This window comes from Streptomyces sp. JH002 (genome assembly GCF_050916115.1).
Taxonomy (GTDB): Bacteria; Actinomycetota; Actinomycetes; order Streptomycetales; family Streptomycetaceae; genus Streptomyces; species Streptomyces xiamenensis.
The window spans coordinates 3,057,593-3,113,399 of record NZ_CP087989.1; the positions used below are offsets into that span (position 1 = coordinate 3,057,593).

Annotated in this window: 53 protein-coding genes, 1 other RNA gene and 1 riboswitch (2 of these 55 cut by a window edge); of the genes, 22 read left to right on the forward strand and 32 right to left on the reverse strand. The window is 69.8% G+C overall.

What is annotated here, in order from left to right:
* From repSA to H7827_RS13905, 11 genes are all read right to left on the reverse strand, one after another.
* Nucleotides 1-973, reverse strand: the 5' portion of a protein-coding gene (gene repSA / locus H7827_RS13855; RefSeq protein ID WP_432745392.1) for a replication initiator protein RepSA. Its footprint begins 410 nt before the window's first position; 973 of the gene's 1,383 nt are visible here — the first part of the coding sequence; its start codon is at nt 971-973; its stop codon lies off the left edge, out of view.
* On the reverse strand, nt 970-1,680 hold the full coding sequence (locus H7827_RS13860) for a DNA methylase (protein ID WP_432745394.1): 711 nt from the start codon (nt 1,678-1,680) through the stop codon (nt 970-972). The genes repSA and H7827_RS13860 overlap by 4 nt, the downstream gene beginning before the upstream one ends.
* Nucleotides 1,681-1,843: 163 nt before the next feature.
* Entirely contained in the window at nt 1,844-2,017 is a 174-nt protein-coding gene (locus H7827_RS13865; RefSeq protein WP_432745396.1) for a hypothetical protein, read from the reverse strand.
* A 94-nt stretch (nt 2,018-2,111) separates the two neighbouring features.
* Nucleotides 2,112-2,654, reverse strand: coding sequence for a GGDEF domain-containing protein (locus H7827_RS13870; protein ID WP_432745398.1), 543 nt, complete (start codon nt 2,652-2,654; stop codon nt 2,112-2,114).
* A 93-nt stretch (nt 2,655-2,747) separates the two neighbouring features.
* On the reverse strand, nt 2,748-2,993 hold the full coding sequence (locus H7827_RS13875; RefSeq protein WP_432745400.1) for a hypothetical protein: 246 nt from the start codon (nt 2,991-2,993) through the stop codon (nt 2,748-2,750).
* Nucleotides 2,994-3,016: 23 nt separating this feature from the next.
* Nucleotides 3,017-3,400, reverse strand: a complete 384-nt coding sequence (locus H7827_RS13880) for a hypothetical protein (protein WP_432745402.1) — start codon at nt 3,398-3,400, stop codon at nt 3,017-3,019.
* Nucleotides 3,401-3,423: 23 nt separating this feature from the next.
* The gene (locus tag H7827_RS13885) at nt 3,424-3,618 is read right to left on the reverse strand and encodes a mobile element transfer protein (protein WP_432745404.1); all 195 of its coding nucleotides are present in this window, start codon (nt 3,616-3,618) and stop codon (nt 3,424-3,426) included.
* Between the two features lie 11 nt (nt 3,619-3,629).
* Nucleotides 3,630-4,364 (reverse strand): hypothetical protein, encoded by a 735-nt coding sequence (locus tag H7827_RS13890; RefSeq protein WP_432745406.1) that lies wholly within the window; start codon nt 4,362-4,364, stop codon nt 3,630-3,632.
* 17 nt (nt 4,365-4,381) lie between these two features.
* An RNA gene (locus tag H7827_RS13895) (hammerhead ribozyme type II) lies at nt 4,382-4,449 on the reverse strand.
* 279 nt (nt 4,450-4,728) lie between these two features.
* Nucleotides 4,729-6,084, reverse strand: a complete 1,356-nt coding sequence (locus tag H7827_RS13900) for an FtsK/SpoIIIE domain-containing protein (RefSeq protein ID WP_432745408.1) — start codon at nt 6,082-6,084, stop codon at nt 4,729-4,731.
* Between the two features lies 1 nt (nt 6,085).
* On the reverse strand, nt 6,086-6,415 hold the full coding sequence (locus H7827_RS13905) for a hypothetical protein (protein WP_432745410.1): 330 nt from the start codon (nt 6,413-6,415) through the stop codon (nt 6,086-6,088).
* A gap of 123 nt (nt 6,416-6,538) precedes the next feature.
* On the opposite strand from H7827_RS13905, the gene H7827_RS13910 reads away from it, so the two are divergent.
* Together H7827_RS13910 and H7827_RS13915 are read left to right on the forward strand one after the other, a co-directional pair.
* Nucleotides 6,539-7,330 carry a GntR family transcriptional regulator gene (locus tag H7827_RS13910; RefSeq protein WP_432745412.1) on the forward strand — a complete coding sequence of 264 codons (792 nt, stop codon included), beginning with the start codon at nt 6,539-6,541 and terminating at the stop codon, nt 7,328-7,330.
* Nucleotides 7,323-7,850: a GNAT family N-acetyltransferase gene (locus H7827_RS13915; RefSeq protein ID WP_432745414.1), complete on the forward strand. Its 528-nt coding sequence runs from the start codon at nt 7,323-7,325 to the stop codon at nt 7,848-7,850. The genes H7827_RS13910 and H7827_RS13915 overlap by 8 nt, the downstream gene beginning before the upstream one ends.
* Nucleotides 7,851-9,519: 1,669 nt before the next feature.
* On the opposite strand, the gene H7827_RS13920 is transcribed toward H7827_RS13915, so the two are convergent.
* Entirely contained in the window at nt 9,520-9,819 is a 300-nt protein-coding gene (locus tag H7827_RS13920; RefSeq protein WP_432745416.1) for a hypothetical protein, read from the reverse strand.
* A gap of 444 nt (nt 9,820-10,263) precedes the next feature.
* Between H7827_RS13920 and H7827_RS13925 the strand changes: the two genes are divergently transcribed.
* Nucleotides 10,264-10,566 carry a hypothetical protein gene (locus H7827_RS13925; RefSeq protein WP_432745418.1) on the forward strand — a complete coding sequence of 101 codons (303 nt, stop codon included), beginning with the start codon at nt 10,264-10,266 and terminating at the stop codon, nt 10,564-10,566.
* Between the two features lie 1,665 nt (nt 10,567-12,231).
* Nucleotides 12,232-12,768 carry a hypothetical protein gene (locus tag H7827_RS13930; RefSeq protein ID WP_432745420.1) on the forward strand — a complete coding sequence of 179 codons (537 nt, stop codon included), beginning with the start codon at nt 12,232-12,234 and terminating at the stop codon, nt 12,766-12,768.
* 318 nt (nt 12,769-13,086) lie between these two features.
* Here the strand turns inward: H7827_RS13930 and H7827_RS13935 are convergent, their stop codons facing one another.
* Nucleotides 13,087-14,553 carry a non-reducing end alpha-L-arabinofuranosidase family hydrolase gene (locus H7827_RS13935; RefSeq protein ID WP_432745422.1) on the reverse strand — a complete coding sequence of 489 codons (1,467 nt, stop codon included), beginning with the start codon at nt 14,551-14,553 and terminating at the stop codon, nt 13,087-13,089.
* Nucleotides 14,554-15,682: 1,129 nt separating this feature from the next.
* Between H7827_RS13935 and H7827_RS13940 the strand changes: the two genes are divergently transcribed.
* The 3 genes from H7827_RS13940 to H7827_RS13950 all read left to right on the forward strand — a co-directional run bounded on the left by H7827_RS13940 (nt 15,683) and on the right by H7827_RS13950 (nt 19,304).
* A complete protein-coding gene (locus tag H7827_RS13940) occupies nt 15,683-17,104 on the forward strand; it encodes an endo-1,4-beta-xylanase (protein WP_432745424.1) in 1,422 nt (473 codons plus the stop codon).
* Nucleotides 17,105-17,135: 31 nt separating this feature from the next.
* Nucleotides 17,136-18,527 (forward strand): RICIN domain-containing protein, encoded by a 1,392-nt coding sequence (locus H7827_RS13945; RefSeq protein WP_432745426.1) that lies wholly within the window; start codon nt 17,136-17,138, stop codon nt 18,525-18,527.
* Nucleotides 18,528-18,899: 372 nt separating this feature from the next.
* A complete protein-coding gene (locus H7827_RS13950) occupies nt 18,900-19,304 on the forward strand; it encodes a hypothetical protein (RefSeq protein ID WP_432745428.1) in 405 nt (134 codons plus the stop codon).
* Nucleotides 19,305-19,315: 11 nt separating this feature from the next.
* On the opposite strand, the gene H7827_RS13955 is transcribed toward H7827_RS13950, so the two are convergent.
* Nucleotides 19,316-22,618 (reverse strand): type ISP restriction/modification enzyme, encoded by a 3,303-nt coding sequence (locus H7827_RS13955; RefSeq protein ID WP_432745429.1) that lies wholly within the window; start codon nt 22,616-22,618, stop codon nt 19,316-19,318.
* Between the two features lie 550 nt (nt 22,619-23,168).
* Here H7827_RS13955 and H7827_RS13960 point away from each other — a divergent pair.
* The 6 genes from H7827_RS13960 to H7827_RS13985 all read left to right on the forward strand — a co-directional run bounded on the left by H7827_RS13960 (nt 23,169) and on the right by H7827_RS13985 (nt 30,016).
* A complete protein-coding gene (locus H7827_RS13960) occupies nt 23,169-23,546 on the forward strand; it encodes a peptidase inhibitor family I36 protein (protein WP_030732988.1) in 378 nt (125 codons plus the stop codon).
* Between the two features lie 194 nt (nt 23,547-23,740).
* Nucleotides 23,741-23,850: riboswitch (SAM riboswitch) on the forward strand.
* Between the two features lie 36 nt (nt 23,851-23,886).
* A complete protein-coding gene (locus H7827_RS13965) occupies nt 23,887-25,107 on the forward strand; it encodes a peroxidase-related enzyme (protein ID WP_432745432.1) in 1,221 nt (406 codons plus the stop codon).
* A gap of 27 nt (nt 25,108-25,134) precedes the next feature.
* Nucleotides 25,135-26,217: an ABC transporter substrate-binding protein gene (locus H7827_RS13970; protein ID WP_432745434.1), complete on the forward strand. Its 1,083-nt coding sequence runs from the start codon at nt 25,135-25,137 to the stop codon at nt 26,215-26,217.
* 6 nt (nt 26,218-26,223) lie between these two features.
* On the forward strand, nt 26,224-27,342 hold the full coding sequence (locus tag H7827_RS13975) for a FecCD family ABC transporter permease (RefSeq protein WP_432745436.1): 1,119 nt from the start codon (nt 26,224-26,226) through the stop codon (nt 27,340-27,342).
* Nucleotides 27,339-28,112 carry an ABC transporter ATP-binding protein gene (locus H7827_RS13980; RefSeq protein WP_432745438.1) on the forward strand — a complete coding sequence of 258 codons (774 nt, stop codon included), beginning with the start codon at nt 27,339-27,341 and terminating at the stop codon, nt 28,110-28,112. Before H7827_RS13975 ends, H7827_RS13980 begins: the two co-directional genes overlap by 4 nt.
* The gene (locus H7827_RS13985) at nt 28,109-30,016 is read left to right on the forward strand and encodes an FAD/NAD(P)-binding protein (RefSeq protein ID WP_432745440.1); all 1,908 of its coding nucleotides are present in this window, start codon (nt 28,109-28,111) and stop codon (nt 30,014-30,016) included. The genes H7827_RS13980 and H7827_RS13985 overlap by 4 nt, the downstream gene beginning before the upstream one ends.
* An 18-nt stretch (nt 30,017-30,034) precedes the next feature.
* Here H7827_RS13985 and H7827_RS13990 read toward each other — a convergent pair whose 3' ends face one another.
* A complete protein-coding gene (locus tag H7827_RS13990; RefSeq protein ID WP_432745442.1) occupies nt 30,035-30,493 on the reverse strand; it encodes a DUF5997 family protein in 459 nt (152 codons plus the stop codon).
* 59 nt (nt 30,494-30,552) lie between these two features.
* Between H7827_RS13990 and H7827_RS13995 the strand changes: the two genes are divergently transcribed.
* Nucleotides 30,553-31,326: a LysR family transcriptional regulator substrate-binding protein gene (locus H7827_RS13995; RefSeq protein WP_432745444.1), complete on the forward strand. Its 774-nt coding sequence runs from the start codon at nt 30,553-30,555 to the stop codon at nt 31,324-31,326.
* 15 nt (nt 31,327-31,341) lie between these two features.
* On the opposite strand, the gene H7827_RS14000 is transcribed toward H7827_RS13995, so the two are convergent.
* Nucleotides 31,342-32,088, reverse strand: a complete 747-nt coding sequence (locus H7827_RS14000) for a dienelactone hydrolase family protein (RefSeq protein WP_432745446.1) — start codon at nt 32,086-32,088, stop codon at nt 31,342-31,344.
* Between the two features lie 410 nt (nt 32,089-32,498).
* Here H7827_RS14000 and H7827_RS14005 point away from each other — a divergent pair, with 410 nt between their 5' ends.
* A complete protein-coding gene (locus tag H7827_RS14005; RefSeq protein ID WP_432745448.1) occupies nt 32,499-33,404 on the forward strand; it encodes a lytic polysaccharide monooxygenase auxiliary activity family 9 protein in 906 nt (301 codons plus the stop codon).
* A gap of 215 nt (nt 33,405-33,619) precedes the next feature.
* On the opposite strand, the gene H7827_RS14010 is transcribed toward H7827_RS14005, so the two are convergent.
* Genes H7827_RS14010 through H7827_RS14040 form a run of 7 tightly spaced genes read right to left on the reverse strand, consistent with a single transcriptional unit; the run spans nt 33,620 to nt 38,953 of the window.
* Nucleotides 33,620-34,444, reverse strand: a complete 825-nt coding sequence (locus H7827_RS14010) for a carboxymuconolactone decarboxylase family protein (RefSeq protein WP_432745450.1) — start codon at nt 34,442-34,444, stop codon at nt 33,620-33,622.
* Nucleotides 34,445-34,472: 28 nt separating this feature from the next.
* Complete coding sequence (locus H7827_RS14015; protein ID WP_030732957.1) at nt 34,473-34,688, reverse strand: tautomerase family protein; 216 nt, start codon at nt 34,686-34,688, stop codon at nt 34,473-34,475.
* Nucleotides 34,689-34,697: 9 nt separating this feature from the next.
* Nucleotides 34,698-35,528, reverse strand: coding sequence for a hypothetical protein (locus H7827_RS14020; protein WP_432745452.1), 831 nt, complete (start codon nt 35,526-35,528; stop codon nt 34,698-34,700).
* The gene (locus H7827_RS14025; protein WP_432745454.1) at nt 35,525-36,733 is read right to left on the reverse strand and encodes an MFS transporter; all 1,209 of its coding nucleotides are present in this window, start codon (nt 36,731-36,733) and stop codon (nt 35,525-35,527) included. Before H7827_RS14025 ends, H7827_RS14020 begins: the two co-directional genes overlap by 4 nt.
* Nucleotides 36,733-37,491, reverse strand: coding sequence for an SDR family NAD(P)-dependent oxidoreductase (locus H7827_RS14030; RefSeq protein ID WP_432745456.1), 759 nt, complete (start codon nt 37,489-37,491; stop codon nt 36,733-36,735). The genes H7827_RS14025 and H7827_RS14030 overlap by 1 nt, the downstream gene beginning before the upstream one ends.
* 20 nt (nt 37,492-37,511) lie before the next feature.
* Nucleotides 37,512-38,120, reverse strand: coding sequence for a hypothetical protein (locus H7827_RS14035; RefSeq protein WP_432745458.1), 609 nt, complete (start codon nt 38,118-38,120; stop codon nt 37,512-37,514).
* Between the two features lie 56 nt (nt 38,121-38,176).
* Nucleotides 38,177-38,953: an AfsA-related hotdog domain-containing protein gene (locus H7827_RS14040; protein ID WP_432745460.1), complete on the reverse strand. Its 777-nt coding sequence runs from the start codon at nt 38,951-38,953 to the stop codon at nt 38,177-38,179.
* A 219-nt stretch (nt 38,954-39,172) separates the two neighbouring features.
* Here H7827_RS14040 and H7827_RS14045 point away from each other — a divergent pair, with 219 nt between their 5' ends.
* The 3 genes from H7827_RS14045 to H7827_RS14055 all read left to right on the forward strand — a co-directional run bounded on the left by H7827_RS14045 (nt 39,173) and on the right by H7827_RS14055 (nt 41,554).
* Nucleotides 39,173-40,171: a beta-ketoacyl-ACP synthase III gene (locus tag H7827_RS14045; protein WP_432745462.1), complete on the forward strand. Its 999-nt coding sequence runs from the start codon at nt 39,173-39,175 to the stop codon at nt 40,169-40,171.
* Between the two features lie 30 nt (nt 40,172-40,201).
* Nucleotides 40,202-40,486 (forward strand): acyl carrier protein, encoded by a 285-nt coding sequence (locus tag H7827_RS14050; RefSeq protein WP_432745464.1) that lies wholly within the window; start codon nt 40,202-40,204, stop codon nt 40,484-40,486.
* Between the two features lie 159 nt (nt 40,487-40,645).
* Nucleotides 40,646-41,554, forward strand: a complete 909-nt coding sequence (locus H7827_RS14055) for an NHL repeat-containing protein (RefSeq protein WP_432745466.1) — start codon at nt 40,646-40,648, stop codon at nt 41,552-41,554.
* Nucleotides 41,555-41,602: 48 nt separating this feature from the next.
* Here the strand turns inward: H7827_RS14055 and H7827_RS14060 are convergent, their stop codons facing one another.
* A complete protein-coding gene (locus tag H7827_RS14060) occupies nt 41,603-42,232 on the reverse strand; it encodes a helix-turn-helix transcriptional regulator (RefSeq protein WP_386535583.1) in 630 nt (209 codons plus the stop codon).
* A gap of 278 nt (nt 42,233-42,510) precedes the next feature.
* Nucleotides 42,511-43,212, reverse strand: a complete 702-nt coding sequence (locus H7827_RS14065; protein ID WP_386535580.1) for an HAD family hydrolase — start codon at nt 43,210-43,212, stop codon at nt 42,511-42,513.
* Between the two features lie 340 nt (nt 43,213-43,552).
* Here H7827_RS14065 and H7827_RS14070 point away from each other — a divergent pair, with 340 nt between their 5' ends.
* Nucleotides 43,553-44,617 carry a L,D-transpeptidase family protein gene (locus tag H7827_RS14070; RefSeq protein WP_432745469.1) on the forward strand — a complete coding sequence of 355 codons (1,065 nt, stop codon included), beginning with the start codon at nt 43,553-43,555 and terminating at the stop codon, nt 44,615-44,617.
* 25 nt (nt 44,618-44,642) lie between these two features.
* On the opposite strand, the gene H7827_RS14075 is transcribed toward H7827_RS14070, so the two are convergent.
* Nucleotides 44,643-46,022, reverse strand: a complete 1,380-nt coding sequence (locus tag H7827_RS14075; RefSeq protein ID WP_432745471.1) for a glutamate decarboxylase — start codon at nt 46,020-46,022, stop codon at nt 44,643-44,645.
* 80 nt (nt 46,023-46,102) lie between these two features.
* Here H7827_RS14075 and H7827_RS14080 point away from each other — a divergent pair, with 80 nt between their 5' ends.
* Entirely contained in the window at nt 46,103-47,092 is a 990-nt protein-coding gene (locus H7827_RS14080) for a ketopantoate reductase family protein (protein ID WP_432745473.1), read from the forward strand.
* A 103-nt stretch (nt 47,093-47,195) separates the two neighbouring features.
* Here H7827_RS14080 and H7827_RS14085 read toward each other — a convergent pair whose 3' ends face one another.
* The 3 genes from H7827_RS14085 to H7827_RS14095 form a co-directional block, all read right to left on the reverse strand.
* Nucleotides 47,196-47,639 (reverse strand): DNA-binding protein, encoded by a 444-nt coding sequence (locus tag H7827_RS14085; RefSeq protein ID WP_386535568.1) that lies wholly within the window; start codon nt 47,637-47,639, stop codon nt 47,196-47,198.
* A 99-nt stretch (nt 47,640-47,738) separates the two neighbouring features.
* Complete coding sequence (locus H7827_RS14090) at nt 47,739-51,026, reverse strand: substrate-binding domain-containing protein (RefSeq protein WP_432745476.1); 3,288 nt, start codon at nt 51,024-51,026, stop codon at nt 47,739-47,741.
* Between the two features lie 143 nt (nt 51,027-51,169).
* On the reverse strand, nt 51,170-52,147 hold the full coding sequence (locus H7827_RS14095) for a pectate lyase family protein (protein WP_200365845.1): 978 nt from the start codon (nt 52,145-52,147) through the stop codon (nt 51,170-51,172).
* Between the two features lie 259 nt (nt 52,148-52,406).
* Here H7827_RS14095 and H7827_RS14100 point away from each other — a divergent pair, with 259 nt between their 5' ends.
* Nucleotides 52,407-52,628: a DUF2277 domain-containing protein gene (locus tag H7827_RS14100; protein ID WP_432745478.1), complete on the forward strand. Its 222-nt coding sequence runs from the start codon at nt 52,407-52,409 to the stop codon at nt 52,626-52,628.
* A gap of 252 nt (nt 52,629-52,880) precedes the next feature.
* On the opposite strand, the gene H7827_RS14105 is transcribed toward H7827_RS14100, so the two are convergent.
* Both H7827_RS14105 and H7827_RS14110 read right to left on the reverse strand, forming a co-directional pair.
* Nucleotides 52,881-53,126: a DUF5302 domain-containing protein gene (locus H7827_RS14105; RefSeq protein WP_432745480.1), complete on the reverse strand. Its 246-nt coding sequence runs from the start codon at nt 53,124-53,126 to the stop codon at nt 52,881-52,883.
* A gap of 221 nt (nt 53,127-53,347) precedes the next feature.
* Nucleotides 53,348-53,863: a MarR family winged helix-turn-helix transcriptional regulator gene (locus H7827_RS14110; protein ID WP_432745482.1), complete on the reverse strand. Its 516-nt coding sequence runs from the start codon at nt 53,861-53,863 to the stop codon at nt 53,348-53,350.
* A gap of 179 nt (nt 53,864-54,042) precedes the next feature.
* On the opposite strand from H7827_RS14110, the gene H7827_RS14115 reads away from it, so the two are divergent.
* Nucleotides 54,043-55,272 (forward strand): FAD-dependent monooxygenase, encoded by a 1,230-nt coding sequence (locus H7827_RS14115; RefSeq protein WP_432745484.1) that lies wholly within the window; start codon nt 54,043-54,045, stop codon nt 55,270-55,272.
* A gap of 37 nt (nt 55,273-55,309) precedes the next feature.
* Here the strand turns inward: H7827_RS14115 and H7827_RS14120 are convergent, their stop codons facing one another.
* On the reverse strand, nt 55,310-55,807 hold the 3' portion of the coding sequence (locus H7827_RS14120) for a hypothetical protein (RefSeq protein WP_432745486.1). Its footprint extends 63 nt past the window's final position; 498 of the gene's 561 nt are visible here — the last part of the coding sequence; the start codon falls outside the window, past its right edge — the gene reads right to left on this strand; its stop codon occupies nt 55,310-55,312.

Sequence of the window (55,807 nt, forward strand, 5' to 3'; positions counted from 1 at the left end):
TCCGGCGGTCAAGCGTCCCGGTTGTCTCGGCTGCTTTGGTGGCGTACTTGGCGAGGTAGGAGGCCACCGCCTGTTCTGTGAGTTCCTCCCCTTCGTCTGTGCCGATGGGGCGCACGTCCACTTGGGTGCCCCAGCGCAGGACACGAGCCGAGTAGCCCGGAGCGGCCGGAATGGTGATCGAGGTGTAGGCGTGGACCGTGGCGGCGCGGATGGAGTCGGTGAGGAGCTGGACCGTTGCCCATGTCGGCGGGGCAGTGTCGGGGCCGTCCGGGCCGTCGATGCGGATGATGGCGTGGAAGTGGATCGCTCCCCGGCGCTGGAACTCGGCGACCTTGCCAAAGGACACCCGGGCGACTTCCCGCATGGCGGTCTGGGTGAGTCCGGCGCGGGCGGCGATCTCTCGGCGGAGGCGGTTGGTGAAGCGCCGCCACAGGTCCCCGGCGTGGTTGTTGAACAGCACAGCGCCGGCGTAGTCGTATCCGTCCGGATCGATCGGCGTCCCCAGCACGGGCGAGGTATCGGCGTGGTGGGTGCCGCAGCGGCACGGCCGGTTTCCGGGCCGGTTGTGGACGGCCCCGAAGGACGGGGCGGTCAGCGTGGCGAACACCTTCGGATGCGCGCGTACCGAGGTGGGGACGTTCTTGCGTTCGTCTCCGGTGAGCCCGGCCCGGATGAGGTGGAAGGTGTCCCCGGCGTAGGTGTAGGCGCAGGAGGGGCAGCGGGAGGCGCGGCGGTTGCCGCAGGCGATGCGCAGGCGTCCCCCGGGTTCAGCAGCGGTCGAGTACTCGTGGAGGACGGTTCCGGTTGCGCGGTCGGTGGTGGTGGTCCAGCCGCGCAGGTGGATGGGTTGGGCGCATCCTCCGGTGCGGCGGATCTGGTCTTTCCAGCGGTCGAACCCGGGGGACCCGGCCACCCTCAATGCGTCGCCGAGGGTGATCGGGTCCGGGACCGCCGTGGGGGCGGTGTGGGTCACGCGAAGACCTCCTGTCGGGAGGTGCGGAACGCGGTGCCGATCCACTTGGTGTAGGCCGGGGGGATCGCTTCGGTGAGTTCGTCGTGCACATCGGTCCAGGTGATGCCCATGGCGGACTGCATCTCGGCGACGGTGGCCTTACCTCCGCCAGAGCCGTAGGCAGCCACATAGGGACCGTCGTGGAAGACACCATGGCGCCAGCCGCGTACAGGACCCCGGTGCTTGGGGTGTGCCGGCTTGAGGGTTGCCCACCGACCGAGTTCGAAGTTGCGGTGTCGCACGACGCCGAGGCCGAACATCTCGCCGCACAAGGTGATGTCCTTGCGGATCTCCGCGCGACCGTTCGGCTGTTCCATGACGTACGGAAGGCCGGTCAGGTCGAGCAGAGTGCGGGTGGCGGCGACGAGGTCTTCATGGGTGCCACCCCAACCCCGGGACCGATTCGTGCCGACGGTGAGGGCACATCCTGCCTGGCAGGGAGGTGAGGCATGTACAAGGCAGTACCGCGCGATGTCGCCGGTGTCGATCAGCCGGCGGAGGTATTCGAGAGCATCACCTCGGTGGTACGGGAAGGGGTAGCGAGGGCGTTCGGCGATGTCGCAGCCGTCAACGGCGTAGCCGGCCAGGTGATACCCCCAGCCCGCTCCCCCCGAGCAGGAGAAGAGATCCAGAACCCGAGGAATGGAGGAGATAGGAAGGAAGGTCATCGCTGTGCCTCCTTCGCCGGGTGTGCTTCCAGCCAGGCTTCGGCGCACGTCTTGTGGACGGGCTTGCCCTTGTCGGAGCGCAGAGGAGTCAGGCCACCGCACAGAACACACGGCTTGTCTCCGGAGTGGTCGAAGTGGGAGGGGTGACCCCAGTCGAGGAACTTCACCGGGTCACCGCCGTGCGGGAGGTCCGGGCAGCGGCGGTGGTGCAGGGGCAGGCAACGGTGATGGTCTCGCGGGTGCCGTCCGGGAGGCGGTTGCCAGTGGTGATGACAACGGTGTTGAAGCCGGCGCAGTTCGAGCAAACGGCAGACAGCGTGGAGTGGGTCTGAGGCATGATGGATTTCCTTCTCGGATCGGTTTCGGTTCGTGGAGGGAGGGCCCCCGGGGCAGCGGATGCTTGGCGGTATCGGGCTGCCCCGGAGGGTCGGTCAGTGGCGGTTTCGGCTGCTGTGGCCCTTGGCCGCGTACATGGATGCGTCGGCGGCGGCGAGGGCATCGGTAAGGGTGGGTACGGGGAGATCGGCGACGGCACAGGTGCCAATCGAGGCAGCCAGTGGCAGGAGAAGATCCCCGTACGGGACCGGGGTGTGCAGGGCACTGGTGAGCGAGGTCAGCCCGGGGGTGCGGTTCAGATCGGTGAGCACGGCAACGAACTCGTCTCCGCCCAGGCGTCCGGCGATCCCGTGCTGTCCGCACCAGGCCGAGAGCCGGAAGGCGGCGGCGGTCAGTGCGGCGTCGCCGGCCGGGTGTCCGTAGTGGTCGTTCAGGAGCTTGAAGCCGTCGAGATCAACAAGCAGGACGAGAGCGGCGGGGCGGCGGACGAGGCGTTCAGCGCGGGCAGTCCAGCCGGCGCGGGTGTGGAGCCCAGTCAGCGGGTCACGGCGGGCGGAGTTCAGCCGGTGGGTGAGTACGGAGCTGTGCAGGGCCCAGCCGGCGAGCGGAACGGCGGCGGCGAGTGCGGGTAAGTCCATCGGGAGTGTTCCTTTCGGCGATCTCGGAATGGGAGGGAGGGCCCCCCGGGGCAGCGGATGCTTGGCGGTATCGGTGCCGCCCCGGAGGGTCGGTCAGCGACGGCGATTGCGACGCGGCCGGGGGATGGCGGGAACCTCGTCGTACGAGCGCTGGCCGGCTTCGAACGAGGAACGGTCGGTGTCGGTGAGGTTGGCGCTGTCGGCGCCGAGCTGACGCGTGATGCGATTCACGGTCTTACGGTCACGGTGACGGCGGGCGATTGCGAATTCGCGGCCGAGTTCCACCATCTCCGAATTGGTCGCCGGGGGTTCATTCTTCTTGCGGCCGAAGAAGCTCATCGGGATTCTTCCTTTCTTCGTGTTCAGCGGAGGAACTTACGCGGAGCGGGGGCGTTCGGGCTCTGCTGCTGATCCTTGGACATCGACTTGATGGACATGGCGACCAGCGCCATGGCGAAAGCGACCATCGCGAGGGCGCCGGCCACAATGGCAACGGTCAGCAGGAGCGAAGTCAGGATCACGCCGATAGTGACAGTGAGGAATACCCCGCCGAGGACAACCACGACCACACCACCCGTGGAGATGTGTATCTGCGGCCGGGCCGATACCGGGGCGGGGAAGGGGTCATGCTGGCAGCCGCAGATCTGCGCGGACTGCACCGGGACCGGAACCGCCTCAGGATTCTGCGAGAATTCAGGCTGAATGTGGGTCAGGTGGCCAATGTGCTGGTGATCGTTGAAGTGCATGGGATTCACTTCCTTGAAGGGATTCAGCGGACTGAGCAGCGGTGGTCTTGTGCGGCGAGTTCGGCGGCTTCCTGAGTGGCGAAGTTCGCGGACCAGCCACAGTCATCGTTCGTGCACGCGGCTACAACGCCATTGCGGCCAGTGCGACTGTCACGAGCGATTCCGATCGATACAGGTCCGGTACGGCGCAGGCGACGAATACGGGACATGATCAACATCCTTTCGAGATTCAGGTGATTTGAGCGGCGATAGAGTCGGCCATGGAAGCCGGAATGTTCAGTTGGGCCCGCAGGGTTTCGGCATCCATGGAGAGACCCGTATTCGCTTTGTGCGTGTCGGCCATCCGTTGGGCGTGAGCGACCAGGGCCGGCGGCACGGCGACAGCGGGAGCAGGAGCCGGCTTGGGAGCCTCCACGGTGGCGATCTCAGCGACCCGGGGAACCTCGGTGACCGCTTCGGGTTCCGGGTCAGCGTCGGGTTCGCGGTCGAGGGTGACCACCTCCCGGGCCGGGGGCGCCGGGGCAGGTCCGGGGGCCGTGTGGCCGGCGATGACGCGGGCCATGGCACGGCGATAGACCGGCGCCACTTCAGACAGCAGCAGAAGCAGCGTGGGGGCGATCAGATGGACTGCCACCCCGATAACGTCTCCGCGTTGCACGTAGTACCAGGTGTTGAGGAAGACACAGGCTGCCCCGGTGAACCAGCGGAACGCGGCCGGCCAGGCACCCAGATCAGTAACGTCATGGCGGGCAAGAACGGCGTCCGCCTGGAGACTCATCACAAAGGCCAGATCGACCATGAGTGCCAGAACGATCCCGCCAAGCTCCCAGCGGGAATAGCCCTCAACGAATGCGGCAGCCGTAGTCAGCGAGTACGACACCACCCCGGCCGTCAGCAGCCAGGTGCCGGCGGTCAGAATGCCATTCGTACGGCGAAGAGCCCTGATATCAACGGTCGAATTCATCGGTAACACCTCCTTTTCTTGGCCTGTCACCTCAGTACGGGTAGGCCAACTCCCGCAGACACCCCACAGCGGGGGTGTTTCGACTCACTGATTCGGAACGATCCCGGTGCCGCCGCAGGTAATGCACCAGCCGAGTTGCTGACCTACCTCGCGGCGCTGGCTCTTCTTTCGTCCGACGAGAACCGGGTAAGTCGTCTGTCCCTTGTCCTGACACTCCGGGCACGACTTGTCAGGTTTCTCTGTTGCAGCTTTTCGGGAAGTCATCGCGATCAACCTTCCTGGCACTGGGAGCCTAATTTCGGCATGGCGGAGGTAGGGACCCGGTGTGAATTACCTGTCACACCAACGGTGTTGCGGGATTTCGTCAGGCCGCTTCGGTGACGTTCGGCACGGCAGCCTTGGCGAGGGAGACGCCGGCTACGGCGGGGCGCCAGCGGGCCAGTTCAGGAATGTCCGGGGTGAGGTGTGCGTGTTCGTTGCAGACGTTCGCAGCGTCGCGCATGGAGGACAGCGGGGTGCGGATCTGAACCCATCCGCCGGAGGCGTTAGCGGCTATCGCCGTGCCGGGGCGGTCGGGTGAGATCTGCATGGCCGCGGTCACGGCGCCGGGGGCGATGTCGCCGAAGGCCATCTTCGCCGAGCCTTCATCGTTGACTCGGTGGGAGACCCGGCCAGTGAGCTGTGCCCGCAGCGTGGTGATGCCCTTGCCGAGGTCGGCACCGAACCGCTGGCCGCAGACCTCCAGATAGATACCGGCGGCCCGGCCGAGCTGACCCAGCCGGACGAGGGCGGTCACGATCTGATCGCGTTGCTTCTCATCCTCTTTCGACGCGACCAACGACAGCTCCGCGACCTCATCCACCACGAGGATCACCGGAACGGGCCGCTTGTCCTCAGGCAGACCCCAGATGTCGGAGGTGATGTCAGCGTCGGGGATGTCGGCGCTGATGCGCTGTTCACTGCGGATGGTCTGATAGATGCCGGCCATGCGATCGAGCAGGGCGTTCAGCAGATCCAGGGCGTCATCCGGGTTGTCCACCAGCGCGGAGAACCGGCGGGCGAGCGGCGCCTGTTCGACACCTTGCTTACAGTCAATGCCCACCAGGGCCACCTTCGGGAGCTTGGCAAGCTCCATCACGAGCCGCCGCTGGTAGACCGACTTCCCCGACTGCGTCGCGCCCAGGTTCAGGGCGTGGGGAACCTGCCGGTAGTCCCGGTAGAAGACCGAGCCATCCTCGCTCAGCGCCATCGGAATCCGCAGGCCCTCAGCCGGCTTCACCCGCGGCATCTGCACCCGCCGCAGCACGTCATAGCCGGTCATCCGTAGTTCGATCAGACCCGCGCGGATCTCCCGCGTGGTCACCTGCTGCATCCCGAACGAGTGCCGCAGACGATCGGCGGCGGCAGAGAAGTCGAAGGCATCCTGCCCCGGGCGGAGCTTCACCCGAAGGACAAGCCCGGTGCGGGTAATCCGGATCCGTCCCAGCTTCGGAACCCGGGGAGCCGGCACCGCCTGCTTCGTCATCCGGGCCACCGTCATCCGAAGACGAGTCGGAGCAACCACGAGCTGGCAGGCTTCCATGACCGACCCGAACCGGGCCCGGACCTTCACCGAAGCGATCACACCGCCGCAGCCCAGCCAGTACCAGGCCGGCCGGCGCCACCGCAGTAAGCCCACCCCGCCAGCGACCGCGATAGCCGAGGTCAACAGGACACCCATCTCAGCCCACCCGGGTGATCGCCATCGCGCGGAACGCGATCCCGTGACGCTTCTGACCGTTGAACTCGTTCTCCCAGTCCCGCGCCCGCAGAGCGGTAACCGCCACCGGGATACCCGGAGTCAGGTCATCGGAGATCCCCGTCTCCGGGACGCTCACCTGGTACAGGTCACCCTGACCCTCATCCGAGACCAGCAGGCCCACGGTCATCATCTTGGCGCCGGTCTCGGCATCCACCGCGACCTCACCCGTCTTCTTGTTCACCATCTTCGGAGCCGGCGCCGTCGCGACGAATACAACAGCGGTCGAAAGATCGATCTTGAACGATGCCATGGCAGACATACCCCTTCACGGGCCGAGTGTTCACTGGCTTGAGCCAGTGGTGGCTTAAGCCAGTAGAGCATCCCGTCCGGAAGTCGTCAAGCCAGTGGCTTGAGCCAGTTGTAAGCTGGAGTCATGGAGGAGTCAGGAGACAGACACGAGCTGCCGAGCCGGCGCATCGCCGAGGAGTTCAGGCGCGCGATCGCGGCGGGAGAGATCAAGCCGGGGGACAAGCTTCCCTCGGAGCGCAAGATTGCGGAGAAGTACGAGACTGCCCGGAACACCGCGCGGGAAGCTATTCGTCTTCTTGCTGAGCAAGGGCTTGTCACCGCCAAGCAAGGAAAGGGTGTCTTCGTTCGCGAGGAACAAAAGCTCTTCCGGTTCGGCGGCGATCGCTACTCGATGAAGAATCGAGCCACGGGGCTAACTCCGTTCCGGCTCGAATGCAAGAAGCAAGGAAAGACGCCACGCATTGAGGTCGAAAGTATTGCCCGAGAGAAGCCGCCGCAAGATGTCGCGGAGCGACTGAAGGTGCAATCCGACGAACAAAGCGTCTTGCATCGCGAGAACCACTATTTTGCCGACGATGAACCAGTGCAGATTGTCTCAACTTATTTGCGCTGGGAAGAGGCAAAAGGAACTCTTTTGATGGAAGAGAAGACCGGGCCCAATGGTATTTATGGTCGGCTGGAAGAACTTGGCCATGTCATGACCTCTGGACGAGACGAGGTCACCGCCCGGATGCCTGGGGCCGATGAAACGGCTGTGCTTCAGCTACCTCCCGGCGTACCAGTGCTCGAAGTGTTGCACACCAGCTTTGACCAGGCAGAAGAGCCCTTTGAAGTGACACGCTATGTACATCGCGCAGACCGGACAGGGCTTCTCTACGACTTCCCGGTTGAGCAACTTGAGGAGACTAGTGCTTGACACCGAAAGCCACAACGGGGTCACTGTCCGGCCACGCAGGGAGGAGGACCTCAACGAAGCTGCGAGGATTCTCGTCACCGTGCACGAAGCGGATGGATATCCGGTGGAAGGCGTCGACCGGCCGGAGCAGTGGCTCAACGCGCCGGGGATGATTTCTGCCTGGGTAGCGGAGCTAGACGGTCACATCGTTGGGCATGTGGCGGTCGGTTCGGCAACAACGGAAGAAGTGCAAGGCATTCTGCATGAGCGGCGAATGCCTGCAGATAATCCCGCCTTCTTGATGCGCCTATTTGTCTCACCTGATGCCAGGCGCCGCTCAATCGGAGAAAGGCTTGTGGCAGCAGCTGTCGATTTCGCCAAGGAGCAGGGACTATCTCTTCTTCTTGATGTTATGGCGAAGGATGAGGCCGCCATACGGCTCTATGAGCGTCTTGGGTGGCAGCAGATCGGTGAAAGCTCGCACTCGTTCGGGGATGACGAGGCTGTCCCGGCGTTTTGGTACTTGGCTCCAGGGAGGTAGGGCCCGGTACAAGTTTCTCTACTTCATCAAGGTCCCTTCGGGCCCGGGGTGGGGTGGGGGTCCGCGCCGGTGGGGGTGCCCGGGGTGTGTGGTCTTCCTGAACCAGTCGCCGGCGGGGTGGGGTGGGGTGGCGGTTGGTGGTCCGGGTGCTCCGGTGTCTGTGCGCAGGGCTTCCGGGTCTGGGGATTGTTGCGCTGGCCGCCGCTGGGTCTTCTCGCCGCGGGGGAGGCTCTCCCGGGTTGAGGGTGTTCGGCCCCTTGCGGGGTGTGGGGTGTTGGGCACGCGCCTTCGCTTGTTTGCGGAGATGGGCGTCAATGGCCCCATCAGCCACCGCTACGGATCACACCAACGGCCGGCCAATGCCGGCCACTGGGCTCCCGGGCCCACCGGCCCGCCTCCTGTCTTCGCCCCGGCGGCCGGCGGCCCGGGGCCCCGCGCCACAAACACGCACAGGATGATCCGTTTCACGCTTTGACCAGCCACACAACCGCGCACAGCAGGACAACGGCCACACCAGCACCCCCGAGGGCAGGGCACCACACCACCACCAGCCACCCCGAACAAGGTCCCCGAGGACTTCCAAGCACACACCCGAACAGGCCAGGCGCAGGACAAGAGGCAGCGGGAACCAGAGCCGACAGCCCCAGGGCGAGAACCAGAACGGACCAGGGAAAGCGGGAGGAAGGGGGCGGAGTGGTGAGTGGTGACCGGGGAGGAAGCGTGCGGGTGAGAACAAGCCTCCGGCGGGGGCGCTCAGGCTCCGGGATGGCAGGGGGCACGTTCGCGGGTGCGGGAGCATCGTGGCGCGCGAGAGGGCTTCCACCCCACCTGCCATCGACCCAGGCAAGCCGAGCAGCCACGGCCCAAGGCGTCAAGGTCGTTCGTACAGTGGCGCGCTCCACCTTGACGCCTTGAACCGCGCCCGCTCCACATACGTGTGGGTCGAAGGCAGACGGGATGGAAGCCACGGGGAAGCTGACTGGCGAGAGAAGGCCGCCGGCCGGGTGCAGGACCGATCCGCAGCCAGGGCAAGGGCGCCATCTCTCACTCGTGCCCACAGCGGCCCTCAATGCTAATGGCCAGGTCCGCCGCTCAGAGCCACAGAGACCAAACGCCAGCCACTGTACTCAGTAGAAGACCTCCGCCAGCAAGCCAAGCGGGCCCACGAAGGTCGTCCATCGCCTGTTTAAGGATCAGCCTCTGTGTCCACTCGCCGGCAAAGGTCGCTCGACCCACATTGAACATGGGAGCACGTATTGCGTACATGGCCTCGGACTGCTCTTCGCCACTCGCGTACGTGCCCTGGGGCGCCTGGATCACAACATCGATAGCATCAAGGTCCCTGACGAGCTTGTGATAGTCACTGCGTATGGATAGCCATCCCCAAATCACAGCGACGATTGGCATGACCCCACCAGCGATGGCCAGGGCTGTGAGTAGCACTCTCATGGCCAAACCCTAGATCGCATCAGCAGCCCCGTCCGAGAATCAGTCGAACCTCTCCAGGAAGCATGTTCTCGGGCCGTCTGTGGACCGCACGACGGCAACCAGTACCAACCAACTTTGACAACCAGCGCTCACGTAACCGCAGGCCAAACAGTTGGCGGACTCCATAGTGGCAAGTCACCTCAGGCGGAGCGCCACTTCTTCGGCTACTGGCAAAGGTCTGTCAGACGGTTGACCCCCCACCTTCACGCAGGCGACGAGCCGCCCACTCAAGGGCGTCAGCGAGTACCGCCACCTCGGCGTCCCCCCCAACGCGGATGGTGATCTTGTTCGCCCGGTCGCTGTGCTCCCGCTCGATGGAAGCGTTGATGTTCGTGGAGCCGAGGTCCTCGAAGCTGACAACAGCCCAGCCTCCGTGACCGGTATCGCCTCCTTGGGGTCCTGACCCCATCGCCTGCACCTTGAGCGAGCAGAAGTCCTCGAAGGTCTTGGTGTAGCGAAAAGCTTCCTCAGCACGAGTCATGCCCACAGAATACGGCTGTCTGGGTTGCACCAGAAGCGCACCAGATGCAGCGGTGAACCACGGTCAGTACAGGACTTCACATGGACCATTGAGAGGCTCGTCCGGACTGCGTTTGTGCAGGTGGAAGAGCATGTTCGGACGTATTAGCACAGGGATTCCCAAGCTCAGAGCGCGAGTTCGATTCTCGTCGCCCGCTCCAGTATTTAAGGACCAGCTCAGGGACATGATCCCCACCCTGGGCCTTCGTCGCGTTCGAATCCGTTGAGGCTGCCGCACCACCTCCGCACCACCTTCCCGCTTCTTCGCCGCTTCGGCACGCCCTCTTCCATGCGGCCGCGTCGAGCTTCCCTGCCACAGGCGCAGCGATGCGATTCAAGGGTCCAGACAGAGAGGCGTTCCGACAGACCAGAAGGCGTTGTCAGAGGGTGTCGATACCTTCCTGGCATGAAGGTCATCTACAAAATCACGTACCCCAACGGGAAGATCTACATAGGCTCAGATCGAACAGACAGTCGACTCACATACTTCGGAAGCCCTTCGACGGACCTCCTTGATCGTGACTTCGACCGCGCCGATCTCCTGGACTTCAGCATCCGCAAGCAGATTCTCTGGCAATCCGAAACCGCGACCACCAATGAAGTCCTTCGACGCGAGAACGAACTCATCGTTGAGCACGGCGCGAACGACCCAGCTCGCGGATACAACCAACGGCCCCGCCCTCGACCCACGATCACAACCCATCCATGACACACGTCGACAGGGCGCGAGAGCATTCCCCGTACGTCTGGCGCCGCGTCCGGTTGACATCTAGATGGGTCCCTCAAGGTCTGGAGGCGGTCGAACCGGCGCTATGGGTGCCCGATAGAGCGGGCAACCGGTGCCAGTCCCGGGCTTCCGAATCACCTTGGTATGACCCGCCGAGCCCAATCTGGGACTTCGTGTTGTCGCGGCTTCTCGCACTCCGGCGGACTGGGTCAGCTTCCATCAGCCGGGTCACCCCAGTACCAGGGCACAGCCGGTGGTTGCCATGGCTCTCCGTCGGGCCGGTCAAGGACAGGCGGGTCAGCGTGTCCGGGAGGGGGACTTCCGTCGATGACTGCTTCCAGCGAGTGCTGTACATAACGTAGGTAGTTCCTCACATCTTGTATCTGCCGCACTCGATCGCCGGACCCCACACTTCGCCATCCGACGTCATAGGCAATGCGCACCAGTTCGCGGTAGCGCTCGCGGGTGCTCCGGTCACTGATTCCGTAGAGGTCGGTGATCATGCCCCTCCGGACAGATTCCATGGCCTTGCGGCAGTGATCGCGAGCGTGCCGGCTCAAGTAGGGCGTCTCGGCCGACACGTCGGGTAGCGACGGGAGCCATGCGTACAGATCGGCCAGTCGTTCGAGAAGTGTGCGGGCCGCGTCGACGGATCGAGCCCTGTCCTGGCTCCTCTGGTCAAGCCGCAACGTAGCTTCGTGTCCGGCGGCGGCGAGAGACGCCTGCGCCGTAATCGATCTGTTCGTCTGCCAGCGCGCCACCAACACGGTGATCACTCCGCCGGTCACAGTGCCCACCAGCGCGCCCAGTGACTGTGTGGCGATGTCGGTTAAGGAGCTCATACTCCATTTCTGCACCACAGTGCAGGAGCTAAATACCGCGCCCGCGACTGCCGAAGGAACTCGTAGCGGCCTCTCCCCCTCAAGGACGGTGGTCAACCGTCTCGTCTTGAGCTCTACGGGCAAGTTGAACGTGCCCGATGCGTGCCCGATGGAGCGGTGAACCGGGGGCAATGGCAGTCCTTCAGGGCATCTCAAAGCGCTCCGCCGAGCTGGCATTCGTGCAGGTCAGAGTGTTGATCCGCGCCGTCCTGGTCGGTGATTCCCAAGCTCAGAGCGCGAGTTCGATTCTCGTCGCCCGCTCCACGACAAAGCTCCAGGTCAGTGATCTGGAGCTTGTTTGTTGTCCAGACCCGTCTTCTCCATCGATCGGGCCAGCGCGCATCATGGCCTTTTCGCGCGTACCGCAGGACTCGGTCACAAAGGCATTGCCGGTGTGCCGGCGGTCGTAGAAACGGAAGTCGGGCGGCGGCCCCGCCGTGTCCCGGACCTTGCGCCACGTCCGGCCGGAGGGCGGAGCGGCACAGGATGCACCGCGCCGGGTTCCTTTGACGGCGAACCGGTCGAGGTGACGCCACGCGTCGGCGCACAGGAAACGTGGCTGCTTCGAAGGTGATGCCGCCGGTCACCCGTTGGCCGGCGATCAGTTCGGCGCCGCCGAGCGCTCGTCGGGGAGCGGGGGGGGGGACATCAGACACCGGCGGGAACCGTTCTGAAGCCGGGGCCGCCGCCGTTTCGGAAGGGGCTGCCCGGCGTAGACTCGCTGGTGCGCTGTCGAGTGCCATGACGAACCCGGGGGACACCGTTCGTGCACGACTACGATGAGCCGGCCTGGAAGCCACTCCCCGTCCGACCGGCCGCACTGCGCTGGCTGCTGCTTCTCCCCCTGACCCTGGTGTTCCTGCCACTGTGGTGGATGGTGTGGCTCTGCCTCGCGATCTGCTTCTACGGCATAGCCATGGTGGTCCAGCTGATCGTCTACGTGCTGCCACGTGCCGAGAACGGCGCGACACGGTTGCTGGACGCCACGCTGGGCCGGGTGCCGTTCATCCCGCGCTGGTGCGTGACACCGGTGGCGCTGGTGCGGGAGGGCGACACAGCGTACTACCGGGCACGAGTGGACCGGCGCATCAACAAGAGGACCCGGCTGGTGGGAACCTCCCACGGGTACGTCCACCGCGACCTGGAACTCGGAGTGCACTACTACCGAGGCGCGGGCGCCGGTTACGTCCTGCGCGTCGCCTCGGAACAGGGCTGGAACCTCCACCCCGTACTGCGCTCGCATCCCCGGCGCCGACTCCGACTGCGCCACAGCGGTCGGCCGCAACCGGACTTCAGAAACTGACCGGTCCGGTACGCCTTCACCAGCGGGAACCAAGCGGGGTACGCGGTCGGCCCACCGACGCCTGATCGTCGGCCCGTGCCGCCACATGGAGCCCTTGGGCGCCGGGACAGCCGCGTTCACAGCTCGTGTGTGACCGCCGGAGACCGCCGGTAGCCATTGCGCGACACACAGAATGCGTGGTGCGCACCACGTATCCGCAGCGCATACCAGTGCGTCCAGCGGCATGAGTCCTGACGTTGTCGCGTGACCCGGCGGGCTCGGCGGAAGGCCGAGCCCGCCACGTCGGCTCCATGTCAGAGCCGGAGTCGTGTCACGCCGTCAGCGCTGCAGTGTCAGCAGGCCTGGCCGGTAGGGGAGGAGACCGTAGTCACCGCCGGAGTTGGGGCTGCGCCCCTGGTAGAGGAGCTGCAGATTGCAGGGGTCAATGGTCATGGTCTGATCGGCGCTCGTGCGGAGCAGTTCGCCGTGGCTGATGTCGTTCGTCCAGGTGGCGCCGCTGTTGGCCTTGCCGGCGAAGGGGTTGTTCTCGGTCGCGGCCTGGGGTGTCCACGAGCCGTTCAGGCTGGTGGCCGTGAACGAGCGGAAGTAGCGGCCCTGCGAGCCGATCGCCTCGACGATCATGAGGTAGCGGTTCTCGCCCTGAAGCTTGTAGACCTGCGGGCCTTCGAACAGGTTGTTCGTCGTATCGCTCATGATCACGGTCGAGGTCGAGCCGAAGCTGCTCGGGAAGTTCCCGATCGGCATACTGGCCCGGTAGATCCTGCCGTTGTCGCCGGCGAAGAACAGGTACATGTTCGTGTCGTCAGCGATGAGTGTCTGGTCGATGGGACCGGTCTGGGAGTCGGAGATTCTTCCGGAGAAGAGCTCCTGCTCGGCTGACCAGCCGTTCGGGTTGGTGGGGTCGCTTGAGGTCCGGTAGGAGAAGGAGGTCCTGCCCCATTGGTAGGCGAGCACCCAGATGTTCTTCGGCGCGAAGTAGAAGAGCGTGGGCGCGACAGTGGAAGCTGACATCGTGTTCTGGCTGGCCGAGGCCATCTGCGACCAGTTGCCGAACAGGCTGAAGTTCATCGAACCCCAGCGCGTCCCTGTGTCGTGCGTCGTCGCGTAGACGAGGTGCTGGCCGTTGTAGGGGGCGACGGTGAAGTCCTTGAGCGAGACCCACCCAGACTTGGGCTGCGCCAGCGCGCCCGTTGATGTCCAGCGGTATGTCGATGGCAGAGCGCACGGGCTGGGGTTGCCGCCGCCGACCTTGACGAGCTGCCACTGCTGATTGGCGCCGTTCCAGTCGTCGTACTGGACGATGTTCGCGCTGTCGGCGGTGGAGGCGCCCTGTACTTCGAGGGCCTTGCCGCTGTGGCGCGAAATGAACCTCACGTAGCCGTCAGAGCTGTCGGCCACCCGCCACTGCTGGTTGGTGGCGTTCAGGTCGGTCCACTGGACGATCGAGCCGCCGTTCTGGGTGGACCAGTTGTGGATGTCCAGGACCTTGCCGGAGTGGCGGGATTTGATGCGGTAGTTGCCGTTGCCGGAGTCGACGAACTGCCACTGCTGCTGGGCCTGGTCGTTCCTGGTCCACTGGGTGATGCGGGCGCCATCGCCGGTCGCCTGGTTGTAGACGTCCAGGGCCTTGCCGCTGTTGCGGTTGACCAGCACGTACGAGGCGTTGGGGTCGATGGTCGCCGCGCTGGCGGGCTGGGCACCGAGGAAGGTGGCCACGAGCAGCAAGGGCGCAAGGACGGCGAGCAGGCGTCTCCGGCGGAGCGGGGACGGACGGCGAAGCCACATAAGGGGCATCCCTTTCTGGGGTCGGGGGTGGGGTGACCCGAATGAACCGCAACGGCCGCCCCGGGGGGTCAGGGACAGGGGAGGTGCGAAAGCGGCCGCGTGTGCCGAAGAGTTGGTGCGCCGGGCGCTCAGCCGGAGCGCTTCGCCGTGGACGGAGACGAGAGATACCTCCAGCCTTCAGCCGTCCCAGCTGACGACCCGTTGTGACAGCCGCCGCCGGGGGGCCGTCACACCAGCGGATCCACTGTGCGTCCGGTGGGTGTCGGCCCTGGAGACCTCCGGGGCGGAAGCGTCAAGCATCGAAAACTTACGAAACTTCACGGACTCCTTGGCGCCACAAGGTAGGAACATGTGACCGCTCGGTCAAGACCTGTCACCCATCTGTCCACAAACAGCGCCTCTCCTTCGCGCTTGAGGGGGCACCACCGACCCCGGCCGGCACTCGGCCTCGCGCGACCGGCCGGCACATGGACCTGTCACCTCAGGGGCCGCTTGACCTCGCCGACCTGCTGTTTCGCCCCCTTCGTCGGGGCCCGTGCCAACGGCCCCCACCGACGGCAGCCCCGGGGGTCCGGCCGTCCCCGTCGAGCTCGACAGGCTTCCGGAAATTTTCGGTCGAGATGCGGAACATTCCGCGAGGATGATTGACGAGCCACCGTCAATCCCTCAATCTCGCTGACTGAGAAGACAGTTGCCGTTCGAACTCCGAACAGTCCGCCCCGAGCAATCTGTGGTGCACAGCAGAGCCGCGCACCACAGCACCCGCGCCACCCCGTTTCCGATCCGGTGAGGTTCACGCCAGCGCATCCTGGCTCTTCGCACCATGGGAGAGGTAAGCGACGCCGCGTGGCGGTCCGCCGGTTGAGCCGCCATGGAGTACCCCCATGCCTGTGTCGCAACCCCGCCACGGCCCCGCGTCCGGTACGCGCGGCCGTGGTCGTCCACGACGGCCCGGCGTCGTCGCCGCTCATCGTCCCCGCCGAATCCGCTGCCCTTCGGCGCGCCCATGGTGTCCGGTCATCCCGTAATGCCCGGGTTCCGGCCCGCCTCGTCCGCCCGCCGCGTGGGGGCGGACGACGCCTCCGCCGCACTTCAGCCCTTCCGTGACGTCTACCCAGGAGGCACAGTCATGGGCTCGTACGCCATATCCCCACCCACCGCCCGCCGGAAGTTCCGCGGTCTACTGATAGCGCTGGTCGTCGGCGTCCTCGGGGTGGTCGGTTCACTGGCCAACCCGCCGAGAGCACACGCCGCCGAGAGCACGCTCGGCGCCGCGGCGGCGCAAAGCGATCGTTACTTCGGCGTCGCCATCGCCTCGGGCAGGTTGAACGACTCGGTGTACACGAGTATCGCGAACCGCGAGTTCAACTCGGTGACGGCCGAGAACGAGATGAAGATCGATGCCACCCAACCCCAGCGGGGACAGTTCAACTTCACCGCCGGTGACCGCGTCTACAACTGGGCGGTGCAGAACGGCAAGCAGGTGCGCGGCCACACCCTGGCCTGGCACTCCCAGCAGCCCGGCTGGATGCAGAGCCTCAACGGCAGCGAGCTGCGCCGGGCGATGAACGACCACATCACCGGCGTGATGACCCACTACCGCGGCAAGATCGTCGAGTGGGACGTCGTGAACGAAGCCTTCGCCGACGGCGGTTCGGGAGCCCGGCGCGACTCCAACCTACAGCGCAGCGGCAACGACTGGATCGAGGTCGCCTTCCGCACCGCGCGCGCCGCCGACCCGGCCGCCAAGCTCTGCTACAACGACTACAACGTCGAGAACTGGAACTCGGCCAAAACGCAGGCCATGTACGCCATGGTCCGGGACTTCAAGCAGCGCGGCGTGCCGATCGACTGTGTCGGCTTCCAGGCGCACTTCAACGATGGCAACCCCTACAACAGCAACTTCCGTACCACCCTGCAGAGTTTCGCCGCGCTCGGCGTCGACGTGTCCGTCACCGAACTCGACATCCAGGGCGCCTCGCCCACGACCTTCGCCAACGTGACCAATGACTGCCTGGCGGTCGCGCGCTGCGTCGGCATCACCGTCTGGGGTGTGCGCGACAGCGACTCCTGGCGATCGCAGCACACGCCGCTGCTGTTCAACAACAACGGCAGCAAGAAGCCCGCCTACGACGCTGTCCTCAACGCGCTCAACGGTGGCTCGTCCACGCCCATTCCGGGTGGGCAGATCAGGGGCGTCGGTTCGCAGCGGTGCCTGGACCTGCCCAACTCCAGCACCACCGACGGCACCCAGGTCCAGCTGTGGGACTGCCACGGCGGCACCAACCAGCAGTGGACGCGCACCGCCGACGGCGAGTTCAGGGTCTACGGCAACAAGTGCCTGGACGCCGGCGGCACGGGCAACGGCGCCAGAGTCCAGATCTACAGCTGCTGGGGCGGCGACAATCAGAAATGGCGCGTGAACTCCGACGGCTCCATCGTCGGCGTCCAGTCCGGCCTCTGCCTCGACGCCACAGGCTCCGGCAACGGCGCCCTGCTCCAGCTCTACTCCTGCTGGAACGGCGGCAACCAGCACTGGACCGTCACCTGATGGGGCCCGTCGCTGACACAGGAGTGAATCGATGAAGATCTATGGTGCGGCTCGCTCCGCCCGCCCACACGGATCCCGATGGTGGTCCCGGATCACCGCCGTGCTGGCGACGGTGCTCGCGACCGGTCTTCTCACCTCGGTGATCACCACGCCCGCCCAGGGGCTGTCAGCGTCCGCCGAGGCCGCGGCGGTGGAAACAGACGCCTGGTACGTCCTGGTCAATCGCAACAGCGGCAAGGCACTGGACGTCGCGGGCGCCTCGACCACCGACGGCGCCGCGCTCCAGCAGTGGACGCGCCACGACGGAACCAACCAGCAGTGGCGGTTCGTGGACGCCGGCAACGGCTTCTACCGGCTCAAGGCCCGGCATTCGGACAAGGTTCTCGACGTCGCGGGCGCCTCGACCACCGACGGCGCCGCGGTCCAGCAGTGGGCCGACCACAACGGGGCCAACCAGCAGTTCCGGCTGGCCGACTCCGACGCGGACCACGTCCGGCTGATCAACCGCGGCAGCGGCAAGGCGGTAGAGGTGCGGGACGCCTCCACCGCCGACGGCGGCAGCATCATCCAGTACGCCGACTGGGGCGGCACCAACCAGCAATGGCGAATGATCAAGCTGTCGTCCGGTGGCGAGGGCGGATGCGGCAGCTCCCCGGGGCTGACGAGCGGCACGCACACGATCCAGAGCGGCGGCAAGAGCCGCAGCTTCATCCTCAGAGTCCCTGCCAACTACGACAACAACCGTCCCTACCGGCTGATCTTCGCATTCCACTGGCGAGGCGGAACCGCCCAGGACGTCGCCTCCGGCGGAACCAGCGGGAACGCCTGGTCCTACTACGGCCAGCAGGAACAGTCGAACAACACCGCGATCCTCGTCGCCCCCCAGGGCCTCGACAACGGCTGGGCCAATGCGGGCGGTGAGGACATCACCTTCGTCGACGACATGATCCGGCGCGTCGAGTCCGGCCTCTGTGTCAACCCGGCACAGCGTTTCGCCACGGGATTCAGCTGGGGCGGCGGCATGAGCTACGCACTCGCCTGCGCCCGGGCGAACGACTTCAGGGCCGTCGCGGTCATCGCCGGCGCCCAGATCAGCGGGTGCAGCGGCGGCAACCAGCCCATCGCGTACTTCGGCATCCACGGCATCAGCGACTCCGTTCTCAACATCGCGCAAGGACGGTCCCTGCGCGACAGGTTCGTCAGCAACAACGGCTGCACTTCCCAGAGCCCGCGCGAGCCCGCGCCGGGCAGCCGAACGCACATCACCACCACGTACTCCAACTGCCGTGCCGGGTACCCGGTCCAGTGGGCCGCGTTCGACGGAGGCCACATCCCCGGTCCGGTCGACGGCTCCCCCAACGAAAGCGGCGTCACCACCTGGACCAAGGGAGAGATCTGGAGGTTCTTCGCACAGTTCGAGTGACACACCCGCGTAAGGTTTGGCGGGCTGCGCGGGCCTGTGGCCCGGTGAGCCGTGCCCGATGCGTGCCCGTCAGGGCGGTCGTTCACGGTCAGCGGCGGTTCTCCGTGGCCTGCCGGACTGTCGCCGTCGGCGGCAGTCCGGCGGGTCAGCGACCACGGGCCCGCCAAGAGCTCAGTGCTTCCCGGGCTCAGAGCGCGAGTTCGATTCTCGTAGCCCGCTCTTCACGTGAAGGCCCAGGTCAAGGACACCATCCTCAACCTGGGCCTTCGTCGTGTTCGAATCCGTTAGGCGGCCCCGTGCCAGATCCGATCCTGCGGGCCACCGGCGGAGGGGCGATTCATCGAGGTCGTCTTCGTGTGCTAGGCATCCGGTATGGATCACTCCGGACCCGTGCCGTACATCGAACTGGACGAGGAGCAGCACCGGCTGCTCAGAGAACTGGTGCGGTCCAATCTTCCGTCTCCCGACGGAAGGGAGGCCGCCTCAACGCTGTTGGCGGCCAGAGGACTGGACCCGGACCTGATCCGCCGGACGCTGGCGGCTCTTCCGGTGGGGCTGGTGCGTACGGAGGCCGGCGAGATCAGCGTGACCGCCCTCGGGGCCGCCGTGTTCTACCGGGCAGAGGCGGAGGGACTCGAAATCCTACTCAGCCGCATCGCCCGGTTCGCGGATCTTCATGGCTGTGGGGCAGGACGGCTCGCTGACTGCGTACGCGACATGGCCCAGGGAGCGCTGTCTCCGGAGGATGCCGAGGACCTGATGGGCGGGATGCCTTGACGACGGCCGACTCAGGCCGAGTCGGAGTCCATCGTGAAGAGCGTTCCCGGGGTCTGCGCACGGGCCCGAGTGGCCTCCTTGCCCGGTGGCAGCACCCCTGCGGAAACCAGGTCGCGTTGCGAGATCACAGAGCCGGCAAGCACCTCGGAGAGGAGTTCCTGTTGGTATGGGGCGAGTTCGGTCAGCCTGCGGAGCACGGAGAGCAGTTCGATCAGCTCCACGGTCCACTGCTCCGGCCAACTGTCCACGTGAAGGTCGTCCAGCGCGCTGGATCGTTTGCTGCTCGGTGATGACTTCCGGTAACCGAACCACTTCCGCACGATCGGCATGCCGCCGACATCGTAGGTCCACATCTCCTGGGTGACAGGAGCCAGAGAGCCGTCACCGATGTGGAGCGTCGCCGTGTCCGGGTCATGGCGGATGGTGTCCGGCACCGTCGCCCCGATGTGTACGTTGTAGCGCACCTGCCGGTGGTCCCCTTGGGCGAATTCGACACTGCCGGGGGGACGGTCGGCCGACCCGTCGGCGAAGCGTTCACCGTACGTGGACGCCCAGAGCACCTCCCGTCCCAGGCCGACCGCCCGGTGCCACAACCTGGGATCCCGGGTCAGCGGGACGCGCACGCCGGGGGTGAGCAGGTCCTCGCGGAAGCAGTCGGTGAAGCCCTGATGCCCCGTTACGGCGACGACGTAGGCAGCCAGGTCCGCGACCGGGAGGGTCCCGAGTCCCAGGGCGCGGGCAAGGTGAGTCACCAGCCCATGGGGAACGTTGGCCGAGCCGTCGGGGTGATACAAGGGCATGACGCGGCCACCGCGGCCGTTGAAGTGGTGCGTGTCAGGGATGAGGTGGGTCGCGACCACCGCCGGGCCCGACTCAATGGCTTGTGAGGACTGCTGGTTGAGGAACAGTTGCTCCGACCGGCGCGCGGACCAGAGGTCTGGGCGCGGGAAGTCCACGACGCGCGTATCGCTGATCAGCCACTGTCGGTCGAAGCTGCGCTGTGCGTAGCGAACGATTTCCGGCTGCTCCGCATCCACGCGCGTCGCGACCTCGTTTCCCCGTGTCGCGTGGTCCGTGAAACCGGCCAGCGTACGGTCCCGTGTCTCCTTGAAGAGCGCTGACCGCTGCTCCGGGTCGGTCTCCGCGAAAAGCCGCCGCCATCGTCGACGCAAGGTCTCGGGGCTGGGGTCGCTGACCCAGGCGCGATTGGCCTTCACGCCGGGGCTGCCCCACGGAAAGAGGTCGCCGAGTGCCGGGTATTCACCCCAGCTCGATGCCGTCCGCGGGGTGAACGGCTCCGTGGCACCGGTGTGAACAGGTCGCCATCCCCCATCGTCCAACCGCAGTTCGCGCAGTTGGCTGAACTTCTCCGTCCGGCGTCCGGCCACGGAGCGATAGTGCAGGTTGGCCCGATGCCCGGGCCCGCGCGTGGCGCCCGCCCGGCGCACGACGACGCAGATCGCCAGGGGCTGCGCGACCGCCGGGAAGACACGGGTGCCAACATCCGCCCGCTGGCCCTCCGGGCTCAGGTTGATGATCCACCCCTCGTCGCAGGTGCGACGGAGGTAATCCCGCATCCCGCGTCCGCCGGGGCCCGTGGCCCAGCCGGACGGGGTGATGAAGCACACGACACCGTGCTGGTCATCGGGGTGGGCGTCGAACACCTTCCACGTCGCCCAGCGCCAGAAGTAGACGTACATGTTCTTCAGGATGTGTTCGTATCTGCCGTTTCCCGGCAGGCGGAAGTCGTCCAGGAGTGGGATCTCGCCGCGCGTTTCCCGCTTCTCCACCCACCCGCCGCGGTTTTCCGCCTTGTCGTCGTAGGGCGGGTTTCCGATGACGACGGTCACCGGGACCTTCGCCTTGAGCCGGTTGGCGCGTCGGCGGGAGTCCGAAATCGCGTCGTAGGTGGAGGGAAGATAGTCCGTTTCGGTGTGTGGATTGTCGAGGGTGTCGGTGACGTACAAGTGCGGCCCGCCGACGGGAGCGTTCGCGCCGTGCCGTTTGAGCAGCGCAGTGGTCCGTAGCTCCGCCACGGCGTACGGACCCATCTGCAATTCCAGCCCGTGCAGCCGTCCGGCGAGCCTTGCGACGGCGTCGGCACGCATGGCCGGGCCGCGGTGTTCCTCGGCCCGCGCGGCGACGCGCTCGATGGCGGCATGCAAGAACGTTCCCGTGCCCATCGCCGGGTCCACGATCCGGACCTTGTCCGAGGCCAGGCCCTCGGTGTAATCGAGCCTGCTGACCAGGACGTCCTCGGTGAGACGCACCATCTCCGTCACGACTTCGCGGGGCGTGTAATAGGAACCGCTCTTCTGTCGGAGGCCCGGGTCGTAGACATCGAGGAAGTGCTCATACAGGTGGAGATAGGCGTCCTTGTTGCCGTACTCGATCGCCGGCCAGTCGACCTGCGCCACGGTGCGCTTGAGTAACTCCAGGCTGAGGACGAAGCGTTCACCGACGTGTCCGGTGAGCAGGTCGAGCGCCCGGCCCATCAGCGCGTGTCCGGCGTCCAGCCGGCGGCTGACTTCGTGGAGCGTGCTGTCCTCCTGAAGCAGTCCCTCGGCGCGAGCCAGAAGCAGAGCGAAGGTGACCGTCTGGGCGTACCCGTCGGCGAATGTCACATCATCGGCCGTCGGGAAAAGCAACTGGCGCCAGTCATTGCGGAGACCGGTGAAGGGCCGTGCTCGGGAGTCATCCGGTGAGGCGGACGACCTCGCCTCGGCGGCGAGCTGTTCGAGCACCGAGCCGCGCAGCAGGCGGCACAGTGGCGCCACCTGCTGGACCAGCCGCGCAACGTTGGCGATCTTGAGGGGTCGCCACAGCAGGAACTGCTTGAGGAGTGCGTCGAAGACATCGGCGTCCGTCGGGGCCAGCTTGTCGCCCAGCGCCCTCAGACTCCCGTTGAACCTCGCCTCGGTCACCAGATGACCGTGCCGATAGAGGCGCCAGTCGGTGCCGTTGGTGTAGAGCAGATTGGGGAGGTCGCGCAGCCGCTCCCACTGTCTCTTGTTCTGTGCGCGGAAGGTCGACGGGTCGATCGAGAGGCCGGGACGTTTCAGTTCGATGTAGCCGGTGAGTGCACCTGCCGCACGGATGACGTAGTCGAGTCGTACGCCCAACTCCGGGACGGGGTGCTCGTCGTGCCAGGTGACCTCGTTCTGTTGATGGTGGGCCCCCACGGCCTGCAGCAGGCCCTCCAAAGGACCCCGGATCGAGGCCTCGCGGTCGAAACCGTCGGACAGTTTCCGTTGCGATTCCCGGCCGAAATCAGCGACTGCGGCGAGCAACCAGGCATGCGTCGAACCGGACATCTTCCCCCCAGACATCACCGGTGACTCTGCAGATCAGGCTAGCTACTGCGCGCATTGGTGTGAAGAGAGCGTGAGCGGCTGCCGTGTTCAGTCGGTTGCCGCTCGTCGTCATCCGCTCCGGACAGTACGGCGAGGGCGGCTCGCATCTCGGCTTCCGCGCGGTCCCGGCGAAGCTCTCTGCGGATGCCGACGACGGCGTTCTTCGGTGTGTTCGGCATCCGCGCGCACCGTCCGGCAGTGGGCAGCGTAGAGGGGGTCCGGCGCAAGGGGCAGCGCTCGGGAGGGCGTGGTGGTGACCGGGGCGGGGGTGAGGTGTGGGGCGTTCGGTCGGGGTGTCTCGCGGGCGTCATCCCGGCGCCGGGCCGGTCACTCGTTCAGGGGGATCCGGTCCCGGCGCCGGCCTTGCAACTCGACTGATTCCAGCGTGAGTTGAGGAGCGGTTCGATGGTCGTGCGGTCGTAGGTGCTCTGGTCCGGGCAACCGTGGCGCTCCTAGCATTCTTCCGCACACATCGTGCGATGACAGGCACACAAGGCATAGGGGATGTCAGGTGGAAAACCGGAAGATTGCCTCACGTCTGGCGAGCATCGGGGCGGCGCTGACCTTCGCGGTGGCGACCGCGGGGCTGGCGGCGGTGCCGGCGGCGGCTGATTCCAGTCAGTGCTCTGCCGGGAACTTCTGCGTGTGGGAGCACTCCAGCTACACCGGCAAGTTCCTGCAGTCCAAGAGCTCCGTGTCCAACGTCGGCAACGACTTCAACGACAAGATGACCTCCTACTGGAACCGCACCGACAAGACGGTCGCCGTCTACCAGCACGACAAGTACACCGGCTGCATGTTCTCCGTCGGCCCGGGCAAGTCCGAGGCGGCGGTGGCCTCCCACTTCAACGACAAGATGACCTCCTTCAAGGTCGGCTCCTCCTGTTGATCTCCCCCTGAGCACGCGGGCCCCGGGTCGCCGATCCGGGGCCCGTCCCCACGTGCGCACCCGTGTGCGTGTCTCACATGACGGACAGGGTGCCCTTGCGAGAACTGGGCTGCCCCTCCGCGTGAGACGCCTTGGTCTCATATGGCGGACAGTGGGTGTTTCGCGCGGAGTCGGTGGTGCTAGGTTGCTGATCAGGTCAAGAGCGCCAGCGCCAAGTCCCGGCTCGCTGGCCGGCAACCCTCCTGCACGGCGGGGTGCCCCCGGGACCGACGACCGGGCTGCGGTGATGCGGCAAGCGTGCTCCTCGTGAGACCTCGTTCTCGTCCTCGACGATTTCGACATGTTTGCCCGTGCCTCGGCCGACCACGCGACCGAGCACCACGAGGCGGAACTCATGAGCACCACCCCCGACGACATCGCCCGACTGGCCGGGCTCGACGAGCGGATCGCGGCAGCCAGGGCTACCAAACCGCTGGTCGCGCAGCGCGCCCAGGAAGCCTCGGACGCGCTGTTCGGCGGCGAGGCGGCGGTGAGCGTACCGGTACGCCGGGGGCTGGCCGCCCTGGCCGCGCGCCGGCACGGCGTCGACGCGCTCGTCCGGGACCACGTACGGCTCGGGGCGGACACCGCGTTGCTCGGCGACGAACTGCCCGAGGACCCCGCGCTGCGCGCCGCCGCCGCCCACGTCGACCTCATCTCCGTCTCCCCCGCCCTGGCCACCCGCGCGGACCTCGACCTGCTGACCGAAGCCGGCTGGACGCCCGACGACATCGTCGTCATCTCGCAGGTCGCCGCGTTCACCGCCTTCCAGGCGCGCGCCATCCAGGGACTGCGGCTGCTCCAGGGGCAGGACCCCGAGCCGGCCGACACGCCGCGCCGCCCCACGCCCGGGCGGGGCCGCACCAAGAGCACCGCGCGGGTGGCGTCCAACGGACGCGAGCGCCCCATCGTGTACACCCGCGAGCTGCTGTCCTGGACTGCCTGGGTGCCCCCCGTGCCCACCGACGAACTCACGCCCGAGCAGGAGGACTCCTTCCGGGGCAAGACCAACGGCGAGTACTTCCGGCTGCTGGCCCGGCTGCCCCGGGTGCTGGCCGCCCGCACCTCCCTGGACGCCGCGATCTTCGCCACCCGCGAAGGGCTGCCCCGCGCCGAACGCGAACTGGCCGCCGCCGCGACCAGCAAGGTGACCGACTGCGTCTACTGCGCCTCCGTGCACGCCCGCAAGTCCGCCCAGATGTCGAAGCGGCCCGAGGACGTGGACCGGCTGCTCGGCGTCTCCCTCCAGCGGGACGCCGACTGGCTTCCGGCCGCCACCGCTCCGCTCGCCGCCGGGCAGGACGCGCGGTGGGCCGCCGTCATCGAGTTCGCCGCCGCGCTGGCCACCACGCCGGTCAGCGCCACCACCGCCCACGTGGACCGGCTGCGCGCCGAAGGACTGGCGGACACCGAGCTGACCGACCTGGTCGCCGCCACCGCGTTCTTCGGCTGGGCGAACCGGCTGATGCTCAGCCTCGGCGACCCGTACTGGCCGGACGCCGCGCCCACCCCCACCCGCTGACCCACCCGCAGAACGGAACCCCTCATCATGAGCCAACGGCTTTCCCGCACCGCCGCCCTCGCCGCCGTCACCGGTGTCGTGCTGTCCCTGGGCGCGTGCGGCACCGTGGTCAAGGAGACGGACGACAGCAGCGGTGACGGCGGCGGTGACCGGACGCTCACGGTCGTCGACGACGCCGGACGCACCGTCGAACTCGACGGTCCCGCCGAGCGCGCCGTCGTCCTCAACAGCTACGGCAACGAGTTCGCCCAGGCCATCGGCGCCGGCGACCGGGTCGTCGGCTACGACCGGGTCTCCGCCGCCCGGCTGCCCTACCTGGGCATATCCGACGACGAGGTGGTCAGCGAGGACCTCCAGGAGATCAACTACGAGTCGGTCGCCGAACTCGACCCCGATGTCCTCATCATCCCGCGCAACGGCGCCTGGCAGGAGGCCGCCCGGCAGCTGGAGCCCTTCGGCATCCCCGTCGTGGTCGCCACCGCCTGGGACTTCGACGTCTTCCACGAGACCGTGGAACTGCTGGGCGAGGTCTTCGGCGAGACCGAAGGAGCCCAGCGGGTCTCCGGGTTCTACGACGAGATCTTCGACGTGATCAGCGAGCGGGTGGCCGGCACCGACCCGGTCCGCGTGTACTGGGAGACCGAGCAGCCCTACCTCACCGGCCTCCCGGGCTCCGGCTTCGACCAGATCATCGTCGCCGCCGGCGGCGAGAACATCTACGGCGACCTGGACACCGGCGGCGACCAGCAGGCCGAGACCACCGTGGACCCCGCCTCGATCCTGGAGCGCGACCCGCAGGTCGTGGTCCACGAGTTCGGGCCCTCCGCCGAACCCACCGGCCAGGAGCGCTTCGACACCCTGGCCGCCGAACTCACCGGCCGGGCCGGCTGGCAGGACCTCACGGCCGTCGCCGAGGACCGGGTCTTCGTCACCAACGGCTGGGCCACCAGCGGCCTGTCCAAGGCCATCGGCGCGCTGTACCTGGCGAGCTGGCTGCACCCGCAGGAGTTCGCCGACGTCGACCCGGGCACGTACCTGGAGCGCTGGGCCACCGAGTTCCAGGGCGCGGACTACCCCGGCGACGACGCGTACATCCAGAAGGCGGGCTGAGCGGCGATGAGCATCACCACGAGGGACGCGGCGACCGCGGCGGGCCCCGGCACCGCCCCCGGCCCGCGCCCCGCCCCCGAAAAGCGCCGCACCCGGGGCGCCCGGCTGGGCCGCCCCGCCGTCCTGTGGGCCGGTACGGCGCTGACCGTCCTCGTCCTCACCTGGTCCGTCACCGCCGGAACGGCCGGCGCCGGGCTCCTGGACGTGTGGCGCGCGATCCGGCTCGCCGTGCTCGGCGGCGTGCTGGAGCGGGACTTCGCCCAGACCTACTCGATCATCGTCAACCTGCGGCTGCCCCGGGTGCTGCTCGCCTTCGTGGCCGGCGCCGCGCTCTCCCTGGCGGGCGTGGTGATGCAGGGCCTGCTGCGCAACCCGCTGGTCTCCCCGTTCACGCTCGGTGTCTCGCCGGCCGCCGCCTTCGGTGCCGCGCTGGCCATCCTGCTCACCGGCGGCTCGGCCGGCTCGGGGTCGTGGCTGGTCATCGGCAGCGCGCTGGTCACCGCGCTGGCCGTGTCCGCCGTGGTGCTGGGGCTGGCCTCGGCCAAGGCGATGTCCACCGCCACCCTGCTGCTGCTCGGCATCGCGCTCACCCAGCTGTTCGAGGCGATGACCGCCGCCCTCCAGTTCGTGGCGGACGAGAACACCCTCCAGGCCATCGTGCGCTGGACCTTCGGCTCGGTGAACAACGCCGGCTGGGGCGATGTCGTCGTCGTGGGGGCGTGCACCCTGGCCGCGCTGCCGCTGCTGCTGTGGTTCAGCCGCGACCTCAACGCCATCGCCTTCGCCGGTGACGACGCCGCCAAGAGCCTGGGGGTGAACGTCACCGCCGTACGGGTCGGCCTCATCGTCGTCTCCGTCGTCCTGGCCGCCGTCGTGGTCTCCTTCTGCGGCGTGATCGGCTTCGTCGGCCTGGTCGGACCGCACATCGCCCGCCTGGCCATCGGCGCCGACCACCGCTACCTGCTGCCGTTCTCGTTCCTGACCGGCGGTCTGCTGCTGGTGATCGCGGACACGGTGGGGCGTACGGTGCTGGCCCCGTCGGTCATCCCCGTCGGCATCGTCGTCGCGTTCATCGGCGCCCCGATCTTCATCAACCTCATCCTCACCCGGAGGGCCGCCCAGTGAGTCTCGACATCGGCGCGGTCCGGTTCGCCTACCGGCGCAACCCGGTCCTGCAGGGCGTCGACCTGCGGGTGGCGGAGGGCGCGTTCTGCGCCCTGCTCGGCCCGAACGGCTCCGGCAAATCCACCCTCACCAAGATCATCGCCCGGGTGCTGACCCCGGCCGGCGGCAGCGTCTCCTTCGGCGGCCGGGACCTGCTGACCGCCCCGCGCCGCGAGCACGCCCGGGTCGTCGCGTACGTACCGCAGTCGGGGGCGACCCCGTTCGAGCAGACCGTACGGGAGGCCGTGCTGCTGGGCCGCACCCCGCACATCGGGCTGCGCCCCACCCGCGCGGACCGGGAGATCGTGGACGCCGCGATCGAACGGCTCGGCCTGGCGGAGCTGGGCGACCGCCCGATGTCCCAGCTCTCCGGCGGGCAGGCGCAGCGGGTGCTCATCGCGCGCGCCCTGGCCCAGCAGCCCCGGGTACTGCTGCTGGACGAGCCCACCTCCGCGCTCGACCTGCGGTACCAGATCGAGACGCTGCAGATCGTCCGCTCGGTGACCCGGGAGGAGGGGGTCACGGCGCTGATCGCCATTCACGACCTCAACCACGCGGCGCACTTCTGCGACCAGGCGGTGCTGCTGGACGGCGGCCGGATCGTCGCCGACGGGCCGCCCGCGCGGGCGTTCGACGCCGACGTGCTGAGCCGGGTGTACGGACTCGACGTACGGGTGACGCACGGCGAGAACGGCGTCCAGGTACGGCCCTCCGCGCTGGAGGCCGCGTGAGGGCCTACGACGTGGTCGTGGTCGGCGGCGGGCCGCGCGCGGTCTCCGTCGTGGAACGGCTGGCCGCCCGGCACCCGGACGGCGCGCCGCCGGTACGGGTGGCGGTGCTGGACCGCGTGGAGGTAGGCGCGGGTGCCACTTGGCGCACGGACCAGTCGCCGCTGCTGCTGAACAACACCTACAGCGCGCACACCACCATCTACCCGGACGCGTCCACGCCGATGACGGGCCCGGTGACGCCGGGCCCCGATCTGCTCACCTGGGCGCGGGAGAGCACCGCGCTGCCGGACCGGCCCGCGTGGGTCGCGGCCGAGGCGGCGGCCCTGCGGCCGTGGTCCTATCCGAGCCGGCGCATCCAGGGCGTGTACTACCGCGAGCAGCTGGCGCGGGCGGAGGCGACCGGACGGGTGCGGGTGACCCGGGTGCTCGGCACCGCCACCGGGCTGGAGCGGACCGGGGACGCGGACGGTGCCCGTACGGTACTGCTGGCCGACGGGGGGACGCTGACCGGCCGGTTCGTGATCCTCGCCCAGGGCATGGTGCAGGCCAGACGCTCGGCGCGGGAGCGCGCACTGGTGGCCGCGGCGGAGCGCGACGGCCTGGTGTACATCGAGCCCGGCATGCCCGCCGAACGTGACTGGGACCGGGTCTCGGCCGGCGAAAGCGTGCTGGTGACCGGGCTCGGCGCCAACTTCTTCGATGTGGTCGCGCTGCTGACCGAAGGACGCGGCGGCCACTTCGAACCCGCCGGGGACCCGGCGCGCCCCGCCCGGCTGCGCTATGTGCCCGGCGGGCGTGAGCCGCACCTGGTGGCGGGTTCGCGGCGCGGGCTGCCCTACCGGTCGAAGGCGGCGTACCCGCGGGGCTTCCCGCCCCGGTACGAGCCCCGGCTGGCCACCCGGGAGTGGTTCGAGCGGATCGCCGCCGTACCGGGGCAGGACTTCCGCCGCGACGTGTGGCCGCAGCTGGCGCGGGAGTTCGCCTGGGCGCATCTGTCCACGCTGCTCGCGCACCGGCCCCGGGCGCTGGTGACCGGGGCGGCGGAGGCGGAGCTGCTCGCCGCGCTGCGGGCGGCGCCGGACGACGCCGCGGTGGACGCGGTGGTGGCGGGGGCGGTCGCCGACGAGCGCTGGGCGCTGTCGGTGACGCGTCTTGACCGGCCGCGCGGCGCGGGACCGGTGGATCCGGGGACGTGGCGGCGGTGGGTGCGCGAGCACGTCGAGGACGAACTCGACGCGATGCACGCCCCGCTCACCCACCCGCGCAACACCGTCAACCGGGCCATGGCGGCGGTACGCGGCCCGGTGCGGCGCCTGGTGACCCGCGGCGCCCTGGACGGCCGCAGCGTGGCGCGGGACATCGACGGCTGGTTCACCGCGCTCGGCCTCGCCCTGGCGTCGGGGCCGCCGCCGCACCGTACGGCGCAGGTGCTGGCCCTGATCGACGCGGGCGTCCTCGACCTGCTGGGCGAGAACACCACGGTGACCCACGAGGACGGCGCCTTCACCGGCCGGTCGGCGGTGCGGCGCGACGCGCCGGTGCGGGCCCGGGCGTTCGTGGAGACCCGCATGTCGAAGGGGATCGTGACGGACACCGACGACCCGCTGCTGGCGGGGCTGCTGCGCGCGGGCCGGGCGCGGCTGCATCACTGGCCCAGCGACCACGGCCCACCACCCACCAGCGGCACCCTGGACGTGACCCCGGACGGCTTCCACCTGCTGGACGCGGCCGGGGTCGCGGACGAGCGTGTCGTGGTGCTGGGGATACCGGCGGAGGCGGTGCAGCCGGGTTCGGCGATCGGCGCCACCCCGGGAACGCCGTCCCCCCTGCTGGCCGGAGCGGACCGGGCCGCGGCCCAGGTCCTCGCGGTGCTGCGGGAGGCCGGGGCCGAGCCGGTCGGCTGACGGCGGTGGGCCGTCCGGTCAGGAACGGCGGCGCGGCGCGTTGGTGCGGGAGGGGCGGGTGGGCTTGTCGCGCTTGTCCTGCTGTTCCCGCTCCTGCTTCTCCTGCTGCTCCTGCTTCTCCTTGACGCGGACGGCTTCCTTGCGGACGTCGGCCTGGGTGGCGCGTTCCTGCTGGAGCCAGTCGGGGAGGTCGGTCTTCAGCGCCTCGATCTGCGCCGTGGTCAGGGGGTCGGTCACCCCGCCACGGGCCAGGCCCGCGATGGAGATGCCCAGCTTGGCGGCCACCACGGGCCGCGGGTGGGGCCCCTCGGCGCGCAGGGTCTGGAGCCACTGGGGCGGATCGGCCTGCAGCGCGTTCAGTTCGCTGCGGGTGACGACGCCCTCCTGGAACTCGGCGGGGGTGGCGGGGAGGTACACACCCAGCTTCTTCGCCGCCGTGGCGGGCTTCATCGTCTGGTCGGTCCGGTTCGAGCTCATGGGCCCAAGCGTAGCGAGCGCGCGCGATACCTCCGACCATGACCGGATAGCCTGATGTTGTGACGGACTCGGACACGGACGCTGCCCCTACGTTCCGGCTCGCTTACGTACCGGGTGTGACGCCCGGCAAGTGGGTGCGGATCTGGAACGAGCGGCTGCCCGGCGTCCCGCTCGTGCTCGACGCGACGGCGGCGGCCACGGCCCCCGGTGCCCTGCGGGAGGGCCGGGCCGACGCGGCGCTGCTGCGGATGTCGCAGGACCGCGAGGGGCTGGATGTGATCCCCCTCTACACCGAGACCACCGTGGTCGTCGTCCCGAAGGACCACGTGGTGGTGGCGGCCGACGAGGTGACGGTCGCGGACCTCGCCGATGACGTGGTGTTCCACCCGCTGGACGACACCCTGGAGTGGGAGCGGCTGCCGGGGCGGCCCGCGATGGAGCGGCCCGCCACCACGGAGGACGCGATCGAGCTGGTCGCGGCCGGGGTGGGCGTGCTGGTCGTACCGCAGTCGCTGGCCCGGCTGTACCACCGCAAGGACCTCACCTACCGGCCGGTCACGGACGCGCCCGCCTCGCGGGTGGGGCTCGCCTGGCGGGCGGACGGGGAGCCGGGTGAGCTGGTCGAGGAGTTCATCGGGATCGTCCGGGGGCGGACCGTGAACAGTTCGCGCGGGCGGCAGCAGGCCGAGCCGGCGCCGAAGGTGAAGGCCAAGGCGAAGGCGAAGGCGCGGGCCGAACGGCGGGCGTCCGCCTCCCCGTCCCCGTCCCCGTCCCCGTCCTCCTCCGGCGGCAAGGGCGGGGCGCGGCGCGGGCGGCCCCGCCGGCGTTCGTAGCGCCGCTCCCCCGGTTCAGGGGGTGAGGGTGCGGCCCAGGAGATCGAGCAGGGCCCGCCAGTGGCGTGCGTCGGCCTCGGCGCTGTACGCGGCGGTGTCGGCCTGGGTGAAGCCGTGCCGGGCGCCGGCGTAGACCTCGGACCGGTGCCCTACCCCCGCCGAGGTGAGGGCCTCCTCCAGGCGGTCGATCTGCTCGGGCGGGTTGCTCGTGTCCTGGTCGGCGTGGCCGAAGTACAGCTCGGCCCGCACACTGCCGGCGAGCAGATGCGGGCTGTCCTGCGCGTCGGTGGCCAGCCGCGCGCCGTGGAAGCCAGCGGCGGCGGCGACCCGGTCCGGGTACGTAGCGGCGGTGCGCAGCGCGAGCGCGGCGCCCATGCAGTAGCCGGTGATCCCGACGGGGCCCGTGGTGGTGAGCGGTGAGGCGGCCAGCCAGTCGAGGTAGGCGGCGGCGTCGCGCCGGGCGGCCTCGGGGGTGAGGGCGCGCAGGGCCGGGCCCAGGCGGTCGAAGAGCGCGGGCCGCTCGGCGGGGCCGATGAACGCGGGCAGGTCGAGGACGGGAGCGCGGCCCTGGCGGTACAGGACGTTGGGCAGCAGCACCGTGTAGCCGGCCGCGGCGAGGCGGTCGGCCATGGCTTTGAGGGGCGGGCGGACGCCGAAGGCGTCCATGTACATGAGGACGGCCGGGTGCGGGCGGTCGTCGGCGGGGTGGGCGAGGTACGCGTCGGCGATGCCGTCCGGGGTGGGGATGTCGACGGTCGTCATGGGTGGCTGCCTGTCTCCTGGTCGGGGGTTCCGGTTCCTGGGGTTCGTCCACGCGTGATCACCGTAACCGTGCGGCGCGCCCCGCCGACCGGCCCGGGGCCGCTCGTCACCGGCTCTGTTGGTCCGCGTGACCGGGCTCTCGCTGGTCACCGTGATCGTCGGCCGCGTCCGGCGGGGCCCGGCCGCCGCCGTCCCGCCCGGCGTCGGCGTCCTGCGCGAGGAACTGTCGGCCCCAGCGCGTGCGGAGGGGGTTCTGGAAAGGGCCACAGGGCGCTATTTTGTTGTGCGGGAGCGCTCCCATGCACGGACTGAAGTACCGGCGACGGGCCGTCGGTACCGCCGGCCCGTACGACCTACAGGGCCGGCGCTGCCGCATGCCTGTCACGGTCCATCCCCTGACAAGGAGAACCGTGAGCACTCATCCCCCCACCACGCGCAAGGCCCGGCTGCTGGCCGTACTCGGCGCCGCGGTCCTCGGCCTCGTGGCCGCGCTGATCCCCTCCCCCGCCTCCGCCCACGGCTCGACCACCCTGCCGGGCGCGCGGACCTACCTGTGCTACCTGGACCTGCAGCGCAACTCGAGCACCCAGATGCCGACCAACCCCGCCTGCGCGGCGGCGGTGCAGGCGACCGGCACCGGCCCGCTCTACAACTGGTTCGCCGTCCTGGACTCCAACGGGGCCGGCCGTACCAGCGGTTACATCCCGGACGGACAGCTGTGCAGCGGCGGCAACCGGGGCCCGTTCAACTTCTCCTCCTACGACGCGGTCCGCAGCGACTGGCCCGTCACGCACCTCACCTCGGGCCAGAACATCGAGCTGCGGCACAGCAACTGGGCGCACCACCCCGGTCAGTTCAACGTGTACATCACCAAGCAGGGCTGGAACGGCGGCGCCCTGGGCTGGGGTGACCTGGAGCAGATCAACTCGGTGACCAACCCGCCGCAGCGCGGCAGCGTCGGCTCCGACGACGGCCACTACTACTGGAACGTCCAGCTGCCGCAGCGGACCGGCACGCACATGCTGTACGTGCACTGGATCCGTTCCGACAGCCAGGAGAACTTCTACTCCTGCTCCGACATCGTCTTCGACGGCGGCAACGGCCAGGTCACCATGGGTGACGGCGAGACGCTGAGCGCGGAGGAGGTCAACGAGCTGGCCGCCACCGCCGAGGCGGCGGCCGCGGTGTCCCACAGCGGGCACGCCGAGCACACCGACCACAGCGCGCACGAGGGCCACACCGCGTCCGCGGCGGCGACCGGCACGGTCACACCGGCCGGTGCGGGGCTGCGCACGCTGGTGTCCGCGCTGTTCTGACGCGGCACCACGCCGGCGCCGGCACCCAGGCGGCACCGGCGGCGGACCCGGGCCCGGCCTCGCGCCGGGTCCGGGTCCAGGTCCGGCGCGGGGACTCGGGCAGGCGGGCGAAGAGCGTGTCCGGGACGACGGCCCTGTCCGTGATCACGACCGCGGCACCCGCGCCCCGGCGGCCCTCCCGGAGCATCGTCGCGGGAGGGCCGCCGGGGCGGTGGTCAGGAGGCGGCGCGTTCGGTGAAGACCTCGCGGGCCGCCGTGATGCCGTTGATGGCGGCGGGGAATCCGGCGTAGACGGCCATCTGGAGAATGGTTTCCACGACTTCCTCCTTGCTGCCGCCCACATTCAGCAGTCCGTGCACATGGACTTTCAGCTGAGGGCGGGCCGTTCCCAGGGCGGTGCAGGCGGCGATGGTCACGATTTCCCGCGCGTGCAGATCGAGTCCTGGGCGCACGTAGATGTCGCCGAAGGAGAATTCGATGATGTAGCGGGCGAGATCGGGGGCGATGTCCGCGAGGCTCTTGATGACCGCTTCGCCCGCCTCTCCGTCGATATCGCTCAGGGCCCGCCAGCCGCGGTCGTAGCGGGATTCCCCGGATTCCTCCCCGGCGGTTTCCTCCGCGTTCCGCGCGGTGTTCTCCTCCTCGTTCCCCCGCTCCTGTCCTGCGGCCCCGAAGACGTCCTTGGCCACCGTGAGCGCGTTGATGGTCGCCGGGAAGCCCGCGTAGATCACCACGTGCATGATGGCTTCGGTGATCTCGCGGCGGGTGCAGCCCACGTTCAGCGCGCCGTTGATGTGGAAGCGCAGCTGCGGCAGCGCGTGGCCCAGCGCCGTCAGGGCGCCGATGGTGGCCAGTTGGCGCTGCCGCAGAGTGAGTGCCTGCCGCGCGTAGATGTCGCCGTACGGGAATTCGACCGTGAATCTGCCCAGGTCCGGGGCCACGTCGGAGAAGCTGTCGAGCACCGACGGATGTTCCTCGCCCGCCAGTTCCCGCAGGATGGTCAGGCCCTCGCCGAAGCGGTCGCGGTCGTTCGCTGCCATGGTCGGTCGCTCCTTGTACGGCGTACGGTCAGCCCCGCCGCCGGCTGAGTTCGGGGAATTCCGGATGGGTGGCCATGATCCCACCCTCGCCCCAGCGATTCTGCGGAATCTCCTGGATGACGACGGCGATCTTGTCCAGGGGTGCGCCGGTCACGGCATGGGTGGCCTTGGTGATCTCCTCGATCAGCTCCTGGCATTTCTCATCGGTCTGATTCGGCCAGGTTGTCACCGTGATAAAGGGCATGAATCGCTCCTAGGGTTGTGTGGCGAACTCGTGAAATGCGAGGGATTTGAGTTTCAGCTGGGCGTGGATGTCACCGCCCAGGCCGTACCAGCCGATCGCGCCGCCGTAGCTGGTCTGATAGCTCATCCACAGCACGATGACGTTGACGATCCGGTTGCCGCCCGGGTCCACCGGGAACGGGTTCGGCAGGGTCGCGCCGTAGCTGGCCGCGCCCGTGGCATCCGTCACGAAGACGTTGGGGACGCCGAGCGGTCCGGGCCGGGTGGGTCCCGCCGGGTCGAGGTCGTGCGCGCGCAGCGACATCACCGTGTACAGGCTGTTGGGGATCAGCCCCTCGCATCGCATACGAAAGTCGGCGCTGCGCCGGTCGGCGGACTGGGTCACCTCCAGCTCGCCCCGGGCCCGTAACCATTGGCCGTAAGTGATCGGTTCGGTGACCTTCGGGCCGTCCTCCGGCCGCAGATCCGGGATCGGCGCGCGGTGCAGCGGATAGCTGGGCCGTACCTCGCGCCCCGCCCCCGGGCGCTGCTCGGGGGCGAAGACCATGGAGTAGTTGGTGCACGGCAGCGGGAGCGGCAGGGTGTACAGCACCATGTCCTCGTCGCCGGCGCCGTCCGGCGCCAGTTCGCGGACGATGGTGTACGGCGCCTGCTCGCCGAACGGCGGGAGTTCGCTCGCGGCGCTGACGATCGCCGCACCCCACGAGCGCTCCCCAGAGGCGTGGTTGAGCATGCCGAGGACCACGAAGTCGCCGTCCTCGTTCATGATCTCGCTCGGTGGGTAGGGCGGCCCCTGCGTGGTGAGGTCCAGTGCGTAGGTGCGGGACAGACGCGTACTCATCGGGGGGTCTCCTCCGTTCGCGGGAAGCCGAGGAAGGCCAGGGCCAGCGCCCCGGCGACGGCCGCCGCCCCGGTGCCGGTCACCGCGGCCCAGCCGCCCGCCGACCACACCGGGCCGAGCGCCGCGCTGGACAGCGAGCCGGCCAGCAGGCATACGAGCAGGTAGAGCGAGGACGCGGCGCCCGCCCGCTCCGGCGGGGCGGCCCGCGCCAGCAGCACCAGGACGGCCGGCTGGCAGGAGAACACCCCGAGGAAGACGAGGAGTACGCCCGCCGTCAGCAGCACGGGGCCGGTGGCCACGCCCAGCGCGCCGATGCCGGCCGCCACCAGGGCGAGGCCGAGCAGCACCATGCGGCGGGCGCCGATCCGGCTGCTCAGGCGGCCGGCCAGCGGCGCCCCGGCGACGCCGATCAGTCCGGCGAGGCTGACCGCGCCGATCGCGCCCGCGCCGTAGCCGAAGGGTTCGCCGCGCAGCCGGTAGGTGAGGAACGTGATGACGCCCAGGTAGCCGAAGAACAGCAGCGAGCCGATGGCCAGCGGGCGCAGTACCGGCGGGTGCGTGGTCATGCGGGCCGCCGCCCGGTACGCCTGGGCCAGGCCCGGGGAGTTCGCCGCCGCCGGTGGTGCGGGTGGTGCCGGGAGGCGGGTCACCGCGAACGCGGCGGCGAGGTTCAGCAGGGCCAGCAGCAGCAGCCCCTCCCGCCAGCCCGCCCAGCCCGCGACCAGACCGGTGAAGGAACGGCCCAGGGTGATCCCCGCGACGGTCGCGCCGATGATCAGCCCGAAGTACAGCCCGGTCTGGCCCGGCGGCGCGATCCTGGGCATCAGCGCGATCATCGCCGCGGGCACCGCGGCCGCGGCGATGCCCGCCAGCGTCAGCAGCGCCGCGAACAGCGGCAGGTTCGGCGCGGCGGCTGCCGCCGGGAGCAGAAGGGCGACGGCGACCGCGCCCGAGCCGCCGAGCACGGTGGTGCGGACCCGGTCGGTCAGCGGCCCGAAGAGGAAGAACGCCAGCGCGTAGGCGAGGGTGGTGACGGTGAACGCCAGCCGTACGCTCTGCGCGCCGGTGTCCAGGGAGGCGGCGATCTCGGGGAAGACCGGCTGGGTCAGATACACGGTGGACACGGCGCAGCAGGTGGCCGCCGCCGCTGTGAGCGGGGCGCGCAGCGCGGTGGCCGGCGCGGCCGGGGGCGCGAGCGCCGTCATCACACCGCCACCGAGGCGCCGCCGTCGACGGTGATCGACGCGCCGTTGATCTGCGCGGCGGCCGGGGAGAGCAGGAAGGCCACCGCCTGCGCGATGTCCTCGGGGGTGGGCAGCCGTCCGTAGGGGGTCTTGGCGGCGAAGTCCGCGCCGGTCTCCCGCGCGGTGCCGCCGAAGCGGCGGGCCAGGTCCTCCAGGGTGCGCGACCACAGCGGGGTGTCGGTGGCGCCGGGGTCCACGGTGTTGACGCGCAGCCCGTGGGCGCCCAGATCGCGGGAGATGGCCTTGGCGAAGGCGCCCAGCCCGGCGTTGACGGTGCCGTTGATGACGAACAGCGGGTCGGGCTCGCGGCGGAAGGAGCCATTGATGAACACGATCCGGCCGCTGCCCCGTTCCACCATGGCGCGGGCGACGGTACGGGTGAGGCGGACCGCGCCGAGCAGCTTGCCGCCGATCGTGCTGTCCCACAGGGCGTCGGTGGTCTCCAGGAGCGGGGCGACCGGCCCGTCCCCGGCGGCGTTGACGAGCACGTCGATGCGGCCGAACCGTTCCAGGACGGTGCGGATGCCCTCCGTCACGGAGTCGGGGTCGTTGATGTCGAGGACGACCGGGACGCCGGCCTCCAGCCGTTTGCGGGTGGCCTCCAGGCGGGCGGCGTCGCGGCCGAGGAGGATGACGGTGGCGCCGTCGTGCACCAGGCGTTCGGCGATCGCGCCGCCGATGCCGCCGGTGGCGCCCGAGATCACTGCGATGTCGCTCATGTGGCTGCTCGCTTCCCTGCTCAGGCCGTGACGCGGGCGTAGATCCGGGTGTACAGGCCCCGGTCGGTGATGTAGGTGTCGCCGGCCTGGCGGACGATCTCCTGGTACGCGGGGGAGGTGAACACCGCCTGGTAGGTATCGGGTTCGACGGAGAAGCCGGAGACGAACAGCACGCCGGGCTCGGTGGACAACAGCGAGTGGTAGGCGAGGAAGACCTCGACCTCGGCGTGCTCGCGCACCACCTCGAAGATGGTGCGCTCGCGCCAGGCGCGATAGCCGTCGTACACCGGCGGCTTGACCTCGACGTGCCGCAGCTGGAGGTACGGGGTGGCGGGCAGCGGGTCGTCGGTGTCCTTGGGCGCCTCGACGAACGCGACGACCTGGCGGCGGAAGTCGCCGGCCAGCAGCGGGGCGAGCGCGTCGGCGGCGGCGCGGTGGGCGTCGGCGTGCTCCGCGATGTCGTCGGCGCCGGTGAGCGGGGTCAGCTCGACCAGCAGCCCTTCGCCGTCCAGGGAGCGGAAGAGGGCGGAGCCGGGGGCGGTGGGGTGGGCGCTCCAGGTCTCGGCGGCCTTGTCGACGGCGTCGGTGAGGACCGGGACTTCGGTGACGAGCAGCAGCGGTGCGGACACGGGGGTCTCCTCCGTGGTCGGGGCGGGTGATGGAGTGGGGGTGGGCGTTCGGGGTGTCAGGCGGCGACGCTGGCGAGCACGCCGCTCACCGCGCGGGCGGCCTTGCGGCGTTCGATGGCCGCGATCCGGTCGGTGGGCAGCGCGGAGAATCCGATCTCCCCGGCGGCGACCGGCCGGCCACCCTGGCTCAGCTCGGTGTGCAGCGCGAATTCCAGCTGCTGACCGGGGCGTTCGAGGGAGATCTCGCGGACGGTGCCGCTGATCTGGGCGGGCAGCGGGAAGAGGAAGCCGGCGAAGTCCAGCCGGACCGAGTTCCACACGATGTAGAAGCTGGTCAGCGGCCAGCGGTCGCGGTAGCCGTGCTCGAAGACGCCGAGGAACAGCTGGCGGGCGGCCTCGACGATGACCATGCCCTGGACGTGCTCGCCGGTCTGGTGGTCCAGCAGCAGTTCGTTGTCGCCGTGCACCCGGATGCCGGCCGTGTACGTGCGGTCGCCGGTGCGCCGCAGGCCGGCCAGCAGGACGTTGTCGGCGCTGCGCTTGTGGACGATGTCGCGCCCGACCGGTTCGAGGCCGGGGTCGGCGAACCGGATGCGGTCGGCGAGACCGCGCCGGTCGATCGCGGCCTGCAGATAGGCGCGTTCGAAGCGGCCCACGCCCTGGCCTTCGTGGAGGCGGACGCCGCCGTCCGCTTCTCCGCTTTCCGGGTCGCCGTTTTCCGTGTCGTACCGGCCGGCGCCGATGTCGGCCGCGAGGGCGGAGACGGTGCGGACCACGCCAGGTCCCGCGAATCCGCTGAAGCGATCCGCAACCACCATGACATGCGTGCTCATTTCCCGTTCCTCTCCTGGAAATAGAGATGTAACATCGATGCGGGAAGCCCGCGGATCATCCTCGTTTCCGGAATCTGCGGCCACAATCGGGAAGAGTGGGGTAGCCCTTCGGGCAGGCCCCCCGATATCCACTGCCGGCGTCGCCGCTCTGCGCGTTGACGCCGCTTTGTTCTCCGCGCTTCCATGGGCCTCCGGATTCTCTGGAGGAGATGACCCGACATGGAATTAGGAGCACGGGCGGCGGTGCTGGCCGGAATCGGCTCGTGGCTGCCGCCCAGGATCGTCACGAATGAGGAGCTGGCGGGGGAACTCGATACCAGCGACGCCTGGATACGCACCCGTACGGGAATAGGCAGCCGGCATGTGAGCGCGCCGGGGACGGCGACCTCCGACCTGGCGGTGGAGGCCGGCAGCCGGGCGCTGAAGTCGGCGGGCGCGGCCGAGGCGGACGCCGTCCTGGTGGCCACCACCACCCCGGACCGCCCGTGCCCGGCCACCGCCCCCGAGGTGGCGAGCCGGCTGGGGCTCGGCCCGGTGCCCGCCTTCGATGTGGCGGCCGTGTGCAGCGGGTTCGTGTACGGGCTCGCGGTGGCGTCGGGGCTGATCGCGAGCGGCTCCGCGCGGCGGGTGCTGCTGATCGGCGCCGACACCTACTCGACGATCCTGGACCCGGCGGACCGCACCACCCGCGCGGTGTTCGGGGACGGGGCGGGCGCGGTGGTGCTGCGGGCGGGTCAGGCGTCCGAGGTGGGCGCGCTGGGCCCGTTCGACCTGGGCAGCGACGGCGCGTTCGCCGATCTGATCACGGTGCCGGGGGGCGGTTCGCGCCAGCCGGTGGGCGGTGACCGGTACTTCCGGATGCAGGGCAAGAAGGTCTTCCGGCGGGCGGTCGCGCAGATGGCGGCCTCCTCGCGTGCGGTGCTTGAGCGGACCGGGTGGACGGTCGCGGACGTGGACCGGGTGGTGGCGCACCAGGCCAACCAGCGGATCCTCGACGCGGTCGCGGCCGAACTCGGGGTGCCGGCCGGGCGGGTGGTCTCGCAGATCGAGCGGGTGGGCAACACCTCGGCCGCCTCCATCCCGCTGGCGCTGGCCGACGCGGCGCTCGGCGGCGGGCTGCGGCCCGGGCACCGGGTGCTGCTGACGGCCTTCGGCGGCGGGCTCACCTGGGGATCGACGGTACTGCGCTGGCCGGACGTCACGCCGGTCGCGGGCTGAATACGAACGAGCGGAGAGGGAGTTCAGGACATGCAGGACACGAGAGAGGCGAATGGAATGGAAGCGGACGTGCGGGCGAAGGTTACGGGAATCCTCAGAGAAAATTTCGAAGTCGACGCGGCGGCCCTGGACCGCGACCCGACGCTGGACGATCTGGCCTTCGACTCGCTGACCATCGTGGAGTTGGCGACCGCGCTGGAGAAGGAGTTCGAAACCCCGGTCGACGAGGAGGAACTCTCCGCCGAGCTGACGGTTTCCGGGCTGCTGCGGCTGGTGCTGGAAAAGGCGTCGGCCGGTACCGCCGTGCGCGGCTGACCGGGCTGTCCTGACCGTTCCGTATACGAAACGGAACGGGCACCGGGGCGTTCACGGACAGCGTGGTCCGTTCGCCCTTGCGCTGGAGTGCACTCCATTTTGTATGTTGTTTACCCACCGGGGTTTCCCGCCCTCTTTCCTTTCTGCCACGAGGTGGTCATGCGTCCCTTATTGCCGCGACTTGTCATGGCCGGCCTGCTGGTGACCTGCGCGACGGCGTGCGCCGGCGGCGGCGACTCGGCGGACGGTGACACCGCCACCGGCGGAACCTCCGTCTCCTCCCCGCCCGCCACCGGCGACCCCGGACCGGGCACCGACGAGGACACGAACGCGGCGGCCGGGACCGACGCCTGGCACGGCGCGGACGGCTTCTCCTCGCCGACCGGGATCGCCTTCGGGCCCGACGGCTCGGTGTACGTGTCCAACTGGTCGGCGGGCACGGTCGAGCGCATCGCCGCCGACGGCACCCGTACGACGTACGCCGAGGATCTCGGCTCCCCCGCCGGACTGGCCGTGGACGCGGAGGGCGACCTCTATGTCGCCGACTACACCCGGGACGTCATCGTGCGGGTGAGCGCGCCCGGCGAGGTGAGCGAGTTCGCCTCCGGGTTCCACACCCCCACCGGCATCAATTTCGACCCGGACGGGAATCTGCTGGTGACCAACCGGGCCAGCGACGAGATCGTGCGGGTGGCGCCGGACGGCGGCGCCGAGGTGATCGCGCGGGGTCTGCACACCCCGGTCGGGGTGGCCGCGAACGCCGGCGGTGAGATCTTCGTGTCGAACTACGTGGGCGGCGAGCTGTCCCGGGTCACGCCGGACGGGACGGTCGAGACGTTCTCCACGGACTTCGACGGCCTCGGCGTCGGCCTGGTGGTGACCGGGAACGACGAGCTGTTCGCGGTGGACCGCGCGGCCGGCGAGATCAAGCGGGTGGACCCGGACGGCAGTACCGAGGCGGTGCTCGGCGGGCTGAACTCCCCGGTCGCCCTCGGGGTGGACGCGGCGGGCGTGCTGGCCACGGCCGCCTGGGGCGATGCCACCCTGTACGCGGTACCGCTGGAGTGAGGGGCCGGCGCGTCGCCTTCGTCGCGCCCGTCCGGCCACCGCTCGCCCTCACGTGGCGCGCGCGTATCTCTCGTACAGCCCCTCTCTGAGCGCTCTGGAGACGGCAAGGGTGCGGTTGTTGCAGTCCATCTTGGCCAGGATGTTGGCGACCAGCCGCTTGGCGCCGTGCTCCGATATCTGGAGCCGGCGCCCGATCTGCTTGTTGCTCATGCCGTCCACCATGAGGACCAGCGCCTGCTGCTCGCGCGGGGTGAGCCGCAGCTGGGAGCGGGCCGGTTCGTGCCGCTGGGTGGCCAGGACCAGCAGATCGTGGGCGAGTTCGGGCGGGATGGCGACCTTGCCCTGGGCGACGGCGGCCAGGCCCCTGTTGAGGGTGGTCTCGTTCACGTTGCCGATCTTCATGAATCCCGCTCGCAATCCTGTCACCTTGGGCAGTTCCACCAGGCCGTCATCGTCGATGAGCAGCATGATCTTCGCGCCGCGCTCCTCACGCTGCCGTAACTCGGCCGCCGAGGACTCCTCGACCTCACCGAGCAGGGCGATCAGCACATCGCCCGCGCCGAGTCCGGCGGCGAGCGCGCCGCCGAGACCGGCGACGGCCCGCACCTCCACTCCGGGCGGCAGCTGAAGCATGCGCTCGACGCCGTAACGGAGCAGTCCGTTGCCGATGCCGATCACGACTCTACGGGCGTTGATTTCGGGTTCTCGGTGATTCTCGTTCTGACTTCCCCTTGCACCCAACACGGCTTCTCCCCGTCCGTTTGAGTTGTTCTCGCAGGACCTGCGGTCAACCCTTCAAGGTTACTCCAAGGATTGCCCGGGAACCGGTCAGGAGTTCGGATGTGACGTGGGTCACCGGGCATTGTTCCGAAGAAGTCGGAGAAGTCAAAGAATCCGTAACGCCCGGGAAATAACGCGCCGTTCACCTGCCGGGCACCGGGGAAACCGATGGAGAATTAATGCGGTACGGAATGGGTGGCGGGGCGGGCCGCGGGACCGTCGGGGAGCACCGTCCAGCCGTGCTCGCGCGCGTGCGCCAGCAGCGCCGGATCACCGCCGGCCACCACGTGCGGATGACCGACCTGCCGCAGCATGCCCAGGTCGGAAAGGTGGTCGCCGTAGGCGTGGCAGTCGGCCGCCGCCAGGCCGAGTGAGGCGATGGCGGCAGCCACCGCCTCCCCCTTCGCGGGGCCGATCATCGGCCGCACCACCTCGCCGGTGAGCCGCCCGGCCGCGTCCGTGACCGGCTCGGTGCACAGCAGCCGGCCCGCCCCGTACTCCGCGGCCAGCGGCCCCAGTACGGGACGGAAGGAACCCGATACCAAAGCGATGGCGGAACCCTGGGCACGGTGCCGGGTCAACTCCGCCGTGACGGCCGGCACGAACGCGTCGGGGGTCACCCGGTAGGCCGCGTACCACTCCTGCCCGGCGCGGGTGAGTTCGTCCAGAGAAATTCCCGCGAACAGCCGGTAGTAGGCGCGGTTCACTTCGCTGCGGTCGACTTTCCCGGCGAGTGCCCTGATCTCCGCCATCGTCTTCTCGTACGCGTCGCCCGAATCGCCGTTGGCGGCCATCCAGAATCGAAGAAAAGCGAACATGCTCTTGGTCCTGATGACTGTCTCGTCGACATCGAAAAAGGCCGCTGTCCTGTTTCCCATACCGTCGCCTCACCCTGCGGAAGACAATAGACCCGCCCATCCTGCCCAGCCGTGACGCGCGAAGACAGACCGACTTCGGCCTGCCCCATCGGCTACGCCGGTCGGCGGACCGGCACGGCCCGCGCAAACAGCCGGTGAATGGCGCGCCGATAGCGGGATGGAACCGGGCCGCGCGCGCCGACACACGCGCCCCCGGAGCGCGCGACCGGCGCATGGGCACATCCGACACACCTCCGATACCCCATCGTTATGGCCTGGTCGGCAACGGAACGGCCGGTTAGCGCATCTTTACTACTGAGACCTACGAAACCTTCAGGGGGACATGGTGCGCTCCGCGCTCATGCACAGATCGTCCGTCGCCGTCGCGGCGCTCACCGCGGCGGCTCTGCTGCTGACCGGATGCGGTGGCCAGGGCACTTCGGACGACGCGGCTCCGCCGCCCGCCGACTCGGCCCCCGAGGCCGACCAGGTGGACGACAAGCCGGCCGACGAGGAGCCGGAGGAGGAGCCGGAGCCCGCCGAGGAGGTCGTGCTCGACTTCGGCGACGAGTCGGACCAGGTGCGGGAGTTGCAGGCGCGGCTCGCCCAGCTGGACCACTTCGCCGCCGACCCCACCGGCTTCTACGGCGATGTCACCGTCGGCGCGGTCGCCGGTTTCCAGGAGGCGCAGGACCTGGAGGTCTCGGGCACCGTCTTCGAGAGCACCTGGTCGGCGATCACCGAGCTGAGCACCGTCCCCAGCCAGCAGGAGCTGTACCCGCCGCAGCTGGTCATGGGCTACGGCGACAACACCGACACGGTGCGCGAGCTCCAGGCGCGGCTGATCCAGCTCGGCCACTTCGACGAGAAGCCCACCGGCTACTACGGCGACGTCACCTCGGCCGCCGTCCGCGCCTTCCAGCAGTCGGCCGGCATCGAGGCGACCGGCCAGGTGGACGAGTCGACCTGGTCCGCGCTGAAGGAGCAGACCAGCGAGCCGGCCCGGGACGACATGTTCCCGCCGATCGAGGTGCCGGAGGTCGAGACCCCCGCCAACCTCGACGAGCGCTGCATGACCGGGCGCGCGCTGTGCATCTCCAAGACCACCAACACGCTGTCGTGGGTGATCGACGGCACGGTGCAGACGACGATGGACGTGCGCTTCGGTACCGAGGAGTACCCCACCCGTGAGGGCGAGTTCGACGTCTACTGGAAGTCCCGCAACCACCACTCCACGCTGTACGACTCCCCGATGCCGTACGCGCTGTTCTTCGACGGCGGCCAGGCCGTGCACTACTCGGAGAACTTCGCCGCCAACGGCTACAACGGCGGCTCCTACGGCTGTGTGAACGTCCGTGACGAGGCGGCCATCGCCGCGCTCTTCGACGACGTGCGCGAGGGCGACAAGGTCATCGTCCACTGGTGACGACGCGGCGGGCGGGCCCGCCCGCTCAGTGATGGAACGCGGGGCGCTGCTCGGCTGTGGCCGCCGGATGGCGGCCCAGCTCGGCCAGCGCCCCGCGCATGTCCTCCAGCAGCAGCTGCACCAGATCGCGGCTCACCCCGTGCCGGACCACCACCCGCTGCACCACGGTCTCCTGCCGGTCGGCCGGCAGCGGATAGGTGGGCACCTGCCAGCCGCGCAGCCGCAGCCGTTCGGCCAGGTCGTACAGGGTCCAGGTGCTGTGGTCCGGCGCCAGCGTCCAGCAGACCACCGGCAGCCCGGCGCGGCCGTCGTGCAGCACCCGGAACGGCCCCAGCGCGGCGAGGGAGTCGGCCAGCGCCACCGCCGTGTCGGCGCAGGCGCGCTGCACGGCCTGGTAGCCGGCCCGGCCCAGCCGCAGCAGGTTGTAGTACTGCGCGACGATCTCCCCGCCGGGGCGGGAGAAGTTGAGCGCGAAGGTGGGCATGTCACCGCCCAGGTAGTTCACGTGGAAGACGAGTTCGGCGGGCAGTTCGGCGGCGTCCCGCCACACCACCCAGCCCACGCCCAGCGGCGCGAGCCCGAACTTGTGCCCCGAGCAGTTGACGGACTTCACCCGGGGCACCCGGAAGTCCCACTTCAGGCCCGGCTGGAGGAACGGCGCCACGAAGCCGCCGCTCGCCGCGTCCACATGGATCGGGATGTCGACCCCGGTGCGGGAGGCGAGCACGTCCAGCGCCGCGGCGATGTCCTCGACCGGCTCGTACGCGCCGGTGAAGGTCACCCCGAGGGTGGCGACCACCCCGATGGTGCGCTCGTCGCAGTACCGGGCCAGCTGCGCCGGATCGGCGGTCGTGCGTCCCGGCAGCAGCGGCATCTGCCGCAGCTCGATGTCGAAGTAGCGGGCGAACTTCTCCCAGCACACCTGCACCGGGCCGCACACCAGGTTGGGGCGGTCGGCGGGCAGCCCGGCCGCCTCGCGCCGCGCCCGCCAGCGGCGGTGCAGGGCGAGCCCGCCGAGCATCGCCGCCTCGCTCGACCCGGTGGTGGAGCAGCCCACGGCCGCCTCGCCGTGCGGCGCGTGCCACAGGGCGGCGAGGATGTGGACGCAGCGCGACTCCAGTTCGGCGGTCTGCGGGTACTCGTCCTTGTCCACCATGTTCTTGTCGAGGGTCTCCGTCATCAGCACCCGGATCTCCGGCTCGGACCAGGTGGTGCAGAAGGTGGCCAGGTTCTGCCGGGAGTTGCCGTCCAGCGCCAGTTCGTCACGGATCAGCTGGTACGCCTCGCGGGCCGGCATCGACCCCTCGGGGAGGGTGTAGCGCGGCAGGGCCCGGCCGCTGCCGGGCAGCGCGTACAGATCGTCGGCCTGGTCCGTACGCTCCTGGGTCACACGGTGGAGGGGCACGCCTCCACGCTGCGCCCGGCGGGCGTGCCGCGCAACCGTACCTGCGCCGATCCGGCGACGCCCGGGTGATGATGGCGGTTATGCGCTACATCATCATCGGAGCGGGAGCGGTCGGCGGAGCCATCGGCGGGCGGTTGCACGAAGCGGGTCACGAGGTCGTTCTCGTGGCGCGCGGCGCGCACTACGCCCAGTTGCGCGACGGCGGCCTGCGACTGCGTACCCCCGACGCCTCCCTCACCCTGCCCATACCCGCGGCCGACCGCCCCGAGGCCGTCAGCCTGCGCCCGGACGATGTCCTCGTGCTGGCCGTCAAGACCCAGGACAGCGTGGCCGCGCTGGACGCCTGGGCCGGCCGGCCGGTCGAGGGCGGCGGCACCGCCGGCGAACTGCTGCCCCTGCTGTGCGCGCAGAACGGGGTGGTGAACGAGCGGCTGGCGCTGCGCCGTTTCCGGCGCGTGTACGGGGTGTGCGTGTGGCTGCCCGCGCAGTTCCTGGCCCCCGGCATCATCACCGCGCCGTGCGCGCCGCTCACCGGCATGCTGCACATCGGCCGCTTCCCCGGCGGTACGGACGAGGTGGCGGCGCGGATCGCGGCCGACCTGGACAAGGCGTACTTCCTGGCCCCGGTGGCGCCCGACGTGATGCGCTGGAAGTACGCGAAGCTGCTGTCGAACCTGGCGAACGCGGTGGAGGCGGTGACCGGTTCGGCGAGTGAGCCGGACGCGGCCGAACTGGCGGCCCGGGCGCGGGCGGAGGGCGTCGCGGTGCTGGAGGCCGCGGGCATCGGGTACGCGAGCGAGGCGGAGCAGGCGGCGCTGCGCGGGGAGCGGATGCGGCTGCGTCCGGTGCCGGGCGGCGACCCGGCGCACGGCTCGTCCTGGCAGAGTCTGCGGCGCGGCGCGGGATCGATCGAGGCGGACTACCTGAACGGCGAGATCGTGCAGCTGGGACGGTTGCACGGGGTGGACACCCCGGTGAACGAGGTGCTCCAGCGCACCGCGAACCTCTTCGCGCGCGAGGGGCGGGCGCCCGGCTCACTCGCGGCGGCGGATCTCCTGCGGGGAGCCTGAGCCCCCGGCCCCGCGCCCCGGCGCGGGGCCGTATCCGTCTCAGGCCGGGGCCGTCTCAGGCCGGATCCGTCTCAGGCCGTATCCGTCTCAGGCCGGGGCCGTCTCAGGCCGGGGCCGCCGCGCCGCCCTCGTCCTCCGGCAGCCGCTCGGTCAGCCGGGCGTGCCGCTGGCGGGCGGCCTGCGGGGTGCCCAGGCCCAGGCCGAAGGCGATCTCCTGCCAGGTGAGCCCGCGTCCCCGGGCCATCTCGATCAGCCCGGCCTCCACCTCGTCCAGTTCGGCGCGGGCGCGGGGCACCAGGGTGAGCGCGGCGGTGATGTCGGCGCGGTCCACCTCCGGTTCTCCTTCGACGGGGAGCGCGGCGCCGCTGAGCAGGAAGGACACCAGCCGGACCGCCTCGTGCGGGGCCAGCACGTGCGGGTGGGTCTGCCGCGCGCGCTGCTCCGCGTCGGCGGCGTGCCGCTCGGCGATCCGGAACAGGGCGGTGTAGACGCGCTGGGCGCGGGCGGCGCCGGCGTCGGGGGGTGTGAAGGGGTCGTTCTCCGTCATGCCTTCATGCTGCGCGCCTGAACGCATTCTTGTCAACGGATTGAGTTGAACAGTTTGTTCACTTCGGGCGGTCGGGCGGCGGGCGTCGGGGCCGGGGGCTCAGCCGCCCGCCTCCCGGCCACCGTCCCGGTAGGCGTGCGGGGTGTGGCCTGTGTGGCGGCGGAAGACCCGGGTGAAGTAGGCGCGGTCGTGGAAGCCGACCGCGCGGGCGATGGTCCGGATGTTGTCGTCGCTGTTCCGCAGCCGCGTCCTGGCCCGGCGGATGCGCAGCCGGGTCAGGTAGTCCCACAGGGTCAGGCCGATCTCGCGGTGGAACAGCCGCCCCAGATGGTCCTCGCTCACGCCCGCCGCCTGCGCCACCTGCCAGCGGGTGATGCGCTCCCGGTAGTGCGCCTCCAGATAGGCGAGCGCCGCGCGCACCGGCGCGGGCGCGGGCTCCGTGCGCTGGGTCATCGCCGTCAGCAGCGCCACCGTCTCCGACCCCGTGAGCACCTCACGCCCCAGCAGCACCAGGCCGGGATGCGGCTCGGCGCGCCGGACGTCCACCGCCGTGAACCCGTCGTCGCTCAGCATCAGTACGGGCGTCGCCGCGGGTGCGCCGGTCAGTTCGCGGGCCTGGTCGACCAGGTCGAAGCCGTCCATGTCGGGCAGCACGCGATCGGTGATCAGCAGCGCGGGCGGCTGCCCGGCCTCCTCGGCGAGCAGCGCGAGCGCCGTGGTGCCGTCGGCGGCGGCCCGTACCGTACGCCCGGGCAGGACGGCCGTCGCCAGCCGGCGCAGTTCCTCGCGCACGGACGGCGAGGCGGTCGCGATGAGCGCGGGGAGCGTGAGCCCCGGAGGGCGCAGCGCGGTGAGGGCGCTGTGCAGATCGGGGCGGCCGTACGCGGCGGAGCCGGAGCCCCCGTACAGCAGGAACGGGGTGTGCCGCAGCGCCGGGTGATCGTGCAGCCGGCGGATCATCGACCACTCCTGGGGCCGGGCGTGCGCGGTGTCCCAGGCGATGGCGGCGGGCCCGGGGGCCGCGGTGAGGGTGGCGAGGTCGTCGTCGGGGTGCAGGCGGTGCGGCAGCAGGCCGTGGCGGCGGGCCAGCGCGATGAGTTCGGGGGGCGGCGCGGTGGAGGTGGCGATCAGCAGGGTGCGGCCCGGGCGCGCGGCCCGGTCGGCCGGGGGCGCTCCCCGGACGAAGTCCGGCGGCGGGGCGGGCAGCGGGAGTTGCAGGACAAAGGCGCCGTCGGCGAAGCCGAGCGCGCCGCCGTGCAGCACGGCGAGCCGGCGGGCGATGGCCAGACCGAGACGGGAGCCGGGCTCCCCGGTGGCGAACGGCTGGAAGAGCTGGTCCGTCTCGCCCGGCGCCGGCCGCAGAGCGGGGGCGGTGAGCCGCAGAACGAGGTACGGGGGCCGGACATCGGCGGTCAGCCGGCTGCCTGGGCCCGCCGCTGCGCGGCGCAGATTGCCGAGGATCTGCCGCAGCCTGGCCGGGTCGGCGGCGATGGCCGGCAGCCGGGGGAGGTCAGCGCACCCGGCGCCGTACATCTCGATCAGGAGCGGCCGGGGGTCGAGCAGTTGCCGATCGAGATCGAGCGCGTCGATCTCCGAACGGGACAGATCCAGCAGGTCATCGATCAGCAGCAACAGCCGTGCGGCATCCGCGTGCCCCGGGTCGCCCGGCCGGAGGTGCCGCAGGATCGCCTCGACAGGGGTGCGCAGTTCATCGGTGGCATCGTCCAGCAGCCGGGTCTTGCCACGGCTGGCCCGCTCGGCGGCATCCCGCGCCCGGCGCACCTCCTCGAACAGCCGCACACCCTTCAGCGCCGCGCTGATCTGGTCGCCCAGCGCCCGGAACAGCCCGCCGTGCCGGGCGGCGACGCGGCGCGGCCCGGCGGTGAACAGGGCGAACCCGAGGTGTTCGGAGCCGATGTGCAGCGGTTCCAGGACGGCCGTCCACCGCTGCGCGGCGGGTAACGAGCGGTCGACGGCGGCCAGTTCCGGAGTCCCGCCCAGCAGCAACTCGGCCCGGGGGACGCCCAGCGGCGGCAACTGGCGGTCCAGGGCGGCGGTCAGCGCGGCGGTGTCGGTGACGGTGGTGAGCGCGGTGGCCAGTTCCTGGAGCCGCCGGGCCTCCTGCTCCTTCGTCCAGCGTTCGTACTCCAGCAGCCGCTGCGCCTTGTCGGCCACCATGAGGCGGGCCTGGCCCAGCAGCCGTTCGCGGCGCGCGTCACCCGGCATCGGGCCCCTCGCGCGCATCGCCAGCAGCGCCCGGTCCCAGACGGCGGCCTGCTCGTAGCTGTGGATCCGGCTGCCGATCAGCCGCTCAAGACCGGCCAGGAACGCCGTACCGCCCGCCTCCTCCCGCAGCGCCGGGGCCAGCTCGGCCAGAGCGCGCGGCAGCGCGAGGTCCTCCGCCGGACCTTCCCCCGGGTCATGGCCCGGGTCATCGGTGAAAGGGCCCCCGTCGGCCGGCGGTTCACCCTGGCTCACCAGCGGCGAGTGACACCCGCAGGACCTGCGGATCACCAGGGTGCCGGGCACCGCGCGGCGGGTGGGCGGCGCGGTGCCGCGCAGCCGGGCGAGCAGGGTGTCCACGGCCAGCGCGCCGAGTTCACCGAAGGGCAGCGCGACGGAGGTGAGGGGCGGGTCGCTGATCCGCGCCTCGACGGAGTCGTTGAAGCTGATCAGCGCCACGTCCTCGGGGACCCGGATGCCCCGGTGGGTGAGGAAGCGCAGCGCGTCGGCGGCGAGTGCGTCGCTGCACGCGATGACGGCGTCGAAGTCGCGTCCCGGGCGCAGTCCGCGCACATCGAGCAGGACGCGCATCGCGGCGGCGCCCGCGCCCGGCGCGAAGTCGACGGATGCGGTGACCAGGGCGCGGTCGTACGGGATGTGGTGACGGGCGAGGGCGTCCGTGTAGGCGCGGAAGCGGTCCACGGAGACCGGGTTGGCGAGTGGTCCGCGCAGGCAGGCGAGCCGGCGGCGGCCGTGCTCCCCCGTGAGATGGCCGACCGCGCGGCGCATGCCGGTGTTGCTGTCCAGCAGCAGCGTCTCGTGGTCCTCCAGGGCGCGATTGAGGCTGACGACGGCGGGGAGGGCGGCGAGGCGTTCGGTGAGCCGGGCGGCGGGGGCGGTGCCGGGGGCGGGCAGGCCCAGGGTGGAGGTCCAGCAGATCGCGCCGTCGAGGTGCTCGGGGGAGATCAGCCGGTAGAGGGCGTTGCGGGCGGCGCCGTCCGCACCCTCCGGGCGGAGGGCACCCCCGGGGAAACAGAGGACGTTGACATCGTTGCGCTCGGCCGCCTCCAGGACGCCGGACCACAGGGTGGCGCCGACACCCAGGTGGATGTTGGCCGTGACGAGCCCGATCGTGGGCCGGGGCTGACGCCGTGCCGTGGCCATGGAGGGCTTCCTCGTCCGCCGTGGGACATGTGCAGAGGAAGATAGCCCCATGACCGTACCCGGACAAGGCCATGGCCTGTCCGGGTACGGGTGGTGCGCGACGGCGCGGGGTCGTGCGGGGTCGTACGGAGTGGATACGGGCGTCAGATCTTCCCGGCGCCCGCCCCCGACTGGACGATCGACTTGACGCTGGACGCCGCGTCGAGGCTGTAGCCGTACGGGATGCCGTTCACCGAACCGCCGGCCTGGCCCGAACCGGAGTTGACGAAGTGGTTGTTGCGGGCGACCAGGGTGCCGGCCGGGGACGAGCCCTCACCGAGGTGGAAGGGGTCCCTGGTGTTCTCGAAGTAGTTTCCCTCGACCAGGACGCCGGCTTCCTTGGTGGAGGCGACCCCGTAACTGGTCACCCCGCCGTAGTAGTTGTTGTACACGTGCACCGGGTTGCCGAAGCGGACCCGGGGGTTGCGCTGGTTGGTGCCGTCGAACCAGTTGTGGTGGTAGCTGACCCGCAGCTTGCCCCGGTCCTGGGAGGCGTTGCCGTCGTCGTGGCCCAGCAGCATGGTCTTGTCGTGGCTGAAGACGCGGTTCCACGACACGGTGATGTTGTCCGAGGCCCGCTTGATGTCGACGAGCCCGTCGTAGGCGCTGGACAGCGTGTTGTGGTCGACCCAGACCCGGGTCGAGTTCTCGATGTTGATGGCGTCGTCGTTCGAACCGGAGAAGGTCAGGTTCTGGATGATGACGTTGCTGACGCCGCTCACATTGAGGCCGCTGCCGGTGATCCGGCCGCTGGTGCCGACCCCGAGGATGCTCGTGTTGGCGGAGACCTTGGTCATCGAGCTGAGCGAGATCGTGCCGTTGACCCGGACCTGGACCGCGCCGGAGCGCTGCACGGCCTCGGTGAACTGGCTGGCGTTGGTGACGGTCACCGTGGTGCCGCCCGCACCGCCGGTGGTGCCCGCCCCGAAGCCGGTGGGGCTGCCCACGGCGAGGGTCGACACGGTGTCCTGCGGTACTTCGGCGGCCGATCCGCTGGCGGCGGTCAGTGCGCCCAGCGTCGCCACGGCGGTCGCGATGGCCGCGACCGATGCCAGCTTGAACCTTGCGCTCGTCCTGCGCATGCGATTCTCCGTCCGGTGTGGGGGGGTGGGAGGGATGGGTCGCGCGGCTCGGCATACAGGGAGTGATGACCTGATGCCGTGGAGCAATGCCTCGATGCTAGGGCGGAACCGTGTGGACGATGGCGGGCCGCCTGTGGACTATTGCGCGCTTGTGTTGTGAGGCGGTGAGCCGAGGCTGTTCGGCTGTGCGAACTCCGCGAACCGGTCCGCCGGGCCAAAGGGCCGTGGCGTTGTCAGTGGGTCGCGGCACACTGGAGACATGTGCAGAAGCATCAAGACCCTGCGGCCCCCGATGACCCCCGAGGTGACGGAGGGCGACATCGAGGCGGCGGCACGGCAGTACGTACGCAAGGTGAGCGGCTTCCGCGAGCCGGCGGCGCACAACAAGGAGGTGTTCGAGGCGGCGATCTCGGACATCACCGCCGCCACCGAACACCTGCTGGCTCATCTGGAGGTCAGGAACACATCGCGTTCTCGATGAGCGCGCGGGTGGCGTCGCCCTCCGGCACCGGGGTGCCGTCCTCGGTGGTGCCGTTGCGGGTCATGAACCCGCTGGTGTGCTGGAGCAACTGGTGCACCGTGATCGCGGAGCCGTCGATGCCCTCCCCTGGACCAGGGCCGGGCAGCCAGTCCGCGACGGCCGGGCCGCCCCCCAGGAACCGCGAAAAAGGCGCCCGACTCGGTTCTCCGCCGTCGGGCGCCTCGCGCGGGCCGGTCAGGCGCCCGTCAGGGCTCAGCCGCCGCTCTTGCGGCGGAACGAGCGCTGACTCGCGGCCGGGCCGTGCGCCGCACGCACCTTCGCCGCGCCGGGGTTGCCGCCGGCCTCGGCGGCGTTCGCCTGGGTACCACTCTTGCGGTCCAGCGCTTCGCGGAACTTGCGCTTGAGGTCGTCGTTGCCGTCGCTGTCCGGCGCGAGCGGGGCGGCCTCGGGGGCGGCGTCCGGCTCCGAACCTTCCGGGGACACGTTCTCTGCGGTCATGATGACCTCCTGCGGTTCGGGGTGAGACAGCACAGCTTGTCATGCCCGGCGGGTGAGGGGCGCCGCGCGACCATTCCCGCGAACTCCGCACGCACACCGCCGCCGCGCGGACGACCGGCACGAACGGACAGGAACGGACGGGAACGGACGCGGACCGACCCCGGCCCGGGCGCCCCGGACGCCGGCCGACGGGCAGGCGGCAGCACCGTGCACGCCACCCCCTACCCCTGCTCCCCCTCCTCCTCCGGCAGTGCCAGCCGGGCCAACACGTCGTCGGCGAAGCGGGCGAGAAGGCGGAGGAGGTCATCGCGGTCCTGCCGGGGCCAGTCGGCGAGGACCTCGGCGAGCCAGCCGAGCACCGAGGCGACATAGCGGCGTGCGGCCTCGTTACCCGTCTCCGTCGGCTCGATGAGGCTCGCCCGGCGGTCGAGGGGGTCGGCGATACGCCGCACGAGGCGGCGCTTCTCCAGGGCCTGGACCTGACGGGTGACGTGCGGGCCCACGACCTGCATGCGTTCGGCGATCTCCCCGATGCGCAAGGGCTCCCCGGCCGCGAGCAGGGAGACCAGCACCCCCACGGCGGGGCGGTCCAGGGAGGGACCGGCGGCCTCCACGGCACGCTCGATGAGCCGGCCCTTGTTGAACGCGGAGCTGAGCCGGGTGATCCGGGGCAGCACGGCGAGCAGGTCGTCGGGCGAGAGCCCGGGCGCGGGCTCCCCGGGGGACTCGGGGGTCATGGCACCTCCATTTGCATACCTGAGTTAGGTATCTATATCGTTGGGGACGAAGCCGCGGCGCAGAGGAGCGCCGTATGGCCTCATAAAGGATACCTAAGGTACGTATTTTTGGCCGTCTTCCGGGGCGTGCCGCGTACCGCCTCCGTGCCGGGTCCGCCCGGCGGAAAGGTGCCATTTCCATGACGCACCCGACGTCCACGTCCGCCCCCCGTCGCGTCCTGATCTCCGGGGCCAGCATCGCCGGTCCCACCCTCGCCTACTGGCTCGACCGGTACGGCTTCGAGGTGACCGTCCTCGAGAAGGCCACCGCCGTCCGGGGCGGCGGCTACGCGATCGACATCCGCGGCACGGCCCGGGAGGTCGTGGACCGCATGGGCCTGCTGCCGCGACTGCGCGAGGCCCACATCGACACCCACCGGGTCTGCTTCCTCGACGCCGCCGGGGACACGGTCGGCGCGGTGCAGCCCGAACAGGTGACCGGCGGCGAGAGCGGCCAGGACCTCGAGGTCCGGCGCGGCGACCTGGCCGACGCCCTCTACGCGCCGCTGCGGGACCGCGTCGAGTTCCTCTTCGGCGACTCGATCGCCACGCTGGAGGACGACGGGGACGCCGTGCACGTCGTCCTGGACAGCGGCACGCGCCGCACGTTCGACCTCGTGATCGGCGCGGACGGACTGCACTCGAACACCCGCCGGCTGGTCTTCGGACCCGAGGAGCCCTTCCACCGCTACCTCGGGCACGTCTTCGCGGGCTTCACCCTGCCCAACGAACCCGGCTTCGCGCACGAGGCGTTCATCTGGAGTGAGCCGGGACGCAGCGCGGTCATGTACGCCTACGAGCCCTCCGAGCCCGTGCACGGATTCCTCATCTTCGCGCGCGACACCCCGCCCTTCGAGGCGTTCCGCGACCCGCGGGCCCAACGCGAGCTGGTCGCCTCGCAGTTCCCCGAGCAGGTGTGGCAGGTGCCGCGGCTGGTGGCGGCGATGCGGGCGTCCGAGGACCTCTTCTTCGACATCGTGAGCCAGATCCACATGCCCGCCTGGTCCCGCGGGCGGGTCGCGCTGGCGGGCGACGCGGCGCACGCGACATCCTTCCTCTCCGGACAGGGGTCGAGCGTCGCGCTCGTCGGCGCCTACGTCCTGGCCGGCGAACTCGCCTCGCACGCGGACCACGCCGAGGCCTTCGCGGCGTACGAGCGCCGGATGCGCCCCTTCGCGGAGCGCAACCAGGCGCTGTCCACCGGCGGCGGCACGATCGTCATACCGACGACGCGTGCCCAGGTGGACGCCCGCAACGCGCTGCTCCGCGACCCGGAGGCGATGGCGAAGGAACTGGCGACGGCGGACGCCGAGGCGCGACGGGCAACGCACTCGTCCCTGACACTGCCGGAGTACCCGACGGGACGCTGAGCCGCGCTCTCCCCCACCCCGGCCAGCCGGTCAGCCCCTAGGCGGCGCGCTCCTCACAGGGCACGCCGTCGATGGCGGCGGCCATGTAGGGCTGGATCAGCTGGGAGAGGACCTCGACGGATTCCTCGTCACCCTCGGGATGGGTCATCTCCAGTGAAACCATGAAGGACTCCGTCATGTGGTGGCTCTCGCTCACGGCAAGGGTGCAAGGCGCCTGGGCCATGGCGGCACCGGGCCACACCATGGCGTTGAACTCACCGCCGACGGCTTCGCCTTCCCCCTCACCGACGGAGACTTTGTCGAAGGACTCCCAGGCGTAGGTGGCGGAGTGAACCACTTGACTGCCGTCGACCTCAATCGTGCAGGTATCTCCGAGCAGCGTGAGCGGCCCTGACAGGTCGAAGGAGTCCTCCACGGCGAGCTGTGATCCCGGTGGGAACGCGGGATCGTAGAGGTCCTTGGGCACGTCGAGACCGCAGAGGTCACTCGGCACCGCATAGGTGCGCTCCGCGGAGTCGCCTCCGCAGGAGGTGAT

Bases quoted from the DNA above. Each gene is read 5' to 3' on its own strand.
- H7827_RS13860 (WP_432745394.1), bottom strand. From the start codon at position 1,680: ATGACCTTCCTTCCTATCTCCTCCATTCCTCGGGTTCTGGATCTCTTC.
- H7827_RS13865 (WP_432745396.1), bottom strand. From the start codon at position 2,017: ATGCCTCAGACCCACTCCACGCTGTCTGCCGTTTGCTCGAACTGCGCC.
- H7827_RS13870 (WP_432745398.1), bottom strand. From the start codon at position 2,654: ATGGACTTACCCGCACTCGCCGCCGCCGTTCCGCTCGCCGGCTGGGCC.
- H7827_RS13875 (WP_432745400.1), bottom strand. From the start codon at position 2,993: ATGAGCTTCTTCGGCCGCAAGAAGAATGAACCCCCGGCGACCAATTCG.
- H7827_RS13880 (WP_432745402.1), bottom strand. From the start codon at position 3,400: ATGCACTTCAACGATCACCAGCACATTGGCCACCTGACCCACATTCAG.
- H7827_RS13885 (WP_432745404.1), bottom strand. From the start codon at position 3,618: ATGTTGATCATGTCCCGTATTCGTCGCCTGCGCCGTACCGGACCTGTA.
- H7827_RS13890 (WP_432745406.1), bottom strand. From the start codon at position 4,364: ATGAATTCGACCGTTGATATCAGGGCTCTTCGCCGTACGAATGGCATT.
- H7827_RS13900 (WP_432745408.1), bottom strand. From the start codon at position 6,084: ATGGGTGTCCTGTTGACCTCGGCTATCGCGGTCGCTGGCGGGGTGGGC.
- H7827_RS13905 (WP_432745410.1), bottom strand. From the start codon at position 6,415: ATGGCATCGTTCAAGATCGATCTTTCGACCGCTGTTGTATTCGTCGCG.
- H7827_RS13910 (WP_432745412.1), top strand. From the start codon at position 6,539: ATGGAGGAGTCAGGAGACAGACACGAGCTGCCGAGCCGGCGCATCGCC.
- H7827_RS13920 (WP_432745416.1), bottom strand. From the start codon at position 9,819: ATGACTCGTGCTGAGGAAGCTTTTCGCTACACCAAGACCTTCGAGGAC.
- H7827_RS13925 (WP_432745418.1), top strand. From the start codon at position 10,264: ATGAAGGTCATCTACAAAATCACGTACCCCAACGGGAAGATCTACATA.
- H7827_RS13935 (WP_432745422.1), bottom strand. From the start codon at position 14,553: ATGTGGCTTCGCCGTCCGTCCCCGCTCCGCCGGAGACGCCTGCTCGCC.
- H7827_RS13940 (WP_432745424.1), top strand. From the start codon at position 15,683: ATGGGCTCGTACGCCATATCCCCACCCACCGCCCGCCGGAAGTTCCGC.
- H7827_RS13945 (WP_432745426.1), top strand. From the start codon at position 17,136: ATGAAGATCTATGGTGCGGCTCGCTCCGCCCGCCCACACGGATCCCGA.
- H7827_RS13950 (WP_432745428.1), top strand. From the start codon at position 18,900: ATGGATCACTCCGGACCCGTGCCGTACATCGAACTGGACGAGGAGCAG.
- H7827_RS13955 (WP_432745429.1), bottom strand. From the start codon at position 22,618: ATGTCCGGTTCGACGCATGCCTGGTTGCTCGCCGCAGTCGCTGATTTC.
- H7827_RS13965 (WP_432745432.1), top strand. From the start codon at position 23,887: ATGTTTGCCCGTGCCTCGGCCGACCACGCGACCGAGCACCACGAGGCG.
- H7827_RS13970 (WP_432745434.1), top strand. From the start codon at position 25,135: ATGAGCCAACGGCTTTCCCGCACCGCCGCCCTCGCCGCCGTCACCGGT.
- H7827_RS13975 (WP_432745436.1), top strand. From the start codon at position 26,224: ATGAGCATCACCACGAGGGACGCGGCGACCGCGGCGGGCCCCGGCACC.
- H7827_RS13990 (WP_432745442.1), bottom strand. From the start codon at position 30,493: ATGAGCTCGAACCGGACCGACCAGACGATGAAGCCCGCCACGGCGGCG.
- H7827_RS14000 (WP_432745446.1), bottom strand. From the start codon at position 32,088: ATGACGACCGTCGACATCCCCACCCCGGACGGCATCGCCGACGCGTAC.
- H7827_RS14010 (WP_432745450.1), bottom strand. From the start codon at position 34,444: ATGGCAGCGAACGACCGCGACCGCTTCGGCGAGGGCCTGACCATCCTG.
- H7827_RS14015 (WP_030732957.1), bottom strand. From the start codon at position 34,688: ATGCCCTTTATCACGGTGACAACCTGGCCGAATCAGACCGATGAGAAA.
- H7827_RS14020 (WP_432745452.1), bottom strand. From the start codon at position 35,528: ATGAGTACGCGTCTGTCCCGCACCTACGCACTGGACCTCACCACGCAG.
- H7827_RS14025 (WP_432745454.1), bottom strand. From the start codon at position 36,733: ATGACGGCGCTCGCGCCCCCGGCCGCGCCGGCCACCGCGCTGCGCGCC.
- H7827_RS14030 (WP_432745456.1), bottom strand. From the start codon at position 37,491: ATGAGCGACATCGCAGTGATCTCGGGCGCCACCGGCGGCATCGGCGGC.
- H7827_RS14040 (WP_432745460.1), bottom strand. From the start codon at position 38,953: ATGAGCACGCATGTCATGGTGGTTGCGGATCGCTTCAGCGGATTCGCG.
- H7827_RS14045 (WP_432745462.1), top strand. From the start codon at position 39,173: ATGGAATTAGGAGCACGGGCGGCGGTGCTGGCCGGAATCGGCTCGTGG.
- H7827_RS14050 (WP_432745464.1), top strand. From the start codon at position 40,202: ATGCAGGACACGAGAGAGGCGAATGGAATGGAAGCGGACGTGCGGGCG.
- H7827_RS14055 (WP_432745466.1), top strand. From the start codon at position 40,646: ATGCGTCCCTTATTGCCGCGACTTGTCATGGCCGGCCTGCTGGTGACC.
- H7827_RS14065 (WP_386535580.1), bottom strand. From the start codon at position 43,212: ATGGGAAACAGGACAGCGGCCTTTTTCGATGTCGACGAGACAGTCATC.
- H7827_RS14070 (WP_432745469.1), top strand. From the start codon at position 43,553: ATGCACAGATCGTCCGTCGCCGTCGCGGCGCTCACCGCGGCGGCTCTG.
- H7827_RS14080 (WP_432745473.1), top strand. From the start codon at position 46,103: ATGCGCTACATCATCATCGGAGCGGGAGCGGTCGGCGGAGCCATCGGC.
- H7827_RS14085 (WP_386535568.1), bottom strand. From the start codon at position 47,639: ATGACGGAGAACGACCCCTTCACACCCCCCGACGCCGGCGCCGCCCGC.
- H7827_RS14090 (WP_432745476.1), bottom strand. From the start codon at position 51,026: ATGGCCACGGCACGGCGTCAGCCCCGGCCCACGATCGGGCTCGTCACG.
- H7827_RS14095 (WP_200365845.1), bottom strand. From the start codon at position 52,147: ATGCGCAGGACGAGCGCAAGGTTCAAGCTGGCATCGGTCGCGGCCATC.
- H7827_RS14100 (WP_432745478.1), top strand. From the start codon at position 52,407: ATGTGCAGAAGCATCAAGACCCTGCGGCCCCCGATGACCCCCGAGGTG.
- H7827_RS14105 (WP_432745480.1), bottom strand. From the start codon at position 53,126: ATGACCGCAGAGAACGTGTCCCCGGAAGGTTCGGAGCCGGACGCCGCC.
- H7827_RS14110 (WP_432745482.1), bottom strand. From the start codon at position 53,863: ATGACCCCCGAGTCCCCCGGGGAGCCCGCGCCCGGGCTCTCGCCCGAC.
- H7827_RS14115 (WP_432745484.1), top strand. From the start codon at position 54,043: ATGACGCACCCGACGTCCACGTCCGCCCCCCGTCGCGTCCTGATCTCC.